The organism is Pedobacter sp. 22163 (assembly GCF_052045595.1).
In the GTDB taxonomy this organism is placed as follows: domain Bacteria; phylum Bacteroidota; class Bacteroidia; order Sphingobacteriales; family Sphingobacteriaceae; genus Pedobacter.
The window spans coordinates 230,686-288,356 of sequence record NZ_JBQEPM010000005.1 but is presented as its reverse complement, the minus strand read 5'-3'; the positions used below and the strand labels follow the sequence as shown (position 1 = coordinate 288,356).

The window sequence follows — 57,671 nt, the reverse complement described above, 5'->3', positions numbered from 1 at the left end:
ATTTGGAATACTTAAGCTGATCGGGGATGAATATGTTTCATCAAAAGCACAATTAGAGCATGATGCAAAAATTGGTTTCCCAAATACCTAGAGGAGGAAGCAGAAGTCAATTCAAGCCCAAAAAAGTGGCCGCTTTTTTGAAAAACAAGTGCCACTTTTTGATAATCTCCAACATGTAGAATGGGTGTTTGGCATTTTTAAAATTTATATCAATTTTGGTTAAATTGTAACCTAAATTCTAGGGGAGACATTTTTGTTTTAATCTTGAACAGCCTGGTGAAAGACTGTGGGTGCTCAAAGCCCAATTGAAAAGCCACCTCACTGATTGCTTTATCTGTTGTTGTCAATAATTCCTTGGATTTTTCAATCAGCTTAAGATGGATATGTTGCTGGGCGTTTAGCCCCGTAAGTGAACGTAACATATCGCTTAAATAATTAGGGGTATAATTCAACTTATCAGCAATGAACTGAACAGTCGGAATCCCTTGTAAAAGGACATTTTTTTCATTAAAATGATTTTCCAATAAATCTTCAACGCGTTCAAGTAAGTCGTTAACGATAACTTTCCGCGTTAGGAACTGGCGTTTGTAAAAACGTTTGGCATAACTTAATAGTAGCTCGATTTGCGCGATGATAACCTCATGGCTAAAATCATCAATTCTGCTGGTGAGCTCATTACGGATGATATCGTAAATCGATACAATAGTGGACTTTTCCTGTTCGGAGAGATGCAGGGCTTCGTTTGCTGCATAGGAAAAAAAGCCAAGCTGCTTGATCTTTCTTGCCAATGGATAACCCAGAAGAAAATCCGGGTGAACCAATAAAGAATAACCTTCGTTGTCGACATAATTTCCTGTACTTCCCACAAGCTGGTTCGGCGCCGCGAAAAGCATACTCCCCTCATCGAAATCGTAATAACCCTGGCCATACCTGATCTTTCCGCCCCGCCTGGTTACCAAAAGAATCTTATAAAAATTCAAAACGTGATTTTCCAGCTTTCCGCACATTTTAAGAGAACCATTTGAGAAATTCAGCATCGTAATGAGCGGATGGGTAGGGCCGGGAAGATTATAGGCCCTGTGTACCCCAGCAATTGTATCAAGTTTGACTTCTATGTCCATTTAATTTTTCTATATCTTAAAATTAATAATAATAACCAATCATTATTTCAGTGATCGGTCAAAATTGTGATTGTTTGTCGAAAAAATGTTACCAGGGAAGAATACCATCGGGGCCAGTGAAAGTGGCGGTTGGACCGTCCGTTTCCAAAGCCACGCGGATAGGTTCCCGTGAGCCGACTTCAACAGTATCTGTGCCCTGAAAATTGTTCAGAGCTGTTGCAGTATAGCCTGGACTGACTGCATTTACTTTGATGTTTTCTTTTTCAAGTTCTATTGCGAATGCCATCGTTACAGCATTCAGTGCTGTTTTGGAAGCCGAGTAAACGATGCCAAAACTTTCACGGGCCCAGCAGTCCGGATCAGATATCCATGTCAATGAACCCAGGGCGCTCGACACATTGACGATCCTGGCTGCATTGGATTTCCTTAATAGTGGCAAAAAGGCCTGTGTAACGCTGATCACACCAAATACATTGGTCTCCCAAACTGCCTTAACATCATCAACAGATGCAGTACTTGCATTTCTTGCTGCGTTGATTTCCTCTACCGATCGATCCGCATTCCCCACGCTAGCTATCGCCGCATTGTTAACAAGAAGATCAAGGCAACCGTGATCTTTTTCAATATCCTTTACCGCCCCCTGGATAGTTGTTCCATCAGTAACATCGAGTTTTACAGCGTGTGTATTTGGGCCGATTTCCAAAGCAGCTTTCTCTCCATTTTGCAGATTGCGTGACCCGATATATACCGCATAGCCATTGTCAGCAAGTGCTTTTGCAATTTGATAACCTATACCCTGATTGCCTCCGGTTACTAGAGCGACAGGCTGATTGTTTTTTGATTTTTCGATATGATTTTCCATAAAATAATAATTAATTAACGGATGGAACAAAAGTAGGTAAGAGACGGATCATAGAATTAACCAAATCAAGGACATTCATAACCTAAATGAACACTAAATTCTACTTTCATGGTTGCTCACCAAAGAGATTTTTGAGTATGACAATACTAAACTTTGAAACATCCACCATAGATATGGAAATTATAAACAGAGATATGGCAAATTATTTCTGTCCGGCAAGATGCAATTTTGTATCCGAATCAAAATATACAACATGAATTTAAAAGGGAAAGTTGCACTGATTACAGGTGCATCAAGCGGAATTGGCAAAGGTGTAGCAATTGCACTTGCCGAAAAAGGTGTTAAAGTAGGCTTAGCAGCTAGAAGAATCAATGAATTAAAATCCATCGAAGACGAAATTGTATCCAAAGGTGGCGAAGCCCGGTCGATAGTCATGGATGTTGTTGATCCCCTTAGTGTGGAAAATGGTGTAAAATCGTTAAAATCACATTTCGGCGGGATCGATATCCTGATAAACAATGCGGGCCTTATGCAGGCATCTGATGTTGATACATTTAGGACCGATGAATGGAACACTATGGTGGATGTTAATATAAAAGGGGTATTAAATGCTACAGCCAGTGTACTTCCAGAACTCATTATCCAGCATAGCGGCCATATCATAAACTTATCCTCTATTGCAGGGCGCAAATTATTCAAAGGTTTGTCAGTTTATTGTGCAAGCAAGTTCTTTGTCGCAGCCTTTTCAGATATTACGCGAATGGAAATCGGTAAAAAACACAATATCCGGGTTACCAGCATACAGCCCGGGGCAGTTGACACCAATTTGTATGACCATATTTCAGACAAAGGTTACAAGGAAGGTATGGAAAATCTCCGCGGGCAGATGACATTCTTGACACCAAATGATATTGCCGGTAGCATTATCTATGCCCTTGAAGCGCCCGATCATCTAGATGTGTCAGAACTGTTCTTACTGCCCACGGATCAGGAATGGTAAGCTTTATCAACCAGTAAACTTTGTACATGGAAAATTTTTTCCGTGTACAAAGTTTTAATAGATTTAAATTATAATGTAGAAATTATGCGAGCTGAATTACATTTTGACTCAATTCAATCCTTTCACGAATTTAGCAACTTGCCGAAGACAGAGCATCCATTGATCAGCCTGATTGATTATAGCCTGGTAAAATATCCTATTGTGTATACCGATATCCGATGGGTTCAGAATTACTATTCGATCGGATTAAAACGAAATGTGAGCAAGAAGTTTAATTATGGTCAGCTACCTTATGATTTTGATGAAGGCGTATTAACATTTGTCGCGCCCCAACAGGTAATCCACATAGAGATCGATCCCAATGCCGAAAGCGATCCTTCGGGCTGGCTACTGCTGATCCATCCTGATTTTTTTTGGAACACCAGCTTGGCTAGGAAAATCAAAAATTATGATTTTTTCGGTTATGCAGTTAATGAAGCTCTGTTTCTTTCAGACAGGGAGGAACAATTGATGATAGCAATTTTTAAACAGATCAAACAGGAATACCATTCGAACATCGATAAATTTTCCCATGACATTATAATCGGTCATATCGAATTGTTCCTGCGCTATACAACCCGTTTTTATGAACGGCAATTTTATACCCGCCGGAAGAGCAATCATCAGATCCTTGAGCAGATGGAAACATTGTTCGATAATTATCTCTCTGAGGAGAATCTTCTGCTTAACGGCGTTCCAACGGTAAAGAAAATTGCCGGATCGCTGTGCCTGACGCCAAACTATTTAAGCTCTCTATTGAAGGCACTTACAGGACAAAGCACACAACAGCACCTTCAGAACCGGATTATAGACAAGGCCAAGGAGCAGCTGTCTACAACTCAACTATCTGTAAGTGAAATCGCTTACCTGTTGGGGTTTGAACACCCAGCCTCTTTCAACAAGCTTTTTAAAAATAAAACCCAATTCTCACCGCTGCAATTCAGGGCAAGTTTTAATTAAGATAGATATGTGATCTCTCAGTGGTAAATTTGAGAGATTTTTTTCAACTTGATATTACAGGTGTAACCGGTTGATGTTTGACTTTTTTTCATTGCTACCGGTGCTTCTCCTGCCTCATCTACCAAGGAAATGGTTGGGGCGTCGATTTATTTCAGGCCTGCAAAATAAAGAAAGTACCTGATTTTAACCGCTATTTTTGAGTATCAGCACTTCCTTCCATTGAACAAAGAACCGTAGGACCCCTGAAAGACGCAGTAAAAATTATTGATGGTATTTATTTCTCATATTCATTTAGTAAATTCGTATCATACATTCAACGCTAACCATCCACATAATTCTGTATGTTATTTCCATTGGGTTTGCGTCAAATACAAGTTATGATACCAGAGAGAATAGAAGCGCTATTCAGATTTATTGATTATTTGGGCTCAAAGAAAGCTGAGTACATTGAAAAGTGGATTCCGCTTTGCAACTACCTCCATGGCCTCGACGCACAAAGATCGATTTTGAACCCTAGGAAAAACTATATTGAAAAACAGAAATATGATGTTCTTCAAAAAGAGATTACCGAAAAGTTTCAACCGATCCACCAAGAAGTTTATTTCCCTTTTTTAAATAAACTTAAAGAGTTGAAAATCTGGTCTGGTGACGATGTTTAAAGTGTGATTATAGACAAAATCGCGTTTTGGACTTCACCGATGTGGAAAACTTTTTTATGGAAAGCCCCTTTTGTAGCATTTTATTTTGACAGATTATCCAATCGGAATCCCGGTTTCATGCAAGAGCCTGCCCCAGAAATCAGATAAGCCTTCATCTGTTTCATCCATAAATTCGATGTACTGATCAATTACTTGTTCTTCCTGCTTAATGGTAAGTATCAGAATGCCGAGCGTGATCCTCCGCCATCTACCACCGAAACTGTTCCTGTTATATATTTAGCCCGCGGCGAAACCAGAAAAACAGCCATATTTGCCATATCCTGTACTTCACCAAGGTTTATTATTCAATGTGTATAGATCGTGCATCTTCATCTATTATTTAGCGGTCTTGCTCTATTTTTATTTCATTCGCAAGAAAGTAGCGATACTTTTATTACAAGAATCAAATCAACGGGACGATTTAGAGATCTTATTGGGGTTCCTCAGCGATGAGGGCCCTTTTTTATTCAGGGCCCATAATGTTGAGCATATAGCTAATTGCATCTGTAGAATGAAGTGCCATAGTAGATTGCATCGTAATATCTGCTGTTTCTGAAGCTCTTTTTAGCATTTGTTTTTCATAGGCTGCTATTGCTTCCTTAGGTGTATTAAAGTTGTTCTCTTTAAAGCATTGGCTTAGTTCTAAAGCATCGAGCATGGCCATATTTACCCCTTCGCCAGCATAAGGGGGCATTAAATGGGCTGCATCACCCAGCATAGTTAAATTGGAGACGGTTTCCCAGTGCTGATCTAAAGGCATACAGTATTGAGGCCGGGGAACAAAAGCTGTTGATGCATTTTCAAATAATTCCAACCACATTGAGTCCCAGGAGGAGAATTCATTTTTGAACCAGTTGATTACCTGGTTTTTATCCGAAAAATTAATACCCGACACTTTTGCCCAGTTTTCTGGCGTATGGCAACCCGTGTAAAATACTAAACTGCCATCACCTTTTGAACTTACGATCAGTGATTTTTCATCACCCATAGCGAATATTTTGCCGCCGTTTAAAAGCGCATGCATTTTCGGACAAGCAGTGGCCGATGAATAAATGGCGCCTTCAACAATGCTAATCCCCGAATAAAATGGTTTAATGGGGGTAATGTATGGACGGATTTTTGAATTAGCCCCGTCTGCGGCAATTACCATATCGGCCTGCGCTAAAGTTCCATTTTTAAATCCGATCAGCCATGAACCGTTGCTGGGTGTAAGTGCTTCAAAATGACTATCCCAAATTACAGTACCTTTTACCAGCGAATCTAAAAGGATCTTTTGTAATGGACCGCGGTCTATTTCAGGCCGGAAAGCTTCTCTATTTTGTATGTCGCTATCTTCAAAAATGATATTGCCGCGCTGATCAATAATACGTGTACGATCTGCACCGGGGCGATAGTTTGCCATAAAGGCATCCATGAGTTTAGCTTCACGTAAGGCAGCTAATCCAGATTCCTCATGTAGATCTAATGTAGCACCTTTTTGTCGAGCATTTTCATCAGTGTCGCGTTCGTAAACCTTTACCTTGAAGCCATCCATTTGCAAAAGCCTGGCTAGTGTTAAACCTCCCGGGCCAGCACCAATGATGGCGATTTTTTTATCTTTAATGTTGTTCATTGTTTTTTATTTAAGGATGCCTTTGATTATGATTTCGCAGGAGGTTAAAATAACTTCCTCGGTAATAATTTGTACAGGCCGATCTAAATGGTCAAAATATTCAGCTACCAGATCTTGGATGGGTGAAAATAGGAGCGCGATGTGTACATCATGGGGTAAATCTGCAATCAATCCAGCTTGGACATTTGTTTTTAAAAAGGTATGAATGGGTGCGAAAAATGCACCTTGTTGTATGTTTTTCTCTTGAAAAGCCTTATTTAAAAGGGGAGAAGATTTTCCATACCGGATTAAAGAAAATGCAGGTTTATTATTTGTTAGGTAACGAAAAGTATTTAACCATAATCTTTTCATACCATCAGCAAAAGCCATTTTTGGATCAAAATTTTCTAATATCGCTTTTTCATAGTTGCCAAGTACTTCTTCGATAAAAAGTTTTATCAATAGATCTTCTTTATTTTCATACTTGATATAAATGGTACGTGGCGATATATTGGCTGCTTTGGCCAGTTTCTGCATACTCAGGTTTTCCAGTCCTTCTTCAGAAATAATCTGTAGGGCAATTGATCTGATGGCTTCTTCTTTCGCTAAATTTTTGGGTCGCATAATTCACTTAATTAATATAATTCAAAAGTAAGTAAACGTTTGTTTACTTTTTAGTCTTCTTCAAATTATTAATTTATACTGACAAATTGATTTGAGTTTCATCTTGCACAATCATCATGCTACCCCGAATTTTTGGGATCAGCATCACACTTGAAATAAAAGAAGATAGTTCAGATTAAAATTTAGAAGGGGTAGAGCATTTACATACGGATTATCCGCATTATCTTCATTTTAAGTTTTGGGGAATATTAAAACTTATCCTTCATACCAAAAAGGCCCATAAGCCCTCCGGTATGGATGGCCAATACTTTTTCATCTTTACCAATAATTTCTTGTTTTGCTAAATCTTGAATGGCATAAAACATTTTCGCGATATAGACAGGGTCTAGGAGCAACCCGGTTTTTGCAGTAAAGATTTTGATAAAGCTGATCAGTTCAGGAGTGGTTTTCGCATAGCCACCAAAATGATAATCGAGGTGAAGTTCGAGGTGACTGGATATTGGTGTATAGCGTGCTATTTCTGCTTTGATAAACGAAGCGCCCTTTAATACAGGGATGATATGTAACTTTGTATTTAACAGGTGTTGTTGAATCCCCCTCAACAAACCTGCAGCAGTGGTTCCCGTTCCGGCAGCGCAAAAAATGTGGTCGTATGGTTCCGTCAGTTCTTCAATTACCTCTGCGCAGCCAATAGTGGCTTCAAGTGATGCACCCCCTTCGTTTATAAAATAAGCTTGCGCATCAGACGCAAAATATTGGTCAAACAACTGGTGTTTATCCCGGTAACTTTCACGGTCGGTAAAAATGAGTTTCATCCCAAATAAACTGCACAGCAATAATAGCTCATTTTTTACTTCTTCTCCACGTACAAAAGCAGTAGCGGTTAAGCCCGATCTTGATGCTGCTGCGGCAGTTGCTACTAGGTGATTGGAATAAGCACCTCCAAAAGTGACCAGATGCGTTTTCTTTTCTGCTTTGGCCTTGGCTAAAATATATTTGAGCTTACGCCATTTGTTGCCGGAAATATAGGGATCGATAAGATCATCCCGTTTAACAAACAAGTTATTGAAAGGCGCAAATGTTATTTTTTGTACCGGGCTGTATATTTCTTCGAACACGTGTAAAAATAAAAAACACCTGAGTATTTCAGGTGTTTTTTAGCATTATTATATTCGAAAATTAATTATTTACCGATACCAAGGCCTATACCTGCATTAACCATACTGTATTTTGCCTGAGTATATGAACCGTAAAATTTAAAGAAACCAAACTTCAACTGGAAGCCTAAACTCCCCCTTACGCCGTCAATATCAGTTTGTTTCACCGAGATTGGATCAACATAAGTTGCATTGCTTGCGCCATCTTCAAATTTATAAGTACCTAGCGCTTTTAAATTGGTATTCGAGGTTTGGTAACCAATGCTGGCAAAAGGCGTGAAAAACATAATTTTCTTAGAAACGATGGCATCAAAATTTACGCCATTGAATTTAGCATCAATACGCTGATCTGAATTTGAAGTATTATTGATATTCAAAGGCAAATTATATTTATACTGCGTAAAACCACCGGCAATGGCAATGTCTACAGGAATTAATTTTTCTGTAGTTGAACCCATAAAAAGCGGTAAAAGTTCAACTTTGGCACCAAAGCCGATCATCGATAAGCTTCCAAGGTCGCTACCTAATTTAATCTTTGGCATTGCTCTCAAGGTAACATCAATGTTTTTGGGTAAGCCCAAAGTAGCCTGTATCTGCGCAGAAGGCACTACATGAAACCCCACTCCCTGAGGTAGGTTGAAAAATTTACCCGTGGGAACGCCACTGCTTGTATAAATTTGCATTTTACCACCTTCATGGTCATCGCCAAATGCAGTAGGGCCTATAGATGATGCACCAGGTGCAGGTTTGATATTATTTAAACCCAAGGTATTTACATCATAACTTCTGGCCGATTGTGGAACAAATGCTGCAGAGGCCGAAACCCTGACATCGAATTTTAAAAAACCTTTTGATTGAGCAGTGTTCGACCAGCCATCGGTTAAACCCAGGCCTAAACCTTTATATAAAGGATCAAAATAGGCATTAACCAGTTTGGTCGCATCTGCTGGTCCGCCCACAAACAAGCCTCCAACGTCTTGTTGGGCACTTGCTTTTTGAGCCATTACCAATAAAAATAAGGCACACAGGGCCTTTAAAGAGTAGCATTTTTTCATATAAAAAATTTAGAATGTTTTGATTGTGAGTAAAGATAGGGCTGTTTTTTCGAAAACTGCAATCATTAAAAAATTCTTGAAGTTAAAAGTTTATTTTTGCGCCATGGAAAATGTGGTCGAATTGCAGGAATCAGAAGAGCAGGAATTATATGAACATTTAAAAATTATTGTCGATAAGGGGCAGTCTTTGCTTCGTATCGATAAATTTTTGATGGTGCGCGTAGAAAATGCCTCCCGAAACCGTATTCAAAATGCAATTGATGCAGGGAATGTACTGGTTAATCAGAAACAGATCAAAGCGAGTTATAAGGTTAAACCTTATGATGAAATATCTATCGTTTTACCTCACCCACCGCGCGATACTGAAGTTTATCCTGAAGATTTACCAATTGATATCATTTACGAGGATAGCGATCTTTTGATCGTAAATAAAGCTGCAGGAATGGTTGTACACCCTGGTTTTAATAATTATACCGGAACTTTGGTTAATGCGCTGGCATTCCATTTTGAGCAACTGCCTCAGCTGCCTGGCAATGATGGCCGCCCAGGTTTAGTGCACCGCATTGATAAGGATACCTCGGGTTTATTGCTGATCAGTAAAAATGAAAAATCGATTACTCACCTTGCGCGTCAGTTTTTCGACCACAGCATTACACGTAAATATATTGCACTGGTTTGGGGCGATATCGAAAACGATGGAACGGTAACCGGTTACATTGGCAGAAGTGTGAAAGACCGCCGTGTGATGGATATTTACGATGATGAAGAAAAAGGGAAATGGTCTGTAACACACTATAAAGTATTAAAACGGTTAGGTTACGTTACCTTGATCAGTTGTGAACTCGAAACGGGCCGTACACACCAGATCAGGGCACACATGCAACATATTGGCCATCCACTTTTTAACGATGCAATGTATGGTGGCGATAAGATTTTAAAAGGAACTACGTTTAATAAGTACAAACAATTTGTAGATAATTGTTTTGAATTGCTGCCCCGTCAGGCTTTGCACGCACAAAGTTTGGGTTTTATCCACCCTACTTCTAAAGAGTATATGTATTTTGAATCGCCATTGCCACCCGATTTTAAAGCTGGCTTAACCAAATGGGAAAATTATATCGCTACATCATAAAATATGCTTCAGGAGTACCTTTTATTTAATGATGAATTTCAAGCAGTTGATCTTCCGATTTTAACGGCTTCGAACAGAAGCTTCAAATTTGGCGATGGACTGTTCGAAAGCATGCGAATGATTAATAATAAGCTGCAATTTGCCGATTTACATGCCGATAGATTAACGGCTGGCATGAAAGCGCTTAAAATTGACGGTCATGCTTTAATGGACGATTATTTTCTGCGCCAGAAAACCGCCGATCTGGCCAAAAGGAACAAGTGGAATGGCAATGTCCGTTTCCGCCTTTCCGTATACAGGGGAGGAGCTGGCGTTTATACGCCCGAAATTAATAAAGCAGGTTATGTTTTAGAAGGTATTCCCTTAAAAGCATCTACATATGAGCTGAACAGCAAAGGCCTGATCATTGATGTTTTTGATGAAATGACTAAACCGGTTAATAAACTCTCGAATTTTAAAACGGCCAATGCGCTGCTTTATGTCATGGCCGGAATTTTTAAAAGCCAAAACCGTTTGGATGAGGCAATGATCCTGAACCAATATGGCTTTCTTTGCGAAAGCATCAGTGCCAATGTTTTTGTCGTATATAACAAACAGATTTATACGCCGTCGCTGGCTGAAGGTTGTATAAGCGGCGTAATGCGTACGGCCATTATGCAGTTGTGCAAAATGAACGATATGCCTTTAATCGAGGCGCAGATTAATCCTGAAATATTAAAAGAAGCCGAAGAAGTTTTTATTACCAATGCTACGCAAGGCATTCAATGGGTAATGGGCTATGGCAGGAAACGTTATTTTAACGAGGTATCGAAGTTTTTGATTGAGAAATTGAATGCTTTGTAATCTGGTTCATTGGTCATTAGGAAATTAGTGCCATTGGTTCGTCATCTCGACTGAAGCGTAGCGGAATGGAGAGATCTTTAACCCTATCTCATATTTTTTTGGAAAGCAATACCTGTGCTAATCGGTTAGGGCTGGTCCCGCCCTTGGCTTAATCCCGATAAAATTTGCTCATAAGAGAAATAGTTCTTAATCGGGATAACGCTGCCGGTCGGGTTTATTTAACCTAAACAGTAGCACTTTTGTGGCCACTTAAACCCGATCAAAGCGGGATGCCAATTTCCTTCAAATTGGCAGAAGCGGGAGCGGGGCTGTATCAAGCCAAAAGCCACTGCAATTCCTTTCCAAAAAGAATTGCCATATAAAATATAGGTTTTCATGCTGATCCTGTTCTGCATCTAACTTAGCTCATTGAATCGACTAGAAGAGTTGTCAACTTTCTTGCATAATGGCCATTAAAGTTGACAACTCAAACTCTTTTACAACCGCATTCCCCTTAAAAAGTCTTCGATCAGCATTCGTTTTTTTCCTTCGTACTGGATGTCTAGAAGCTTGATAAACCCATCTTTCGCCGCAAATTTTAAATAAGTTTTACCATCGGTTAAAAAGCCTCCGGCTACAATACCTGGCTCTTTATCTTCTATTTCGGCTTTAAATACCTTTAAATTTTTCTCATTGAGTGAGGTAAAAGCAGTTGGGTAAGGGCTTAAACCGCGGATTAAATTATGGATAGTTTGCGCCGGACTGTTCCAGTCGATTTTGCAATCTTCCTTAAAAATCTTCGGCGCATGTTTTAAATCATCATTTTGTGGCTGCGGTTGCTCTGTTATATTATTAGCTTCTATAGCACGTAGTGTTTTTACCAGGAGATTTGCGCCAACAACCATCAGTTTATCATGCAACTCGCCCGCAGTTTCGTCGTCGGCAATGGGCACACTGTCGCTAAGAATGATATCACCAGTATCAATTTCCTGTTTAAGGAAAAATGTAGTTACGCCACTTTCCTTCTCGCCGTTTATAATGGCATGGTTAATCGGGGCTGCACCACGGTATTGCGGTAATAACGAACCATGTAAATTGATGGTTCCTTTAGCCGGCATATTCCAAACTATTTCTGGTAGCATCCTAAAAGCCACTACCACTTGTAAATCGGCTTGGTAAGATCTGAGTTCTTCAATAAACTCAGGATTTTTTAACTTTTCAGGCTGTAGTACAGGAATTCCTTTTTCTACAGCATATTTTTTTACTGCACTTTCATTCAATTTTTGGCCACGGCCTGCAGGTTTATCTGGCACAGTAACCACTGCAACTACATTGAAATTGGCTTGTACCAGGGCATCTAAAGAGGCTACCGCAAAATCGGGCGTACCCATAAAAACTATTTTCATATGAAAGTGTTGTGTTTCTAAAAATAACGCGGCTACTCACGTTAATGTTTTGCAAAATAACTAAAAATAAACCCATACTTATAGGCAAAAAATGGTACAAGGCAAAGATGTTGTTCAGGCAAGTGGATTGGTGTACGTAACTGATGCCATGCCTGGTATTTACCGTAAAGGAAAACCTGGTAAATTTTATTATGAAGATAAAGAGGGCAACAAAATTACCGAAGAGAAACACCTCGATCGGATAAAGGCCTTAGTTATTCCACCTGCATGGCAAAATGTGTGGATTGCCAGTAAGCCAAATGCATATTTACAGGTAACTGGTATTGATGCTGCAGGCCGGAAGCAATATAAATACCATGCAAAGTGGACCAGCCGACGATCGGAGGCTAAATATTTCCGTTTATTGGAATTTGGAAAAGCATTGCCCAATGCAAGGAAAAACCTGGAAAAAGACCTCCGCAGAAAAGATTTCGATGAACGCAAAGTATTGGCCATTTCGGTAGATGTACTTCAAAAAACACTAATCCGCGTGGGTAATGAAAGTTATAAGCAATTGTACGGTTCTTTTGGCTTAACTACACTTCGCGATAAGCATGTTAAAATCGAAGGAAGTAAAATTACCATGGATTTTGTTGGGAAAAAAGGTGTTCGGCAAAAAGTAGAGTTAAATGATCGGTCGCTGGCAAAACTGGTCAAGAAATGCAGAGACATTCCAGGACAGGAATTATTCCAGTTTTATTCGAACGGGAAAGAGCATAAGAGTATCGATTCAGGCAAAATAAACGCTTACATTAAAGAAATTACAGGCGATGATTTTACGGCAAAGGATTTTAGAACCTGGGGTGGTACCTTAGAAGCGTTGCGCCAGTTTTCGAAGTGCAGTGCCGATGAAAATTTTAACCTAAACTCGAAAAAGACAATTGTTACTGTATTAGATTGCGTAGCGAAAAAATTAGGCAATACCAGGGCTGTTTGCAAGAGTTCTTACGTATATCCGTTATTGCTTACCGCTTATGAAAACAATGAGCTTGGTAAATACATGAAAAAAATGAATAATAACAAAACAACTGGTAAGTTAGGTTTAGCACACGATGAGAAAATTTTGTTATCATTTTTAAAATCAAGTAGTAAATAGATACTTTGTTATAAAATCGTCATTTCGAGCGGACCCGATAGCTATCGGGTGAAACGCAGTCGAGAAATCCGTCGTATGTATACGGCCGTAATAAGCTACACTCCGGTTGCAATGACGGCGTTTTGAAATTATTCTTTAGGTGCTTTCTTTATTGGATGGACAGGCTGCTCCTCTAATTCTCTTTGCTTGGCCGGATTATTCGTTTTTGGTGCTTTGTTAGGGGTGCTGTCATTATCCTTTCTAACTGTTTTATGGTCAACAGGCTCCCTGCCTTTGGGCACTTCTTCCTGGTAATTGCTTCCTGGTTTGTCACTTTTAATTTTTGGACCGCTCATAGCTAAAATGATTGAATGATTAAGTTTTGAATGATTGAATAGCACAGCGCTTATCAATTACCAATAATAACAAACCTCTTTCTGTTAAGTTTGAAAATAATTGCTAGGGCAATTCAATCATTCAATCCCGCTCTCATTCAACCCCTCTCTCATTCAATAATCAATTGTATAGCAAATATTTCTTACGCATGGTTTTGTATGCACTTAGGCCCGGTTCCCAGCTCGTCCTAATTTCCGCTTCACTTTTTCCATCGATTACCTGTTGTCTGAAATCTGCCACACCAACTAATCTTTCGATAGTACCCATCTCTTTGCTCAACTTGGTATTAAAGAAATCTTCTTTTCTCGGTGATGCCTTGTACAGTTCGATTAACCAGCTAATGTTTACCTGTTTCGATTTTACCAGTTTTGAGGTATCGTAAGTTCTTAAATCTAAACCATAACAAACCTGATCCTGAAATAATGGTGTTTCAGACATTCCTTTTATACTTTTTGGCGTAAAACTGAAATCGAATTTCCCTTTAAGGTACGGTGCGCCAACAATAGTAAATGGAAACATCGTTCCGCGGCCGTGGTTTAAATAAGTGCCCTCAAATAAACAGGTAGATGGGTAAAGTAAAATAGATTGCTGTGTATTCAGGTTAGGAGAGGGTTTAACCGGTAAAGTATACTCCATATCATGATCGTAATTGGCATTTTTGATAATGGTAATCTTGCATTTCACCTTATCTTTCAACCAACCCTCGCCATTTAACATCTGTGCATATTCGCCAACCGTTAAGCCATGCGCAATAGGGATAGGTTGCACGCCAATGCCCGATTTAAATTTTGGATCTAAAATCGGCCCATCAATTAAATAACCATTTGGATTGGGGCGATCTAAAATCAACAATGTTTTATTATTTGCTGCACAGGCTTCCATAACGTGCTGTAAGGTATTAATATAGGTGTAAAAACGGACACCAACATCTTGAATATCAAACACCATAATGTCGATATCTGCTAAATCTTCAGCCGTTGGTGTACTGTGTTTGCCATAAAGCGAGATGGCTTTAATGCCTGTTTTGGTATCAACATCATCGTTAACGGTAACGCCAGCACTGGCATTGCCTCTAAAACCGTGCTCAGGACCAAATATCTTCTGGATTTTAACACCTCGTTTCAGCAGGCTATCAACCGAAGTCTGCGTACCGATAATCGATGTAGGGTTAACCACCATACCCACACGTTTTCCTTTTAAAAGCGGGAGGTATTTTTCGGTCTGCTCTGCACCGGTTTTAATTGTAGATGGCAGTTTAACATTCCTGATCATCAGTTTTCTGTTTTCAGGACTTTTCTTTCCAAGAACTTCCTGTTCGAGTGGTTTGGGTTGTCCGCAGGCCGATAATGCAATTAAACTGGTTAAAACAAAGCTGATGTAATTTTTCATTTTGTGTATTATTCTAATCTTCCGGTATTATAACAAAACAATTTACAATATATTTCAATTATGCTATTGGTATTTTCTTGTTACAACTTAATGATTGATGTTTAAAGTTGGTTATTTATTTCCGAAAATGCCATTTTTAAAAAGGAATTGAGCATTTTTGTTAACACAAATTGATTAAATTGAATTTCGAATATTTCATAGCTGGGCGCATAGCCATTAAATCTGAGCGTACTTTTTCAAAACTTATCGTGCGTATTGCAATAGCAGGCGTGATGTTGAGTTTGGCGGTTATGATTCTCTCTATAGCCATTATTAAAGGCTTTAAAACTGAAATCCAGGATAAAGTAAGGGGTTATTTGGGTGATGTGCAGATTACCCGTTACGATCTGAATAATTCTTTTGAGCATTCTCCCTTCGTACTTGATGGAGAAACAAAAAAAACGCTCAAAAACAATCCCGATATTGAATATTATTATCCTTTTGCTACAAAACCTGCTATCCTTTCGGCCAATAATGAAATTGAAGGCATTAATTTTAAAGGGATAGACAAGAGCTACAAGTGGGATTACATTAAGCAGCATATTATCAGCGGAACCATTATCGATTTTTCCGACAGTACGGCTGCCATGCAAGAACTGCTCATTTCGAATTATACGGCTAATCGTTTAAAACTCAAAACCGGTGATGATTTTATCATGTATTTTGTTCAAAACCAGTTGCGGCCGCGTAAATTTAAAATTGTAGGTATTTACGATATAGGTGTCGAAGATATTGATAAGGGTTTTGTGCTTGGCAACCTGAATATAATTAAACGTTTGAATAACTGGGAGGCGAACGAAATTGGTGGTATAGAGATCAGGATTAAGGATTTTAACAGGCTTAAGCCTATTGCCAATAATATCTATGAAAATCTTCCACGCAATTTACGCTCGTATTCTATCGAAGAAAATTTCCCTAATATATTTACCTGGTTAGGTCTTCTCGATGTAAACACCAATGTTCTTTTAATCCTGATGTTAATTGTAGGTGTAATTAACATGGTTACCGCATTGTTGATTATGATTTTAGAGAAAACAAATATGATCGGGATGCTAAAGTCGTTTGGGGCCAGTAATTGGAGTATTATGAAAATTTTCCTTTACAACGCCGCTTATTTAATTGGTATTGGCTTATTACTGGGGAATATTCTGGGTTTAGGACTTGGTTTTTTACAGCAGGCCACTCACATTTTCAAACTTAATCAGGCCTCTTACTTTTTAGCTTATGCACCAATAGAATTTCACTTTATTGATGTGCTATTGCTTAATATCGTTACCGTAGTGGTGTGTTTAGCGGTTTTGATTATCCCTTCGCTATTAATCAGTAAGGTTTCTCCGCTTAAAGCAATCCGATTTAAATAAGGAAAAAAACTTGGGTCACCGGACAGATCATTTTCCGATGCCCAAGCAAACCTAAACTTAAGCTCTTGTCAACTCAAATTTTAATTTGAGTGTTTAATCTATTCTCTTTAAAATATATTCATATTCTAGCGTAGCATAAGAATTAGCTGGAGAAAAATCTGTTTGAGGCTTGAGCCTTCTTTTAAGCGTTAAATCTACTCCGCTGCTTCTGATATCGTATTCGCCGTTTAAAATCATATTCCAATCAAAATCTGCTGTCCAAGCGCCCTCATCGGTAAAATATCCGATCCTATTTTTAAAGTTATAGGTTCCCTTGCCCCCCGATGGTTTCAGGCTAGCATCAGCACCTGATGTAATACTGAATTTTCCATCCTTTAACGAAATTGAAATTGGATGTGTTACCGGCACAGACTTAACACTATTGGTAATTACCAATACACCTGTATAATTGCCGTCCAATAAAACATCTACGTTTGTAGGTTTTTTACAGCCTAAAGATAGGATCAGGGCAAATAAGAAGATACAGATTTGAACGTTCATACCCCTTAAACGGAGTTCAAAATCAAAACGCTACACTTAAATTGAAATCCAGTCTATACCTTGAGTACTATGAATAAATTCAGTCCGTGGTTCGAGGTTTAAATACGGATAAGTGACTTTCGAAAGGTATAAGCCCGTTGGGTGAGCGGGCAATGATAGTTTTGAAGATTGTAATGTAATCAGTTCACTTTCAAATTCGTCAAAGCTAAGTTCTCCCTTGCCAACCATTAGGATTTTACTCATAATAATGCGGATCATTTTGCCCAAAAAGCGGTTACTGGCAATATGAAACCTCAGCCTGTCGCTCTTTGGATTTACAAATAAATCGGCCTCCATTACATTGCAGATGGTATGCTCATATTTATCAGGATGCGTACAGAAAGCCCTATAATCTTTGTATTGGGGTAATAATTTTACAACGGCTTTCATTTTATCAAAATTTAGATTATTTAATTGATAAAAGGAACTTTGAGTACTTAAAAAAGGATCTTTATAGGTATGGATAAAATAATCATATTTCCTTTGTACAGCATCAAACCGGGCGTGCGGTTTTCCCTCCATTTTAATAATGTCGAATACTGCGATATTATAAGGTAAGGCTTTATTCAGGATGTAAAGCAGATCGAAATCAATCTCTTTTTCTATATCGGCATGAAAAAAGAACTGACTGGCATGCACATGCGCATCTGTTCGCCCACAACCGTTAATAGCAGTCGGCGATTTTAAAATCTTCGATAGGGTTTGCTCAATAACTTCCTGAACGCTTTTTACCCCAGGTTGTTTTTGCCACCCACTAAAGTATTGGCCTTGATAGGCAATGTGAAAGAAATACCTCATTTTTCTGCTACAATTTTACGGAAATTTTAGCAGCGGGAATATTAAATCATACTTTTGTGTGGTAAATTTTAATCATGGATTTAATAAACTGTCCTTGCGGAAGTGGAGCTGCCTTTAGCCATTGTTGCCAGCCTTATCATTTAAAAGTGAAAGCGGCACCAACTGCGGAGGCTTTAATGCGTTCCAGATATTCGGCTTTTGTAGTAGCTGATGCTGATTATCTTTACGATACCACGCATAGCACTAAAAGAAAAGGGCACTCGAAAAGTGCTTATCTAAGCAGTGCGGAAAATACCAAATGGCTAAAACTCGAAATTGTTTATTCTGATTTTGATGTTGTCGAGTTTAAGGCCTATTACCTCAATAAGAAATTTCAGACGGAAGTATTGCATGAAAAATCTAATTTCAGGTTAGAAGATGGGCAATGGTATTATGTGGATGGAGAATTTTATTTATAACAAAAATTCACTCACGTTTTCGGGTGTAATTATTTTAGTCTCCACATTCTCATAGGCATCTAAAAACGTCTTTGGAAATCTTGCATTGGATTTAGCGTTCCATTTAATTTCGTAGGCATTCATTAATCCGTTTCTTTCTTCAATATAATCTATTTCCTGTTGTGCATGCGTACGCCAAAAGTATTGGTTGCAATTAATTTGTTTATAGGCAAGAAATTTAACCCTTTCACTAATTACGAAATTTTCCCAAAGGGCACCAATGTCTTGTCTTAATACAGCTGGACTAAATTGATTAATTACAGCATTTCTGATACCATTGTCGTAAAAGTAGATCTTTCGGCTTTTCTTTAGCTCATTTCTTAAGTTCCTACTTAAAGATCCCAATCTGAATACAATAAATGCCTTTTCAAGCAGATCGATATACTTCTCTGTTGTTTGATTATCCAGACCTGCTAATTGCCCTAGTTCGTTATATGATACCTCATTGCCTACCTGAAAAGCCAAAGCCTGGATTAATTTCTCCATCTTATCTGGCTTTTGTATTTTCTCCCAAGTTAGGATATCTTTATATAGGTAACTGTCGGATAATTGTTTTAAACGTATTTCTTCTCCACCTGGATTGTTCACGATTTCTGGATAGTAGCCATAAACCAAGCGATGGTTCAATAATCTTTTCTCTGCAAGTAGACCGTTTTCCTCTACCATTTCTCCGAACGAAAAAGGAAATAGGTTATATTCCCATTTTCTACCAGTAAGTGGTTCGTTAATATGATTGGCTAACTCAAAGGCTGAAGAACCAGTAGCAATTACTTTTACATCTTTAAGTTGATCAATGATTAATTTAATAGATAAACCAATATTATCAACTCTTTGCGCTTCATCAATTACCAACGTTTTAGCTTTTCCAAGAAGTGCACGTAAGGAGGTTGAAGTGGTATTGGAAAGTATTGTCCTAATGTCTGCGTCATCACCATTCCACCACATAACAGGTTTAGCAAATTTAGAAGAAAGCTGCTGCAAGAGCGTACTTTTTCCAACCTGCCTTGGACCTAAAAGGATGATCGCCTTTTCATCTTTTAGGTGTTTTTCGATAGAATCTGATATTGCTCTTGAAATCATAATCGCAAATTTAATATAAATTTTGCGAATGTAATCGCAAATTTAATATGAATTTTGCGATTTTACTCCTTTTGGCTATATTTTCTTTGCTTCGTTCCAATATACATCCATTTCGGTAAGCGTCATATCCGCCAGGGCTTTTCCGTTTTCTTTTGCTTTGGTTTCGAGGTACTGAAAACGTTTGATAAATTTTTTATTGGTTTTTTCCAGTGCATTTTCAGGATTGATGTTAATGAAACGTGCATAATTGATTAAAGAAAAAAGTACATCGCCAAATTCTGATTCTGCTTTTTCAATATCAATGGCCGTATTATCGATAACATTGAATTCAGTTTTAAACTCCTGTAGTTCTTCTTCTACCTTTTCCCAAACCTGATTTTTATCTTCCCAATCGAAACCAACACCTCGGGCTTTTTCCTGAATGCGGGCAGCCTTAACTAAAGCTGGTAGTGAAGATGGAACACCCGCCAGAACTGATTTGTTACCTTCTTTCAGTTTAATCTGCTCCCAATTGCGTTTAACGTCTTCTTCGTTCTGCACTTCAACATCGCCATAAATATGTGGATGTCGGTTTACCAGTTTATCGCAAACCCCGTTTAAAACATCTGTAATGTTAAAATCATTAGTTTCGGAAGCAATTCTCGAATAAAAAACCAAATGCATCATCACATCGCCAAGTTCCTTTTTAATTTCGTCTAAATCGCCCTCTAAAATAGCATCGCTCAACTCATAAGTTTCCTCTATCGTTAAATGGCGCAATGTTTCCATGGTCTGTTTTTTATCCCAAGGACATTGTGTACGCAGTGTATCTAAAACAGTAAGTAAACGCGTAAAAGCGTCAGCTGGATTACTGGCACTTGCAGGAATTGGATTGTTAGGCATATTTATGGTTGAGCTATATTTATCGAACGCTAAAGTACCAAACCCAAGCGATTAAGAAAAGCTGAAAGGGTATTCTGAACCATAAATATTTTGGTCCTGGCCCTGGCTTATACAAATCTTCGTAATTGATGCGGTGTTTGGCAGCGTAAATATTGGCAGGTAAAATGACAATGTAAAAAATAATTAGGGCTATCCCGGTAAAATATCTGGTGCTTTCAATGGCCAGGCCAATGGCAAATAAGATTTCCAACACACCTGTTAAAAGCACAATTTCTACTTTTTTAGGGATGAATAGAGGAACCATAGCAGCCATACTTGTTTTAAACTTGAAATGCCCTATAGCTGTAAAAACTAACATCACGCCCATGGCGATATTGCCTGCAAAAATATTTCCTTTATCAAATGTGGTATGGCCGCCAAAGGCTAATAGGGCAACATAAACGCTAAGTAATACAAATAGGGGTTTCATTTATTATAATTTTGACTTACTTGATCAAATTAAAGGCAATCAAAATCGTTGCTATGAATAAGATAACCAAGCCTGATAGAAAGACAAAATCGGCAACTTTTTCTAACTTTTGATTTGCGTTTCTTTCTCTTCTCATAGAGATAAAAGATAAGATGCAGCTGGTCATAAAAAACATTACGGCAGCTACGGCAAATTCATCAATGATGGAACCATCGGTAAGTGCGAGTTTTTTTAAAGAAGTAAGCACAATAAAGCAGATGCCCAACAGATTGGCAGAAGTGCTTAAAATATGAGGCGATCTATTTTCGGCCATACTAATCCTTTTCTTCTAATTTAATCTTTTTCGTAATTCGATAAACGCGTTTCTTTTTGTCGGGCTTATGCTCTTCGCCCATTAAAATGCCCCAAGGTTTTAAATTATCCACTCTATCGAAGATTATTTTTAATATGGCCAGATAAGGGATACATAAAAACATGCCCGATATCCCCCAGATCATTTCGCCAACTACAATACCAATAAAGGCGAAAAGTGCATTAATTTTTACTTTCGAACCCACTACCAGTGGCATTAGCACATTTCCATCTATCGCATGCACACCGACAAAGGCAATTAAAACCAAAAGCACTTTACCTGCACCAGCTGTTGCAAAGGTGATTAAACAGCTTACCAGTAAAGCAAAAAATATCCCTAAATAAGGTACAACGTTAAAAATACCTGCCACCAAGCCTAATAAAACAGCGTATTTAACCCCTAATAAACTCAATACAGTAATCATTAATACGGTAACAATAAGCATCTGCAGAAATAAACCGATGATGTATTTTTTAATGATATATTGAATCTGACTAACAATTTCAGAAACTTTTTCTTTGTGTTCTTCTTTAAAAACAGAGGTCAAGAAAGTGAATAAAACACGGCGGTAATTTAAAATGAAGAAGGTGAACAAAAGCGTGAAACCCAAAAATAATAAGGTAGAAGATAGTGTGGCCAGGGTGGTAGCAACAATAGCAGCACTCGTAGCCAAAGCTTTCTCGGTACTATCATTTAAATAATCGAGCTGTTTCTGAGAATTTACACCAAAGGTGTGCGAAATCCATTTCTGCAGTTCATGGTACGAAACATTGGCTTTCTCTTTTAACAATGGCCAATCGGCCCATAAATCGCTCAACTGATTGCCAAAAAAATATATAATTCCACCAATTACAGCAATCATTAGCACTACTGAAACCAGCGTAGATAAGCTTCGTTTAAACTTAAACCTCTGCTCTAAAAAATTACCCACGGGCAACAATAAAATTGCCATTAAAAAAGAGAAAAGCAGCGGTGCCAACAGGGATTGACCTAAAATGGCGATGTAGGTTAAGCTTATTAAACAGAAAAGAACCAGGGCAAGCTTAGGTAGGAACGATAATTTGTCTTTCATATAATTTTAAATCCTGTTTAATACAAAATGCCCGATTAATTGTTTCATCAATCGGGCATTTAAATATAAGAGATTATTTTTAATAGATACTCGCTTTATCTAAAAGTGAAATATCTTCTGGCGATAATTTCAAATTCGCTGCATCCGTAAAAGATTTTAACTGGCTTAAATCGGTAACGCTTGCAATCGGCGCTGTAATTGATGGATGGTAAATTAACCAGGCAAGGGCTACCGAAGCTGGCTCAACATGGTGTTTTTCAGCAACCTCATCCAATGCCGCTAAAATTTTAAAGCCACGTTCATTCAGAAATTTTTTAACGCCACCACCACGCTGGCTTTTATTTAAATCATCTTCGCTGCGGTATTTTCCTGTTAAAAATCCGCTGGCCAATGAATAATAGGTTACTACGCCCAAGCCATAATCCAGACAGATTTTTTCGTGCTCCTGCTCAAAGTTTTCTCTATCATAGAGGTTGTATCCTGGTTGGTAAACTTCATAACGAGGCAGACCATGTTCAGTAGCATAAATCAAAGATTCTTTTAACCGCTCAGCAGAAAAGTTTGATGCGCCGATCCAACGTACTTTGCCTGCTTTAATTAAAGTTTCGTAAGCACTTAAGGTTTCTTCAACCGGGGTATTTTCATCATCGTAATGAGAGAAATAGAGGTCGATATAATCTGTTTGCAAGCGTGATAATGAATGTTCTACTTCGTTTATGATGTAATCCTTCTTTAAAGATTTACCCTGGCCCATATCAGAACCCACCTTTGTTGCAATAATTACGTCGTGGCGTTTGTTGTGTTGTTTGAGCCAATTGCCTATGATTGTTTCTGATTCTCCACCTTTATTTCCAGGTGCCCAACGCGAATACACATCAGCAGTATCGATAAAGTTAAATCCACTTTTTACAAACTGGTTTAATATTTCAAACGATTTTTGCTCATCGATTGTCCAGCCAAATACGTTTCCTCCAAATACAATGGGTGCAATATTTAAATCGGTTTTTCCTAAAATTCTTTTTTCCATGATATGAATGTTAATAATATGCTAACAAATCTTGGAGCCAGCAGTTTTTAGGGGCGGTCGAAATTATGTCAAAATGAGATGAGGAAGGTTTTTTTGAAAGCAATTAACCTTGAATTTTAAAGTTAGTCCTGTGTTACGCTATAGCTCCGTAGAAAAACGGAGGCTGCCGCTGCACCCAGGTTTAGGTACTTCTGCATTGCTACTATTAAGGTTTTCATCCAAATCGCCTAATCGTAATACACAACCGCTAAATGCTAACCCCTAAACTCTTAACGCTCACCCCTCAACCTTTGATGGCCCTAAGCATTTCCCTTTTTCCTGGAGCACCAGGTAATTTTTCGATGGTAAATCCACAGGCTTTAACGGCTCTTTTCAATTTTCCGGTAATGGCGTAGGTAACAAAAGTTCCGCCTGGTTTTAAGAAACTGCAGGCATGTGCAATAATTTCATCGCTCCACATTTCGGGCTGGTGCTGCACAGAGAAGGCATCGTAATAAATCACATCAAATTTTTGGTCGCTCTGGTATTCGGCCAATGTAGTATGCGGAATTTCCAAAGTGCAAAGCGATGTTAATTGTTGAGGCGCTTTTAATGCTTCAGGGTAATTTGAAATAAAACCGGTCCATATTACTTCGGGAACATATGCAGCGTAACCTGTTTGCTCAATTACTGCTGTAGTAAGCGGAAAGGCCTCAATACTGGTATAGTTAAGTTTAATGTTATTTGCTGTACAATGTTCGAAACTTAAAATAAAGTTCAATCCGGTGCCGAAACCAACTTCCAAAATGGAAATTTCAGTTAAATTAGCAGAGGCGGATTTTAGTCCAGCATCAATAAATACGTGTTTGCTTTCCTGTAATGCGCCATGTTTACTGTGGTAATGTTCGCCAATAGTTTCATTGTAGAGTGTATTCGAGCCATCAGCAGTAGGCGTTATAATATTCATGAGCTAGGATTTTAAGGATGCTTCGATTTCAAGATCGCGGTGCAAATATAGGTATAGGATTAATGTGATTTTTGGATTTCAAGATCATGACGCAAATATAGATATAGGATTAATATGATTTTTGGATTAGCTAGGATTTTAAGGATTCTTGGATTTCAAGATCGTGGTGCAAATATAGATATAGGATTAATGTGATTTTTGGATTTCAAGATCATGACGTAAATATAGATATAGGATTAATATGATTTTTGGATTTCAAGATCATGGTGTAGATGCGAATGCAGTATTTAAACGATTTCTGGATTTTAGGATAAATTAGCCAGAGATAGGAGGTGAAGTTAATCCGCTTTAGTCTTCTTACTCCCAACCTCTGACTTTTTCTCTTTGGTTTTTCAGCTTTAATCTTCAAATTTCACACCTCCGTTCCCAGGCTTTCCGACCTTTATCACCACCTTACCTAAACTAACGTAAGTTTTGCTTAGCTAATTAATCCTCGGACCCCGGACGTCCGACCGCTGACTTTTTCTCTTTCAGCTTTAATCTTTTGTTGTTAGCTTTGATCTCACCTAAACCCTAAACCCTAAACCCTAAACCCTAAAATGGATATCGAATCTTTCAGAGAATATTGTTTGAATTTACCTGGTACAACCGAGGGAATGAAATGGGGTCATTTATGCTTTATGATCGAAGAAAAAATGTATTTCATTATCGCTATTGATGAAGATAATAGTTTCTCTATAAAGTGTGATCCCGAAGAGTTTGATGCATTAACGGCTAGAGATGGGATACAACAGGCTCACCATATGGCTAAACGACAATGGATACGTGTTGATAACCTGGAGGTGTTTAATGAAACAGAACTGAAAAAAAGGGTGGCCGATTCGAGGGCGATGGTTTTAGCTAAATTACCTAAGAAAACACAGGCAAAATACGCCTAAGCATTGCCATAAAAGCATTAAAGCAGCGGATATCTTCAACGCAAGATTTTTATACAAGTTTCTTTAAGGCCATAATGTAGCCAATGTGCATACCCTCGTGGAAAGGGATAAAATTAATCGCATCTTCTATTGAGTTTAATTTCATGCCATAACGTTTATCCCAAGGGTCGAACTTTAGAAAAATATGACTCGAATAATCTGCCGCCAGACGATCCGTGCTGTTTAAGAGTACATTGTAAATTAAATCTATCTCTTTCTGCTCAATAAACTTTTCAGGTTTTGTTCCGCTTAAAAAAGGACTGAAATATTTTTCCTCAACAGTTATCTCAAGTCCAGATCTTATATAACACATGTTTTGTTGCGCTGCAGTTAAATGCGCAATATTCCAGATAATGTTATTGTTAAAACCTGAAGGGATTTTATTTAACTGTTCGGTACTTAAATCCTTTACCAATTCTAGAATAAAAATTCTGGTGTTTTTAATCTGGGCGATGGTAGCAATTGTGTCAGTCATTTAATTGTTTTATAGACAGTAACTTACTGCTCGTTTTTGGTTTCCTCTTTTGTTTCTTTCTTTTGTGTATCGTCTTTTTTTATGCCTTTATCAGCATTCAGTTCTTTCGACTTCATGATATTAAAACGGTACATGTCTTCAATGCCTACCAGTTTTCTGGTACACTTTTCAATATCGGTTCCTTCTTGCCATAAATATGGACGGAAACTATAAGTCTTGGTGCCATCTAAATTCGCAATAAACTGGCTCCAATTGCTCCAGCGCAAACCTTTGTAAAATTTAGAAAGATCGCTATCAAAACAGAAAACAAGAAACTCACCATATCCAGCTCCAAGCGGTTGCCAGGTTAGGGTGTTAGGCTCCAGGTAATACACATTTTTAATGTCTTTACCCAGGCCGCCATAATTGATGGCAAAGAAACCACCTACAGCGTCATCAGCAATTAACAGGTAGGGAATGTTATCGCCATATTCTTTTATGGTTTTTCCTTTGTTCCATTCGGCAATATTTCGGCTCAATCTTTCGCTGCCCGAGCCTAAAATTCTAATCCAGCCATTATCAACCATAATGCCTCCGGTATTGTAAATTACCGAGCCAAGTGTAGCATAGGTAGTCATTTGCGAGTGATATAAAACTTCTTTTGCTTTTGCAGAATCAACTGGCAGCACCTCTACCTTATTTTTAGCAGAATCGATCCACTTTTTTACCAACGGCCAGGCCGGATCGGTTTTATTTACCAATGCTTCGAGACTGATTAACTTATTATCCTGAGCAAAAGTTATTGAAGAGAATAAAGTTAAACTTAGGATAAGAATTGTTTTGAATGCGCTTCTCATGAAAAAGGGGCTTATGTTTTTCCAAAGATAGAATGATAATTAAGAATTGTTGAAAGGAGATTGATTAATTTTTTGAATCGGAAGAAATATTGAGCTTGGTTTAATTGTTGGTTTGTGGAGACACAAACCAAGGCGTGTGAGCAATCGTGCAGTCGGATGGTAACATCCGACTGATTTATTCAACATCTAAAAAGAATTGATTAATTCGATGAATTGAATTGATAATTTCAGTCAGTGTCAGATGGTAACATCTGACCCCCGCGCTAAGAAAACAAAACGCCCCAATAAATCGGGGCGCTTGTAATATAGGGATGATATAAAATAACTGATTTTAAACAATTGAGTGGAAAACCTTACACCTTCTACCTTCCAGCCCTCCACCTTAAAACTACCACATTCTAATTCTGTCCTCTGGTTTTTTGTATAATTTATCGCCAGGTTTAACATCAAAAGCATTGTACCATGCATCCATATTTACGGGTGCACCGATAGTACGGTACGGGCCTGGAGAATGTGGATCGGTTTTAATTAATTGAGCGGCACTTTCCGGTAAAATATTACCTCTCCATACCTGAGCCCAGGCAAGGAAAAAACGCTGATCTGGCGTAAAACCATCAATTTTCTCATTACTTTGACCTTGTTTAGTCATTTTAAAAGCAGTATAAGCCGCGTTTAAGCCTCCTAAATCGCCAATGTTTTCGCCCATAGTCAGTTTACCGATTACATGAACCGTATCCAATACGGTATAACCATCAAACTGCTCACCTAAAGCTTTTGTTTTGGCATCAAATTTGGCTTTGTCTTCAGCTGTCCACCAGTTTTTTAAGTTACCAGCAGCATCGTACTGACTTCCGCTGTCATCAAAACCATGGCTCATTTCGTGACCGATTACCGCACCGATACCACCATAGTTAACGGCATCATCGGCATTTGGATCGAAGAAAGGAAACTGTAAAATACCTGCAGGGAAAACAATCTCGTTCAGGGTAGGGCTGTAGTAAGCATTAACTGTTGGAGGAGTCATACCAAAACGTTTGCGATCGACAGGTTTACCTAACTGATCAACCATTTCGTTGTAACCCCAAACACTTGCATTGCGTAAGTTTTGGAAGTAGGTATCTTTATTAATTACTAAACCATCGTAGTTTTTCCATTTTTCCGGATAACCCACTTTTGGTGTAAATGCATTGAGCTTAGCCAAAGCTTTTTGTTTGGTTTCAGGGCTCATCCACTCTAAACCATTAATCCTGATTTCGAATGCTTTCCGCAAGTTCACGATCATCTCGTTCATACGTTCTTTAGCTTCCGGCTTAAAATACTTGGCTACATAAAGCTGGCCCAATAATTCGCCAATAGTGCCATCGGTTAAAGATGACATGCGTTGCCAACGTGGTGTTTGTACTTTCTGACCAGTTTGTACCTGTGTGAAAGCGAAACTTGCCTTAACAAATGGAGAACTTAAACTAGAGGCAGAACCTTTTAAAATGTTCCACTCCAGGTAAGTTTGCCAATCGGTAACCGGAACCGATTTCAACATTCCATCCAGGCTTGCCATAAATTTAGGCGATGAAACCAGAACGGTATCTTGATTTTTGATTTTGAATTTAGGTAAATAGGTTGTCCAGTTAATATCTGGCGTTTTTTTGTTCAGTTCTGCAACAGTAAGTTTGTTGTAGGTGGCGTAAGGATCACGCATTTCTAAACGGCTCATCTGCGCTTCAGCAAATTGCTTTTCAATATTATAAACGGTTGCCGCTTTTTGTTTTGCTTCTTCAGGCGTACTTCCTGTTAAGGTAAACAAAGTAACCATATAGGTATTATAAGCCTCGCGGATTTTAACACTGCGGGTATCATCTTTCAGATAATAATCACGATCAGGAAGTGTTGTGCCGCCCTGACCAATATTCACCATATATTTGTTTACATTCTTGCGGTCTTGGCCAACACCCAGGCCGAACATTCCACCACCTAAACCATTGGTTCGCATGTAAGCCACCTGGTCTAACACGCCCTGAATGTTTTTAATCTGTTTAATTTTTTGTAAATCTGCTTTTATTGGCGTATAGCCCAACTTTTCTATGGTTGCACTATCCATGGCAGCCGTATAAAAATCGCCAACTCTACGCTTCACAGAACCAGCAGGAGCAGATTTATCAGCAGCTGCATCTTCAACTAAAGATTTAACAGCATTGATATTAAAATCGCGAAGTTCGTTAAATGAACCCCAACGTGTTTCTTTGGCCGGAACAGGATTGTTTTTTATCCAGGTACCACTTGCGTAGGTGTAAAAATCGTCGCCTGGCTTAACGGAAAGATCCATGTTAGCAGGGTCGATAAATTTTTTGGTTTGTGCATTTGCAGAAAAGCCTGCAGCGACTATACCTAGCGCCGCAAAACATCTTTTCAAATTTTGGTATTTCATTCGCTTAATAAGTTAGTAATTATGCGAAATTTATGAAATACTAATTAATACTGGTGTTATATATTAAGAATATTACTTGTTAAACCAGTAGTAAATTTTTGCTAAACCAAGTCGCCTAATAAGTTCGGACGCTGAAAAAGAAATTTTAATAGATTTCATGATTTTAAATCTTTTATACACTATTAACATTTTTTAACAAAATTTATTGTGCGCTTGTAAAAATTATTGCTATCAAGAACGATTCGGAATAAAGCATTTTATTTTCCATAAATTTGAAAACGGTAATCTAAACCTGCGAGGTTTTATCGATAATAAATAAAAATGATGTTTAGCATACAATAGATATAATGAGCCACTCACACGATAAAGAAGATAGCTGTTGCAGCAGTAAAGTACATTCCGCTCCAAAACATAACCACGATCATGCACACGAAGAAGGTGACGAACACGACCATGATCATGGTGGAGATCCGTCGGCCTTTCGAACTTATCTGCCAGCCATTGTAACATTGGTTATGCTACTGATCGGGATTGCATTTGATAATCTATTTACGGTTCCTGCATTTCAGATTATCCGGCCTTATTGGTACATCGTGGCTTATTTGCCTGTGGGTATTCCGGTCTTACGTGAGGTTTGGGAAACTTTTAAAGCTAAAGATTTCTTTACTGAATTCTCTTTAATGTCAATCGCTACAATCGGTGCTTTTGCCATTGGCGAATACCCGGAAGGCGTAACGGTAATGCTTTTTTATACCATTGGCGAGTTGTTCCAAATGGCTGCTGTAAACCGTGCCAAAAGGAATATTAAAGCATTGCTCGATGTTCGCGCAGATATAGCACATGTATTCCGTAATGGAAAATACGAAGATGTTAATCCTGAAAAGGTAGAAATTGGCGAAACCATCCAAGTAAAGGCTGGTGAGAAAATCCCCCTGGATGGAGAACTGGTCAGCGATAAAAGCAGTTTTAATACCGCCGCTTTAACGGGCGAAAGTAAACCGCGTACAATTATTAAGGGCGAATCGATTTTGGCCGGAATGCTTAATCTGGATAAAGTAATCGAAGTAAAAGTAACCAAGGCTTTTGCCGATAGTGCATTGTCGCGCATTTTGGAAATGGTTCAGAATGCCACTACGCGTAAAGCTAAAACCGAGCTCTTTATTCGCAAGTTTGCTAAAATATATACACCAATTGTTTTCTTTTTAGCCCTCGCGCTGGTTACTATCCCGATTTTGGTTTTAGGAAGCGAATATCATTTCCAAACCTGGTTGTACCGTTCGCTGGTTTTCCTGGTCATATCTTGCCCTTGTGCGCTTGTAATTTCCATCCCATTGGGTTATTTTGGTGGTATTGGTGCAGCATCGGCAAATGGGATTCTTTTTAAAGGCTCTAACTTCCTCGATTTAATTACCAAGCTGAATACTGTTGTAATGGATAAAACGGGAACCTTGACAAAAGGCGTTTTTAAGGTTCAACATGTAGAAAGCAGTATCGATGAAGCAACGTTTTTGAATTTATTAACTGCCGTTGAAGCAAAATCAACCCATCCAATTGCTAAGGCCATTGTAGAATACGCAGGCCAGAAAGAAATTCATCCCGCCGAAAATATTGAGGAAATTGCTGGAATGGGCTTAAAGGGATCGGTAAATGGCAAAGCGGTTTTGGCAGGGAACACAAAACTCTTAGCGAAATTTAATATTGCCTTTGATGCCACGATTACATCTATTGAAGAAAGTATTGTGGTTGTTGCCGTTGACGAAAAATATGTAGGATATGTTTTAATTGCCGATGAAATAAAAGAAGACGCCGCAGAAGCCATCAAACAGCTTCATGAAAACGGAATAAAACAGGTAGTGATGCTGAGCGGTGATAAAACTTCAATTGTTAAAAAAGTAGCAACAGGTTTAGGTATTGATACTTATTTTGGCGATTTATTACCTGAAGATAAAGTAGCCAGGCTTGAAGAAATTAAAAGCGACAAAAGTAAGGTGGTGGCTTTTGTTGGCGATGGAATAAATGATACGCCTGTATTGGCCATTAGCGATATTGGTATTGCCATGGGGGCAATGGGGAGCGATGCTGCTATTGAAACGGCTGATGTCGTTATCCAAACCGATCAGCCTTCTAAAATTGCAACTGCTATTAAAATCGGAAAGGCAACCAAAAAGGTTGTGATCCAGAATATCGTATTGGCATTCGCGGTAAAAGCATTGGTTTTAATTTTAGGTGCGGGCGGTATTGCCACCATGTGGGAAGCCGTTTTTGCCGATGTTGGTGTTGCACTTTTGGCCATTTTAAATGCGGTACGAATTCAGAAGATGAAGTTTTAATACGCTATTTATATGCAGAGTATATGATCGTTTACCATTAAGGCATTTAGATAATTAAGAAAATTACATAAAGCCTTAACCTTTCTTAACTTCTTAATGATGAAAAAAAATGGAGATCCGTTTACCATTAAGAAGTTAAGGGCATTAAGAAGATATGGTGAAACAGTTCTCTAAACTTTCTTAACCTCTTAATGATGAGAAAACAATGAAGCTCCGTTTACCATTAAGAAGTTAAGGGCATTAAGAAGAATATGGTGAAACAGTTCTCTAAATTTTCTTAACTTCTTAATGATGAGAAAACAATGGAGATCCGTTTACCATTAAGAAGTTAAGGGCATTAAGAAGAATATGGTGAAACAGTTCTTTTAACTTCTTAATGATGAAAAGAATGGAGATGCATTCGCCATTAAGGGCAAAGAAGATGATCGAAAAACAATTCTTCGGCTCCTAATGATATTAATATGTTGAAAACTGGAAAAATAAATTGCTATAAAAATTAGTATATTCGTTTATGTCTAAGCCTATTCCATATCCGGTTTTAAACGATGATGAGCCCGTAAGGCAATTCAATGAACTTGATGCATCATTAACTTATAGCTATTCTAATTATTTAAACTGGCTTTTTCCTGAAAGAGTAGAACTGATTAAAGGTAAAATCTTTAAAATGAGTCCTGCACCTTCAAGGGTACATCAGGAAGTTGCCGGTAATATTTTCTTGAAAATTGGTAATTTTTTAGAGGGCAAACCATGTAAGGTTTATTCTGCTCCATTTGATGTTCGCTTTCCAAAAGAAAGTAAAGCCGATAAGGATGTATATACAGTATTACAACCCGATATTTGTGTTGTTTGTGATAAAAGTAAATTAGACGCCCGCGGCTGTATCGGTGCTCCCGATCTTGTTATTGAAATTTTATCTCCTGGCAATACCAAAATGGAACTGCTTAATAAATACCGAGTTTACGAAGAATTTGGTGTTAAAGAATATTGGGTGGTCAGCCAAAGCGATCAAAGCATCCTCATCTACACCCTTAATGATTCGGGCAAATTTCAGCCTTCTAAAATATTTACTCATAGCGAAAAAATCACTTCATTGGTACTACCAGGTTTTGAATTGGAATTAGATGATGTTTTTGATGATATCGATTAGCTTATTTTTTAGCTTTTGATTTTTGGATAATACCATTTGGATCAGCATTAAAGAGTATAATAGCGGTTAATACGCCTATGAGTACAAAATTAAATGGTATGCAGCACTTGCTTTCCAAAAAATGCACCCCGTCCTACGGACACCCCTCTAAAAGAGGGGAATAATTAAACGCATAAGGATACCTTTCGGCTTACGCTGCTTTGGTCTTTCAGCTTAATTAGCTATTTTTGGACTTTTAATATCATTCATGAGCATATCCACCAAGTACAATCCTGCAGAAACAGAAGATAAATGGTATAGCTATTGGCTATCGAAGAAATTTTTCCACTCCGAACCCGATGAGCGCGAACCTTACACCATCGTCATTCCGCCTCCAAATGTTACGGGTGTGTTGCACATGGGGCATATGCTTAACAATACCATTCAGGATGTATTGATCCGTAAAGCCCGTATGCAAGGTAAAAATGCATGTTGGGTGCCAGGAACTGACCATGCCTCTATTGCTACCGAAGCAAAAGTTGTAGCGATGTTGAAGGAGCAGGGGATTAATAAAAAAGATCTTTCGCGTGAAGAATTTTTGAAATATGCCTGGGAGTGGAAAGAGAAATACGGTGGTATTATTTTAGAACAGTTAAAGAAACTGGGTGCAAGTTGCGATTGGGACCGTACCCGTTTCACGATGGAAGAAGATCTTTCTGAAGCGGTGATCGATTCGTTTATCCACTTGTACAAAAAAGGATGGATTTACCGTGGTATCCGTATGGTAAATTGGGATCCGGCCGGTAAAACTGCTGTTTCTGATGAAGAAGTAATCCGTAAGGAAGTAAATCAAAAATTATATTACATTAAATACCTGATTTCGGGCACGGAAGACCAGTTTTTAACGATAGCTACAACGCGTCCTGAAACGATTATGGCTGATGCAGCAATTTGTATCAACCCGAATGACGAACGTTTTACGCACTTAAAAGGAAAAAAAGTGTTCGTACCTTTGGTTAACCACGAAATTCCGGTTATTGAAGATGAATATGTTGATATTGAGTTTGGTACAGGGTGTTTAAAAGTTACACCAGCGCACGATCTGAACGATTATGAGTTGGGAGTTAAGCACAATTTGCCAGTTACCGATATCTTAAATGATGATGGAACCTTAAACGAACTGGCAGTTATTTTAGTAGGCGAAGACAGGTTTGTTGCCCGTAAAAAAATTGCCAAAATGCTGGAAGAAGCAGGGCATTTGGATAAAGTTGAAGATTATAAATCGCAGGTTGGTTTTTCTGAACGTACTGATGCCGCTATCGAACCAAAACTTTCCATGCAATGGTTTGTGAAGATGAAAGAAATGGCACAACCAGCTTTGGATGATGTATTGAATGGAGAAGTAAACCTGATTCCAAATAAATTTGAAAATACGTACCGCCATTGGATGGAAAATGTTCGCGATTGGAACATTAGTCGCCAGTTGTGGTGGGGCCAGAGAATCCCGGCCTGGTACGATGACAAAGGAAATTGGGTGGTTGCCAAAACCAAAGATGAAGCATTAGAAGAATTCTGGAAGAAAAAACATTTGGATGAAAGCTGTTCAGAAACGGAAAAAGCTGGATTCAAACATCAGTTAGAGCCGTTTTTAAGGCAGGACGACGATGTAATGGATACCTGGTTTTCGTCATGGTTATGGCCGATTTCGGTTTTCGACGGCTTTAAAAATCCTGAAAATAAAGACATCAATTATTATTATCCAACCAACGACCTGGTTACGGCGCCTGAAATTTTATTCTTCTGGGTGGCCCGTATGATTATGGCCGGACATGAGTTTATGGGTAAAAAACCATTTACAAATGTATACTTAACGGGGATTGTACGCGATAAATTAGGCCGTAAAATGTCTAAATCGTTGGGTAACTCACCTGATCCGATTGGATTGATCGAAAAATATGGTGCCGATGCTGTACGTGTGGGGATGTTAATGTCGTCGCCTGCCGGAAACGATTTAATGTTCGATGAAAGCTACTGCGAACAGGGACGTAATTTCGCCAGCAAAATCTGGAATGCTTTCCGTTTGGTAAAAGGATGGGAAGTTGACGAAAACTTAGCAAATCCGAATACCCAGGCCATATCCTGGTTCGAAAACCGCTTTAACGAGGCTTTGGTAGAAATTGAAGCTAACTTTAAACAATACCGCCTATCAGAAGCATTAATGATCACTTACAAATTGGTTTGGGACGATTTCTGTGCCTGGTACTTAGAGATGGTTAAGCCAGCTTACCAACAGCCAATTGATGCGGAGAGTTTTAAAGCTACAGTCGGTTTCTTCGAAAATATCATCAAATTATTGCACCCTAACATGCCTTTCTTAACTGAAGAGCTTTGGCATGATGATCTGTTTGCCGAACGTGGAGAAATGGACTGCTGTATTGTCGCCGAATTTCCGAAAGGCGGCGCTTTTGATGCGCAATTATTGAAAGATGCTGAGGTAATTAAAACCGTGGTGGCCGAAATTAGAAATGTAAGGAACCAGAAGCAAATTTCTCCTAAAGAGGCCTTGCCTTTAAGTATCAAAATAAATTCTGATCTGGATTATGAAAAATGGTTGAACATTGTGTTCAAATTGGCCAATGTATCAGAAGCGGAAATTGTAAACGATAAAATTGTTGGCGCAACTGCTTTTATGGCTGGTAAAGATGAATTTTTCATCCCGCTGACCGAAAATATTGATGTAGAAGCAGAACGTGAGCGTTTAAATGCCGATTTAGTGTATTTACAGGGCTTTTTAAAGTCGGTTGATGCTAAATTGAGCAACGAACGTTTTGTACAGAATGCAAAACCGGAAATTATTGCAAACGAGCGTAATAAAAAGGCCGACGCTGAAGCTAAAATCAAAATTATTGAAGAAAGTTTAGCGGTTTTAGGATAATAATAATTTAACAGCCGGTGCGATCGTCATGCTGTCCCGAATGTTCGGGATCAGCATCTTTCCTGCTATATTTAGACCCTGAAATGAATTACCTTCGGTGAGCTCGCTAAGGCTCGGTTCAGGGTGACGAGTCTCCCTAAAAGCCTTTCAGATTATTTTCTGAAAGGCTTTTTTATGTGGTAGTTAATTAAAATTATCTCATTAGGAATAAATTATTTCAAACGTTTTCCAACACATCGGTAAAAATATGTTATTGCCTTAAATACGGGTTTCCTGGCAATTTATTTAGGGTTAGTACGACTATAAGCCATTGTTTTAATATAAAGTTTCAAAAATATTACTTGCAAATATTTAAGGTTTGTTTTTATTAACCATATTTTAGGTTTTATTTAAATGGTTTGTCAGATGAGCAAACTAAGAGATAATCTAACCTAATATCCCAAATGGAAAATTCCAGAAGAAAATTTATTAAACAATCAGCAATATTTGCTGCTGCAACCTACGCGGGTACAATGGGCATGAGTGCCAAAAGTTATGGACGCATCATTGGTGCAAATGATAGGGTACGTGTTGGTGTTGTTGGGTTTTCTGATCGCTTTAAAGACACCCTTTTGCCTTGTTTCCTGAACCACAACAAGGAACTCAATTTCGATATCGTTGGTCTTTCTGATTTATGGAACTACCGGAGAGATTTAGGAATTGCCCATTTAAAAGCAAAATTTGGTCACGATATTAAAGCCTGCCGTAACAACGATGAGCTTTATGCCACAAAAGATCTTGATGCCGTAATTATCAGTACAGCCGACTTTCAGCATGCACTTCACACCATTGAGGCCGTAAAAGCCAGTTGCGATGCTTATGTAGAAAAACCCTTTGCCGAAACCATGGACGATGCCAAAGCCGCATTTAAAGCCGTTAAAGCGAGCAAACAGATTGTACAGATAGGTTCGCAAAGAAGGAGTGGAGAGAATTATACCAATGCAGCAAAATTTATTCAGGATGGAAAATTTGGGCCGATAACTGCTGTAGATTTGGTATGGAATGTAAACCAGCCGGGCCGATGGCGCAGACCAGATTTAGTAGCCAAATTAAAAGAAGAAGATATCGATTGGAAAAGATTCTTATTGAACCGTCCAGCCGAAGCCTTCGATCCAAGAAAATATTTAGAATACCGCTTGTTCTGGCCATATTCTTCAGGTATGCCAGGGCAATGGATGTCGCACCAGATTGATACCGTACACTGGTTTACCAATTTAAAACATCCGCGAAGTGTAGTGGCAAACGGAGGCATTTATACCTGGAAAGATGGCCGTAGAAACTGGGATTCGATGGTTGCTGTATTCGATTATGGACAGCCTGATACAACAGATGGTTTCCAGGTTACTTTTACGTCAAGAATGCAGAATAGTGTGGGCGATGTGGGCGAGGTTTACTATTCTAACGGTGGCGAGCTGAATTTAATTACCAATAAAGTATCGCCAAAAGGTGGTTTAAAGGAGAGAGAAGCTGCAGCCATGGGCTTAAAAGCCAATCTTTTGCCTGAGTTTGATTTAAGTAAAACCGAAATTAAAGCGGCTACAGGTGCCAATATGGGAGGGGATTCGTTAACCTCTGGCCATATGCGCAACTGGATGGAATGTGTACGTAGTCGTAAAACACCAAATGCACCTGTTGAAGCGGGTTATTCACACTCTATTGCCAATATCATGACCAATGCTGCGGTACGAACAGGTGCAAAAGCAATTTTCGATGAAAACAGACAAGAAGTAATTGCAAACGGAAAAGTATTTAAATATTAAAAAAATATCGTCATTGGGAGCGCAAAGCAATCGGACCTTCAAGAAAGATTGCTTGGTCATTCTCCTTCGCAATGACGGCAAGAAAAAACAAATCATGTTAAATTTTAAAAAATATAGTATTCTAGCCCTTTCGCTAATCAGTTTATCAGCCGCTGCACAAAAAGCAAAACCATTATTTGATGGTAAAACCTTAACTGGTTGGAAAGCAGTTGCAGGGGCCGCGCCATACAAAGTTGAAGACGGAATGATTATCGGAACGATGACCAAAGGCACGCCAAATTCGTTCTTAATCACTGAAAAAGAATATGGCGATTTCGTTTTAGAACTGGATGTAAAACTTGAAGGTGAAACCACCAACTCGGGCGTACAAACACGCAGCCATATTAAACCGGAAGGAAATAACGGCAAAGGATTGGTTTTTGGCAGGCAGGTAGAAATAGACCCTACACCAAGAGCATGGACCGGGGGGATTTACGACGAAGCCAGAAGATTGTGGCTATATCCTTTAGAACTTAATCCATCGGCCAAACCATTGTATAAAAAGAATGAGTTTAACCATTACAAAATAGAATGTATTGGTAATGAAACGAAAACCTGGGTAAATGGGACACCTGTTGCCTATGTGATCGATACTTTGGATAAATCAGGATTTATCGGTTTGCAGGTTCATGGCATTGGCAATAACCTCGATAATGATGGCAAAAAAGTTTATTTCAAAAATATCAACATTCAAACAGAGGGCTTAAAAGCTAAAGCTTTTCCAAAAGGAATTTATACGGTTAATTTAACGCCAAATACTTTATCTGCTTACGAAAAATCGGAAGGTTATAAACTTTTGTTCGATGGTAAAAGCAATGCAGGTTGGGTTGGTGCTTATAAAACTACTTTCCCTGCCAAAGGATGGAAAATTGCCGATGGCATTATCAGTGTAGAGCCATCGGGTGGTGCAGAATCGACCAACGGCGGCGATATTGTAACCAAAGATGAATATGCAGCTTTTGATTTGTCGTTCGAGTTTAAACTTACCCCAGGCGCCAACAGTGGCGTAAAATATTTTGTTACCCTGAGCGAAAAAAATACAGGTTCTGCTATTGGTCTCGAGTATCAGGTTTTAGATGATGTTTTACATCCGGATGCAAAATTGGGCAGAGATGGAAACAGAACTTTAGCTTCGTTATACGATTTAATGACTTCGAAAAAAGAAGCCCGTTATTTACGCCCAATTGGAAGCTGGAACAACGGCCGTTTGGTGGTGTATCCAAATAACAAAGTAGAGCATTATTTAAATGGCGTAAAAGTTTTAGAATATACCCGAGGCTCAGAAGAATTTAAAAAATTGGTTGCCATTAGTAAATATAAAGATTGGAAAAACTTTGGTGAAGCACCCAAAGGGCACATCCTCCTTCAGGATCATGGTAACAAAGTAGATTTCAGGACGATTAAAATTAAAACATTATAGATGCAGCGCAGATCGTTTGTTAAAACATCAGCTTTGTTAGGCTCTGGTTTACTTTTGGGTAACCAGGGCTTTGCTAATTTAGTGGCTGATGAAATTATTAATGTGGCAATGATTGGTTGTGGCGATCGTGGCAAAGGCGTTTTGTCGGTAATTAAATCAATGCCTGCAAAGTATAAAATTAAAGCTTATTGCGATTTACTCGATTTTAGGCTTAAGGAAACCGAAAAATATGTTCCTGCTGATGCAAAGGCCGTAAAAGATTACCACAAAGTTTTGGACGATAAAACAATCGACGCGGTTTTTATTGCCACACCTTTAAGTGAACATTTCCGGATTGCCAAAGATGCAGTACTGGCTGGCAAACACGTGTATGTAGAAAAAACCATGACATACAACATTGCCCAGGCACTCGAACTTAAAAAACTGGTAAAACAATATCCCAATCGGGTTTTTCAGGTGGGTTATCAGTATCGTTATTCGCCTTTGTATTTTAAGGTGAAGGATATGATTCAAAGTGGTTATTTGGGCAAGGTTAGTCAGATCGATTGTCGTTGGGATCGTAATGGCAATTGGCGTAGGGCAGTGCCTGATCCAGCTTTAGAACGTAAAATCAACTGGCGGATGTATAAAGAGTATTCCGGTGGCTTAGCCGCCGAACTTTTATCGCACCAGATTGATTTTATCAATTGGGCTTTTGAAACGCAGCCTGATGAAATTATGGGATCGGGTGGGATAGATGTGTTTAAAGACGGGCGTGAAACCTATGATAATATTCAGGCCATTCTCCGTTATAATGAAAAAGGCATGATCGGCAATTTTGGAGCTACTTGTGGCAATGCGCATGATGGTTACCTGTTTAAAATAAAAGGCACCAAAGGTTCGGTTTCTTTGCTAACCAATACCGGCTTATTTTATCCTGAACAAAGTGCTAAGAAAGAATTAGGTATTGTTGATGGCGTAACCGGGGCCACAAAAATTGTGGTAAATAAAGATGGCGGAATCCCGATTTTGGATAAAGCCACCATTGATGGTACAAATTACGCCTTAGATGAATTTTATAAATCGATAATAACCAGGAAAGAACCAGCATCAAATATCAATACCGGAACGCAAGCGGCTATATGTGTTGCCATGTGTAACGAAGCCATTTACAGCGGGAATAAACAACTTTGGAAGACGGAATATAGTGTTTAGATGATATTTTCTTTTTCCTATTGGTTGGTGCCTCACCGGCTAAGAAGATAATTGTGCTATTTTCATTTTGGAAAGCAATTGCAGTGGATCTTTTTAAAGTTCGTCCTGCTTTTTGCTTCAATCTTTTTTGCCCTTCGACTACGATCAGGGTGACAAAAAAGGATTTTCGCGTCAATCAGGTTTAGACCGGAAGGGACGTTGCTACTATTGAGGGATATAACATGATTCAGAAAACGCAATTAAAGTGATTGTCATCCTGAGGTACGAAGGATCTTTTTCTACTGGTCGTGTCTCAACGATTGATATATGAATGGCGAGGTTATGATACTCCCTACAAACCCTAATATCTTTACTGACCGTGCCACTTAAACCCGATCAAAGCGGGATGCCAATTTTTTCAATTGGCAGAAGCGGGAGCGGGGCAGGAACAATCCTAAACGCTGGTGTTTCTGCTTTCCAGAAAAGAATCCAAAAATTATGCTATAAAGATCCTTCATTGCATTCAGGATGACAGAAAACCGTGTTTCCGTGGCAAAAAGCTACAAACCCAAATATTCCGGCATTTCCTGCACGAAGTTAAACTTACCTTTTTCAAGGTCCATCTTAGCATAAACATGCTGCAAACCATTGGTTAATACAATCCATTTGGCTTGGTGGATAGAATTGTACCGCGATGCTTGATCGAAAACCGATTGTGTAATCTTTACTTTGGGTGCCTTACATTCAATTAACATCAGCTTCTCGCCAGCGTTATTGTAGACTAAAATGTCACTCCGCTTTTGTAGTTGGTTTAACACCAAACCACCTTCAATCTGGATCAAGGTGCGTGGAAAATTCTTCTCTAATATCAGGTTCTGTATAAAATGCTGGCGCACCCATTCCTCAGGTGTAAGTACGAGGTGCTTTTTCCTCAACTCATCGAAAATAAAAACCACATCATCTTTTTGGGTAATTTTAAATGGATACGGAGGAAGGTTAAGAGGAGTAGGGGTAAACATTTTCTCAGTTAGCAGTAATCAGTTTTCAGTTGGCAGTTAACCATGCAACAATAAACAATTTATCAATTATTACGGCGTCAAAGTTAGTTTAATTTTAAGATATGTAAGCAAATCTCAAATCTAGTGTCTCATGTCTCAAATCTAGTATCTCAAATCTCACATCTCTTAAATTATAAACATTTACCCAAATCGTTAAACCTAAATCGTAATTTTACGGGCAATGACTGCTGCCGAAATTATTAAAGATATTAAAGCCCGAAAATTCAAACCTGTATACTTATTGCATGGTGAAGAATCTTACTACATCGATCAGGTAACCGATTATATTGAAGATAAGTTATTGAACGATGCCGAAAAAGGTTTCAATCAGACGGTTTTATACGGGAAAGACACGGATATGGCTACGGTTTTGGGTGCTGCAAAGCGATACCCGATGATGTCTGATTACCAGGTGGTAATTGTTAAAGAGGCACAGGATTTAAAGTGGGGCAAAGAAGATTCGAGCAGCAAGGAAGGCGAATTTGTGCTCAACTATTTCGAAAAACCCTTACCAAGTACCATTTTGGTTTTGGCCTTTAAGTATGCGAACTTCGATAAGCGAAAAAAAATCTATAAAGCCATTAATAAAAGCGGATTGATTTTTCAGTCAGATCCTGTGCGCGATTATAAACTGGTACCCTGGATTGAAGAATTTATTAAAGATAAAGGTTACAAGATCGATCAGCAGGCGTCAGCTTTAATGGCCGAATATTTAGGAACCGATCTTTCTAAAATTGCCAACGAAATCGAAAAGTTAATGCTTAATGTTCCGAAAGAGACAACCATTAATACCGATCTGGTTCAGAAAAACATAGGCATTAGTAAAGAATATAATGTTTTCGAATTACAGAAGGCACTGGCCATCCGCGACGTGCTGAAATGCAATAAAATTATCAATTACTTCGCCAGCAACCCTAAGGCCAACCCAACGGTGATGGTATTGGCCAATTTAGGTGGTTACTTTACTAAACTTCTAAAATACCATTACATCCCCAATAAGGCCGATGCGGCATCAGCTTTGGGTGTACCTCCATTCTTTATTAAAGATTATGAGGTAGCTGCAAGAAATTACAACACAGGAAAAGTTTTCCAGGTGATCGGTTTACTCCGCGAATACGATTTAAAAAGCAAAGGTTTAGATAGTACGGGTAATGTTGAAGATGGAGAACTCTTAAAAGAACTCGTTTTCAAGATTGTACACTAATCTTTTTTTCGCAATTGCCTGTTTTATATTACCCATCAAACGTTTGCGCAATTTTTAGCGATTTTAGTCTCGCTAAATATCTTTATTTTAGAAGTTGATGCCTGTTACGGGTACTAACCATTTCTAAACACAAATGAAAACTAAAATCCTTTTACTGTTAATGCTTCAGTGCATTGGGAACTTTATTTATGCCCAATCATTAAAACCTTATAATCTTTCCTTTCCTAAACTCGCCAACAGGTGGGATGAAGCCATGCCCTTGGGAAATGGTATGTTAGGTGTTTTAATATGGGAAAAAAACAATAAACTACGCCTTTCATTAGATCGTGCAGATCTGTGGGATGAACGTAAGGCGCTTGATATTTCGAAGCTTAATTTTAAGTGGGTAGAAGAGCAGGTTCATCAAAACAACTATGCCGCTGTTCAAAAAATAGGCGATGAACCTTATGATAACAGTCCATATCCAACCAAACTACCTGCAGCGGCAATGGAATTTGATATTGCTAGGCTAGGTAAAGTAATATCGAATGAGTTGGATATCGAAACGGCCTTAAACACGGTAAAATTTGAAAATGGTACTATTTTTAACTGTTATATCCATGCCGCCCAGCAGCAGGGCTATTTTAGTTTCGAAAATCTTAAATCTACGGCGATCATACCTAACTTAATTGTGCATAATTACGCCAATAATTTGGTGGAAAAAGGCGATAATAGCCATGCGGGTGAGGGTTTGCAAAAACTGGGCTATGCAAAAGGAACAGTTGTCAATACTTCAAATAGTGTCCGTTACCGTCAGCCTATTTACCAGGATCATTATTATGAAGTGTTGGTTCAATGGAAAATAATGGCGAACGGGAATCTAATCGGTTCCTGGACCATTAGTAATGATAAAGCTGCAAAATTACCTGGTATTTCTTCAATGGCGAATGAGCCTACGGGCTGGGATTCTCATACCAAATGGTGGAAAGATTTCTGGAATAAATCGAATATTTCTGTTCCGGATCAGCTTATTCAAAAACAATACTATTTAGAAATGTATAAATTAGGGTGTGTAGCCAGAAAAGGCGCACCGGCCATTACCCTGCAGGCCGTTTGGACTGCAGATAATGGCAGCTTACCACCCTGGAAAGGCGATTTTCACAATGATTTAAATACCCAATTGAGTTATTGGCCAACATATACCGCTAATCACTTAGCTGAAGGTGCCACTTTTACCGATTGGCTATGGAAAATCAGAAAAAATAACCTGATCTATACCAAACAGTATTTTGGTGTTGAAGGCTTAAACGTTCCTGGTGTAGTTACTTTAAATGGCGATCCGATGGGTGGATGGATCCAGTATTCGCTTTCGCCAACCGTAAGCGCATGGACCTCGCAACATTTTTATTGGCAGTGGAAATATAGCATGGATAAAGCGTTTCTTAACACCAGGGCCTATCCATATATTCATGAAGCGGCAATCTACCTGGAGAATATTACCAGGTTGAAAGATGGCAAACGTTCACTGCCTTTAAGCTCTAGTCCGGAGTATAACGATAACAGCATAAAAGCCTGGTTTTTAAACTGGACCAACTATGATTTGTCGTTAGCGAAGTTCTTATTTAAAGCTGCGGCCGAAGTAAGCAAAGCAAAAGGTAACATACACGAAAGCACACATTGGACAGAAGTACTAAAGCAGTTGCCTGATTATGAAATAAATGAAACTGGTTTTACCATTGCACCTGGATCTAATTTAACAAGCTCCCACAGGCATTTTTCGCAGTATATGGCCATTTATCCACTCGATTTATTGGATGTTAACCACGGGCAGGATAAAACCATTATCGATAACTCCTTAAAACGGTTAGAAGAAATTGGTACAAGGGCATGGTGTGGTTATTCTTTTAGCTGGATGGCTTCTTTATATGCAAGGGCTTACAAGGCCGATAAGGCGGTAAAGCAACTGGAAATTTTTGCATCCAATTTCTGTTCACCTAACAGTTTTCATTTAAATGGCGATCAAAAAGGAGGGCAGTACTCTGATTTTACTTATCGTCCGTTTACCTTGGAAGGAAATTTTGCTTTTGCACAGGGGGTTCAGGAACTTTTATTGCAAAGCAGAAATGGTTATATACAGGCATTCCCGGCTGTACCGCAAAGCTGGAAAGATGTAGTTTTTAATAATCTACGTGCTGAAGGTGCCTTTTTAGTAAGCGGGAATAAAGAAAACGGTGTGCCAACAAAAGTAAAAGTATATGCAGAAAAAGCGGGCGTGCTTAGAATTAAACTGCCTTTTAAAACCTATGTGGTAAGAGATATGCCTGCGGGAAGTGTAAAAATGGGTGATGATGGAATTGCCGAAGTAAGCCTGAGAAAAAAACAGACTATCGTTTTTGAAAACGGATATGAATAATATCCTTAACTAGAATGATGAATTAACCACAAAGAACGCTAAGGGTTTCGCAAAGTAAGCAAAGGACTAAGCTGATGTTATTAAGCGTGAGGGATAGAAGCGGAAAGCCCATAGCGAGGCACGAGCGATGACTTGCAGCGCATAGCCCGACCCCTTGCTCAGCTTGGGGGCACGCCCAAAATACACGATGCATCAGTATAAATTAAAGTAACCACATCATCGATTATTTCTGGCCAGACACCATGATAAACGGTTTGCTGATTTCCTTTCCGTTTTGATCTATTATCGTTTCTGTCATTTTCTTTACTTCAATATTCGAAAATCCCGATTGTTTGAAAAACGATTTTACTTCATCAATCTCATAAAATGTAAAATCTAACTGTGTCCAGGGCAGGTCGCCACCAAAGTTTTTTTCAACAAAGGCCAGGTTCATTTTTCCCCCCGGTTTTAACACACGGTAGCTTTCAGCTAAGTATTTTAGCGGATCCGGCCAGAAATAAATGGTATTCGCCGTAAAACAATAATCGAAGAAATTATCCTGAAAATCGAGTTTATTATCAGTTGTTTTAATGAACTCTACAGCATTACCATCAGCCTTGTAAGTAAAAAAGGCTTCTTTTATTGCAGATTCAGTATAGTAAGTACCAGAGTAACCGATGTTTTTTGCTTTTTGAAACAAATAAGAGAGGTGTTCGGTGTTGGCTGGGCCAATTTCTAATACTTTTTCATCTGTTTTTAGCGGTAAATCTTGTAAGAGTTTAAAAATTAGGGTGTTTTTGGGTGGGAGAGCGTTAGTTTTTTGATCTTGCATTAATGTGTTTAGGTTTTCTTGCTCCTCCATGGTGTCGTTATTAGTATCTTGCGGTGCATTTCGCAATTGGGCAAAATTGAAAAATAGTAGCCCTACGCTTTTACATCAAAAGGATTTTCTTTTACAAAAAACCGAATTGTGGATAACCCCATTACTTTAGTTCCGCTTTTTTTGTGATAATTGCCATTATGGGAATCAATGTTGGAAAGGATTACGGCGCCTGGAAAAAGGTAGGGGGCAGCTTTGATGATCTTCCGGTTCGGGGAGGATTGGTAACAGAAAGGAAGGAGAAGTACAGTTTTTCTTTTAGCGATGCCGAATTGGTACAGATCAATATCCCTGGTATTTATATCGTATATGGCGACATCATGTTTAAACAGCAACAGATGTATTTCAGGCCCACTTACGATGTGCCTGATATGGTTAAACTGCGTTTTACGCTCTCCGGCAATGGCACTATTTTTAACCGGGTAAATAAGCAGCAGTATATCTTTAATTCCAACCAGCAGAATATTATTTACATGCCTGAGCTTGATGGTACAGGCGAATATGATACCGGCCATAGCTACCGCTTTTTTGAGGTACATTTTGCTAAAGAAAAGTTTCTGCAACTGGCAGAACATTCCACCAAAGCATTGCAGGTTTTGGCAGATTATGCCGATACGGGGCGTTATACGCAGCTGGCGGAGCAAAATCTTCCCATTTCATGGGCCATGCAACACTGCATCCGCGATATTCTAGATTGCGGTTACCCCGAAGGCCTAAAACAGATGTTTATCGAATCGAAATGCATTGAGCTGCTGGTGCTCCAGGCCGAAGCTTTTGAACGTGCCATTAACCAAAAACAGCCTGCAGTTTTACATTCTTCCTACGATAGGGATTGTCTTTATCAGGCAAGAGATTACCTCATTGCCAATATCCACCAGCCGCCATCGGTTGCAGAACTGGCTAAAATATGCGGCATTAACGAATTTAAACTTAAACAAGGCTTTAAAGGCCTGTTTGATAACAGCATATTCGGTTATTTAAGTGATTACAGGCTTAACCATGCAAAAGAGCTGTTGCTTGAGGGGCTATCCATAAAATCGGTGGCATTTATGCTTGGTTATTCATCTGTACAGCACTTCAGCAATGCTTTCAGAAAGAAATTTGCAGTTACGCCGGGGAAGTTAAAAAGTTAAACCGATTTCCTGCTAAATGCTCATCATGTGGAGCACGAATATTCAGGATAGTTTAGGCACTTTGCTAGCCAACTTTAATAAAAACACAGGTTTTACCGAAGCACGCCTGTCAATCCCAAGGGCCGGGAAATCAAAAAAACAGTAGCACAACAGAACAAATGGCACTATCAAACCTAAAACGCAGTGGTTTTGTGTTTCATGTTTGCAAAAACCTTTCATTTTGCACTAACAAACAAAACAAGTGCCGCTGTTTTTTTGATGTGTGCGGGGATGGTGAAAAAGGCCCCTTGCTGGATTGACAAAGCGCTTTGGGTACTTTGAAGCGCCAAAGTACCATGCCCCAGCGGCATAGAGCGGTAGAAGAATTATAATCAATTGTGTCCGAACAATAGGTTAACGTCCCAAAAAAAATAATTGCTAATTTTAGGTGATATCTGATCAAAAACAGCCACATACTATTAAAAGCATAGTAATCATGACAGCAACATCCACTAAAGAGCAGCCCAGCCAGCGCGAAGCACTTTTTATGAAACTCTACAAAGAAGCTTTTCCTTTGGTGGCCAGGCACGTAAGCAAGATGGGCGGATCATTTGAGGAAGCGAAAGACATTTTTCAGGATGCACTGGTGGTGTATTACGAGAAAGTACAGGTTTCGGGGCTGAGGCTGAAGTATCAGGAGAAAGCCTATTTATTTGGGATTGCCAAATATTTATGGATCAAACGTTATAAAGAAAACGATAAGAATGTTTCCTTTAATCAGCTTGGCCCCATTCTTAATGAAGAGATCGATTTGGCAGATACCGGATATGAAGAAGTTTCTTCGGGGAAACTGATGCATTTACTGGAGCAGGCCGGACAGAAATGTATGCAGTTGCTCAGTGCTTTCTATTACGAAAAACTGGATATGGAAACACTGGCAGGGCGTTTTGGCTTTTCTGGCGCACGTTCTGCAACCGCCCAAAAATTTAAATGCCTCGAAAAAGTGAAAGAAACGGTTAAAGCAAAATCCTTAAAATATGAAGACATCGTTGAATGAGCTCCGTTTGATAGAGCATTACCTGCTGTCGGATGATAAGGATGGAGAGCGTTTCCTGTTCGAAGCCAAAATGATCCTGCAGCCTGGACTCAAGCAGCAGGTTTACTGGCAAAACAAAACTTATCAAATGGTGCGTGATTACGGGCGGAAGCAGCTGAAAAATGAAATAGAAAACATACACGAAACGCTGTTTAATACCGATGCGCATCAAAGCTTCAGGCAAAAGGTAATGCGTTTGTTCAGCAAATAAACAATCAATTTAATTTATACATCATGCTCCATTATGGGGGCAGAGGCATTGTTATGCCTAAAATTTAAAATCAATATGATGGATATCAACAAAGAATTCCGCCTTTATGCGGTAAAACACCAAGGCTTAAACGGCCTTTATGTAGATCAGTATATGGGCAGAACAGCTGCTCATACCATGCCTGTTGCCATGACACCCTATATTACCGAAGAACGCCAGCTGAATGTGGCACAGATGGATGTTTTCTCGCGGTTGATGATGGACCGGATTATTTTTTTAGGGGAAGCCGTTGATGAGCGGAATGCAAATGTGATACAGGCACAATTGCTTTTTTTGCAGTCGGTTGATACCAAAAACGACATCCAACTGTATATCAATTCGCCCGGTGGGTCGGTGTACGCTGGCTTTGGCATTTATGACACCATGCAATATATCGCGCCTGATGTGGCCACCATTTGTACGGGCATTGCACTTTCTATGGGTTCGGTATTGTTGTGCGCGGGCGCTGCGGGTAAACGTTCGGCCCTGCAGCACTCGAGGGTCATGATTCATCAAACTTCGGGTGGGGCAGAGGGAACCGCCATTGATATGGATATCAGGATCAGGGAGGTGTTAAAAGTCCAGTCGGATCTGTACCATATTTTGGCGAAACATAGCGGGCAAAGTTATGAGCGGATAAATAAAATTGCCAGTCGCGATTATTGGATGACCGCCATCGAAGCAAAGGAATTTGGAATGATAGATGAGGTGTTAACGCGTGGGGAATAGGGTTTTGTTTGATTTAGAATAAGTTATGGCTTTTGTAATCCATTCCTCACTCAAGCCGCCTTTTGAGAATAGGCTTGGTTTAGGATGATATTATTCTTTATCTTAGATACAAACTAATTAACACTCGTTATGGATTTTATGTCGATCGCTGTTTTCACTATTCAAATTCTGGTAGTTGTTACGATCATTTACTTTATATTAAGTAGATTGGATAATATCAGTAAATCTAATTATCACAGAAATGAGCTTTTAAAAGGGATTTTGGATGAACTCAAGCGTAAGAACGAGAATAAAAACTAAATCCAGCTTAGCGCAAGTTTTAGTACCCCTAGGCAAAGTATAGGCCTGACTTGTGCTCAATAATTCCGTCAATTAAATTTCTGCTAAGCACAAGTCAGCCAGCCCACTAGCTTAACACTAAGACTTGCGCTAGTAATGGGCACCAATAAACTTTTCATAATAATTGAAATACTCCTTAGTTGCACAATGTACAGTTCTGAAATTAAGCCACTTTGCCCAATATTATTATAATAAAGTTCTAAACTTCTATAAATTTAGCTTACGAATATCAAGGCTAAACATAAACTTCTGCATTAGACAAGTCATGTTTCAGTTTATTTAATTGTTTTTGTCATGATTGCTGTCACTAATGTAAGGCTCTATACATTTTATATGTCTAATGTGTTCTTTTCGTTCTACTATAAATTGACCAATTGTTCAGCTTATGGCATAATTTATAATCATAAATCATAAATTTTTGGAATTCATAGATCCCGAAAGAAACTTTCGCAGTATCGTTCTGGAGAAAGATTTTCCCAAAATCAATTCTTATTCTATGATCATTAAAGGAATTTGGACTTAGATTGATAATGTCTTCATTCTTTTTATCAGAATTAATATATATAATATTAAATTTATTTGTTCTATCTGGCCAATTCTCATTAACCAATGTTGTTTTAATTATAAATATAGTATCTGGCTTTGATATTAAAATATTAAATAGTCGTTTGTCATCTAATATTGTAGTTATAACTTCGTTTGTATCATTTGCTGGAGTGCGTGACTTAATACTACTTTTACATGCGATAAAGCAAAAAAATATCAGGAAAAGGTATGTTTTGTTTGCCATTTTATTGTCTTGATTTTACTCTATAATATCTTATGGTTGTAGTATCAAAAGTCTTCCGTCATGAAATCTTAATCCTTTTTCTTCGGAACAACAATCTTCTACATAACTATAGTAGTTTGTCGTGTCATTAAGCAGTTTTACTAAATTCTCGTCACCAAAATAGATTTTTTTGCCATTGTCATAAGTTCCTGAACAAACGCCGTCTGGAAAATTAAATCGAATAGCAATTCCTATTTCAGGAGGAACTTGCCCTTTGTGCCATTTTAGGTTATTCCAAGGTGGACTACTATTCAGCCAGGAGTTAATTTGAGATTCAGTAGTTTTAAAGACAATGCTAAACTCTTCTTCCAGTGGTTCGTAATTGTCAGTAACCTCGATATTACTAATAGAATCACTAATTGATAAACCAGTTCTTTCTTCAAAAACAGTTTTTGGCTCGCTTGATGAGCAGCTTAAAAGAAAAAAAAATAGGATATAGATGTATTGTCGCATTGTAATGGTTGCTAACCGTTTCTTTATTTGTGTTATGGAACGTAAATCAAGTTGATGTCGACAATATATTTATTATCTTTTTCCCTTACCTCAGCGTTAAGTACTAAATCACTTAAACCCTCATTTTTAGTGAAGAGATCAATTAGCACGTTCCAATAATCACCATAACAAATGTAAACAGAAGTATCCCAAGTTTCTTCTGGTAAATCAACAAGTTCCTCTCCGTATTCCTCGATGTATTCTTGTATTTGTTCCGCAGTTATGTCTGAAACAGGATTTACATTATTTACGCCTAAACTTAGGTTGTAGTCCTTATTTACAAATGCCTTAACTATGTTTTTAAAAATTGGTCTCCACACTTGTGGTATTGGAAGTTCTTCTTCTTCCTTTTTTTCTACTAGGATTTCAATCATTGTTTAAATGTTTGTTAACTCTTAAATATACGCAACAATAATTTAGCAAATATTAGATTTCAGCTAGCTAAGGTATTTCTACCTTATCATATTTGCGTATTTGAAGAAGTGCTTATTCGTGTTAAAACACATCTAGCGCAAGCCTCAGCGCCTTTAGCCAAAGTATGGGCCTGACTCGTGCTTAAATCCTTCAATAATCTCTGCTAAGCACAAGTCATCCAGCCCACTAGCTTAACACTAAGACTTGCGCTAGTGATGGAACAAGCGAAATACCTGCGAATGGAGAGAGGGGCACTGGAGTAAAGCTTCGTAGAAGCGATGCAGGGACATGTTCATGCAATAAATTCGAGACTTCGAACTTACACACCTCTATCTGCTGATCAACCATCAATCTTTGACATAGGGAAAAGATAAGAATGCATTGTGGATTTTACATATCTTTCACATCTTAAATCCATGAAGACCTATCTAACAATCGTAACTCTACTGTTAACGTTCTTTCAGTCGAGCGCTCAGACACAGCTTAATGATAGTGAAATTGCAAAAACCATGCAAACGCTTGCTGACACAACAATCATTGTTCAATTCCCTAGTGTTTGGAATTCTAGCCCTCAACTTTACCTCTTAAGCAAGAAGGGAGACACAATAAATACCTACATTTACCAGCGCCCAAAATATAGAAAGACAACTAGTAAAGTACCAAATGGGGTAGCTAGAGCTATTTGGCTCAAAGATTTAAGCGAATATAGAAGTGAGTCTGTAAGGATCAATAGGTATTTTACCATCAAAGATACTGACCCAGATACGCTTAGAAAGCTATGGGATGATGTGGTAAAGTTGCAGCTGTGGCGCACTAAGGACGATGCCATCGAGGGTTCTGGCTGCCCCACGAAAAAGGGTTCCTATCTTAAAGTCGAAGATGGTGGGGGAGTGTACATTCTTTTAATTAGCAGAGCTGAGATCAAACCGTTAAACTTTTATGATCCACAAGAATTTGAAAAGTATTGCCCTGGAAGGAAAGGGAGGCAAACGGCTATTAAATTGTCCAGTATGGTTTATAAAATCTTTAAAGAGTGATAGAGGCCTTACAAATTGAAGTTTGCAGGTTTCAATTTGAAGGGTCAAATCACATCTAGCGCAAGTCTTAGGGCACATGGCCAAAGTATAGGCCTGACTTGTGCCTAATAAATCCCTCAATTAAGCACAAGTCATCCGGCCCACTAGCTTAGACGCTGAGACTTGCACTAGTAATGGTAAAAAAAAGATCCCCGTTTGGCCGTTAATTTGGATAATTCCATTCCAGACAGCCATAATTTTAGTATATTAGGTTAATCAAAAGGGATGATAACCCAAATCAATCCATCTGATTAAAAATCCCCCAAAAAAAACTATTCTAAAGTCCACCTTCATGCCACATTTACCCCACGTTTAGGCCACCTTCCGGCCAGGCCTGCCAGGTACTTGCTTGCATATTGCGTCGCACTTGCTTTGCTTGAGTTATAGCTCTGGTCTAGATCATTTAGGTTAAAGATTTGCGTAGCTTCAGATTGGCAGGTTAACTATAGCTAAATAAAATGTAAAGAGAAGGTTATCTTAAGGTATGGTTGGTGTATGGCTTTGTCGGAGACTTGGTAAGGGACAATAACCGGCCATTCGGGATTTTTGGGATCAATCGCAAAAGTTGGGGGGATAGAATAATTAGTTTCTTTTGTAGCTTATCACAAGTACAAATTCACATCTAGCGCAAGTCTTAGTGCCTCTAGCCGAAAGCAAAGGCACGGCTTGTGTTTTAAAATCCATCAATTAAATCTCTGCTAAGTACAAGTCATCCAGTCCACTAGCGTAGACGCTAAGACTTGCGCTAGTACGCAATTATTAGATAAAAACTATCTCCCTGATTAAACAGCTGTCAACTTTCAAATGATCAAATAAATCCTTTACTTAGGGTATGCAAGATCTGCTAAATAGATTTCAAATTAACTTCTATAAAGATAAAGGACGCCCGTCTATTATTTGCCATAATGATATTAGTAGATATTTATATGTATGGCGAACCGAGGATATGATATTGGATTTTTTAAATGATATAGATTTATGTTTATCAGGTAAATATGAAGAAATAGAAGACCCTTGGTGGGATGATGGCTTAATAAAACTTTATGGAAATCTACAGCCTTCTTATTTGCAAGTGTTTACTTCTGATAAGATTGATGATAAAGTTATATTAGGTAAAACACCTTTATTCACTATTCCATTAACTGAATTTAGAGTAATTCTTTTAGCTTGGAAGAAGTTTATAAATGAAAGTGGCTTTTACAAGTAAGTATGACAATAATTTTACATCTAGCGCAAGTCTTAGCACGCCTGGGTCAAGTATAGGCCTGACTTATGCCTAATAAATCCGTCAATTAAATCTCTGCTAAGCACAAGCCATCCAGATCATTAGCGTAGACGCTAAGATTTGCGCTGGTAATGAACATAATTTAACCACAGATAAAAAGATGCACACAGATATAAAAATCCGTGTTTATCTGTGTACATCTGTGGCTAAAAACCTTAACTTAATAAAATAGGGCTTGCGCTAGTGATGGATTAACCACCCCGCCCTTTGGGCACCCCTCCTAAATTAGGGAGGGGTGTTTTCCCTCATAGCTGTATAAGGTAAATGGCCAATTAAACTTTTTACGTTTATAGTGTAGCTGCTAAACCGATAGTTTCATTATATTCAAAACACTCAACAGACTTACACCAGGCATCGCAGTCTGACAGCCAATCATAAATCATTTTATATGCAGCAGTAATTTCGGCAGAAAATTTTAAGGTTGCGCCTTCAAAATCATCCTCCTGAAAGATGTAGGCATTTAATCCAACATATAGTAGTTCAGAAAGATGCTCCACATCAAATTGGCCAACAGCTTGTAGGTGATAACCCAGGTTTATGGCATAACGCTGAAAGGTTTCTTCATTGGCCAGAAGTTTTGTTTTGGTAAGCAGGTTGATGATATTGTTTACATCATAAAGGGCGTTGGCAATGGTAATGGGTTTGTGTTTGCCAGAGCGCGGATCAGGCCCGATAGCTGCGCTAAGCATTTCAGTAAGGAATTGATTAACTTCTGATAAACCAATCATATCGAAATAGGCTTCAATCAGTTTCCGGAATTCTGTTACAGCTGCTACCTGACCTGGGAGCTGTGTGTTTGGGTTTTTACAATTGTTGTTCTGCATAACATTTGATAAAAAGTTCCTGAGTGCTGCAGAACAACAATTAACTCTTTTCAGAGATATTGAAAGATGCGGGTCTAAGCCGCTCACTCAGGAATATTGTGAAATTTTTAATTTATTTTATGTTTCTCCGATTAAGTTAAAAGATATTGTTAATTACTGTTCTGCATCGCTAAGATAAATACAATAAAATAATTCATGAAATCTTTTTGAAGAATAGCGCATAAATAAAGGCAGTTCCATACTTGCAGCTCGCAGTTCTATACTTTCAGTTCATAGTTCCATCAGCGCAGTTAACAACATTATACTTGCAGTTGGTAGGTTTATACTTGCGGTTGATAGTTCTATACTTTCAGTTCGCAGTTCTATACTTGCAGTTGATAGTTCTATCAGCGCAGTTAACAACATTATACTTGCAGTTGATAGTTCTATACTTGCAGTTAGTAGTTCTACACTTGCAGTTGATAGTTCTATCAGTGCAGTTAAAAACTTTATAATTGCAGTTGGCAGGTTTATGCTTGCAGTTAATAGTTCTATACTTTCAGTTCATGGTTGTGAACTTGAAGTATGTTATTCAAAGTTTTAGTAAGTAACTCAAACTAAGTAGAAGGCTGTTTAAATATTGCAATATGTAATATCAGTTTCGGAATAGGTTACCCAGTATTATGAAAATCAATAATGAAAGCACAAGTCATCCAGCCCGTTAGCCTAGGCACTAAGACTTGCGCTAGTAGGGGTGCTTAATAAATCCGTGAATTAAATCTCTGCTAAGCAGAAGTCATCCAGCCCACTTGCTTAAACGCTAAGACTTGCGCTAGTAATGGTTAACATACAAAAGGCGTAGTTAAAAGCTGTGAATTAATTAAAGAATTAAAAGTTCACATTAGTATCGATAATTAATTTCCATCTCGTAATCAGTAGAATCCCAAGTATTTTGTAACATTTTAATAAGTGCATCAAGAATTTTAATTAATTCTGCTGTAGGAAATGGACTTCTGCTATAAAACAATTTAAAATCCTTATCCGTTGTGGGAATGGCCTGTAGTTCTGCAATGGAAATATATACCCCTTTATTCTGTATGATAGTTTTAACAGTTTGAAGGACTTGAACCATTGTCTGTTCCTCTGAAGAATTTTCTATATACAAATCCCAGCATAGTGCAAAGTATCCGCTTTCATGACCATTTATAATGCTTGAATGATATCTCGAAATACGATTTTTATTTACAAGAACATATTGATTCTTTTTAAACTCTTCATTAATAAAATAAATTGCTAACTGCATAAATATGTTTGATATATAAAATCCTTTATCATCCTTGTAATCTATAAAATCTACATTCATAATTTTAGTAATTTATTTTTATCAATTTATTAATTTCACATCTAGCGCAAGTCTTAGCGCCTGGCCAAAGTATAGGCCTGACTTGTGCTTAATAAATCCGTCCCATGCGCGTGCGCTAGCGAGGATACTTAACAAAAGAGATACTATAATCCTATTTATTGGATAAATCATGTTTATAAGGAAGCGAGATTAAAAAGCTCTTCCACTCTTGTAAAATGTCTAAAAAATCCTGTAAAGGTATCACGATATCTGCTCCCCCTCCTTCGTTAAAAACGACCCTAGCTGGTGGAGAAAATATCTCTGCTACTACCTCATAACTCCCAATAATTGTATAACCATTAGTGTTAGAATTAAATGCATTAAGGCTCATTATTTCATCAACAACCCAATCAACTCCATCTGGCCCTAGAGAATCCATAAAACTGGCGACATCTCCATTAATAGTTCCATTTGAGTCTGTATCTGAATAAACATTCGGTCTTTTTCTACCATCATCATCAGAAAAGACTCTAAAATTCAAATGATACTGTTTTGCTTTATTCATGTTTATTAAAAATTTAATTGAAAATAACTGTAATGATCATTAAATGTATTTTGAAGATTATACCTATGATAATTTACATGTTTAATATCTACATGTGTCCCATCCATTAATGTGCTTTCATAAGTAGTCTGATACCATCTATCTGTTCTTCCATGTTCACATCTAGCGCAAGTCTTAGCGCCTGGCCAAAGTATAGGACTGACTTGTGCTTAATAAATCTGTCAATTAAAGCTCCGCTAAGCAGTCTTTATTTTACTGAATAATCGTTAAAGATCGTATCTGTTATGTAAATAGGGCTTTCATACCTAAGTGCCATGGCAATTGAATCCGCTGGCCTTGCATCAATTTATATTAATTCAGCGTCTTTAGCGTAACATAAGGATGAATAATAGTGACCATCATTGATGCTGTGTATTAGAACATAATTTAATTTATAACCAATTGCGTCAATAGTTGATTTAAAAACATCTTGAATCATAGGACGAACGGGAATTAATCCCTCCACTACAATGGCAATAGCTTGTGCTTCCACCTGTCCAATAACCATTTCTAATTGTTCCTTACTGCTATCCTTATTAAAAAGAAGTAATTTATATGTTCCATCACCCTTATCAAAGAATCTCTTCCATTTGCTTTTGGCGTGATGTATATCTTGAATATTTAGTTCTATCCAATTAGATTTCTTTTCCATTAATAGGTTAATTAGATGCGTCGTGGCTTTTTAAACTTAATTAGATACGCGTAAAATAGGAAAAACCGCTCTAAAACGCAAGCTTAGTCGCTCACCACTTGCGAACTGAGAAAATGTATGAGAATCAGTAGTTGCATAGCAACGGGATTCGATCTATGTTATACACAAGCGACTGGCGAGATATTTGACCAAATATCGTGACGGTCGCGCAGCATTTTCGATTGCGCAGGTGAGCTGAAAAGTGGAATGCGATTAGATTTATCCAGGATGAAGCGCAGCGCTCAATCTCCTTTATATTTCCTCCATTCTTTCCAACCTATTTCCTAATCCATTCCCTTTTCTTAGTTTTGAGCTTTAAACAAAGAATAAGATGAATCATTGGTTAGTCAAATCAGAGCCTTTTAAATACAGTTGGGAAAAATTTAATCAGGATGGCCGTACTTTTTGGGATGGCGTTCGTAATTATCAGGCGCGGAATAACCTAAAAGCCATGCAGGAAGGGGATTTGGTGCTTTTTTATCACAGTAATGAAGGTAAAAATGTTGTGGGGATTGCCAAAGTGGTAAGGGAGTTTTATCAGGATCCAACTACCGATGATGCCAACTGGGTAGTGGTTGATTTATCGCCTGTAGAAAGCCTGAAAAATCCGGTTTCGCTGGAGCAGATCAAAGCTGAGCCGAGTTTGGTTGATATTTCATTGGTTAGACAAGGACGTTTATCGGTAATGCCGCTTAAGGCTACTGAGTTTGATAAGATTTTGGAAATGGGAAGTTGATTAGTTTGGAGTTGGGGTTTTCAGTTTGGAGTTTTCCCGCTAAGCGCCTAATGCTACGCACTAAAGTTTGGAGTTGGGCTTTTGGAGTGGATTAACCGCTTTAAACAATTAACCGAGATAATCTGTCTATATAGATCTCTCCATTTCGCTGCGCTACAGTCGAGATGACGATCATTCTATTAGAATCTATACGATCAAACCATTCAACCAATGACCAATGAACTACTAAACCACACTATTTCTCTTACTCAGCGTAATCCCCAGCGTCATTACAATACTCGAGCCCAATACCACGAGGAATAAAAACGGCGTACCCACTTCCTGTATTTTTAGTGAGGCGGGCAGGTTGAAATAAAGTAA

The 57,671-nt window shown here is 38.5% G+C and carries 54 protein-coding genes and 1 pseudogene (1 of these 55 running past the window's edge); 24 read left to right on the top strand and 31 right to left on the bottom strand.

Annotated elements, in window-relative coordinates; translation table 11 throughout:
- Positions 1-209: 209 nt before the first annotated feature.
- Both ACTJKN_RS15185 and ACTJKN_RS15180 read right to left on the bottom strand, forming a co-directional pair.
- Positions 210-1,121, bottom strand: a complete 912-nt coding sequence (locus tag ACTJKN_RS15185; RefSeq protein WP_440826250.1) for an AraC family transcriptional regulator — start codon at positions 1,119-1,121, stop codon at positions 210-212.
- Positions 1,122-1,209: 88 nt separating this feature from the next.
- Positions 1,210-1,983: an SDR family NAD(P)-dependent oxidoreductase gene (locus ACTJKN_RS15180; RefSeq protein ID WP_440826248.1), complete on the bottom strand. Its 774-nt coding sequence runs from the start codon at positions 1,981-1,983 to the stop codon at positions 1,210-1,212.
- Between the two features lie 253 nt (positions 1,984-2,236).
- Between ACTJKN_RS15180 and ACTJKN_RS15175 the strand changes: the two genes are divergently transcribed.
- From ACTJKN_RS15175 to ACTJKN_RS15165, 3 genes are all read left to right on the top strand, one after another.
- The gene (locus ACTJKN_RS15175) at positions 2,237-2,983 is read left to right on the top strand and encodes an SDR family oxidoreductase (protein ID WP_440826246.1); all 747 of its coding nucleotides are present in this window, start codon (positions 2,237-2,239) and stop codon (positions 2,981-2,983) included.
- 138 nt (positions 2,984-3,121) lie between these two features.
- Positions 3,122-3,982, top strand: coding sequence for a helix-turn-helix domain-containing protein (locus tag ACTJKN_RS15170; RefSeq protein WP_440826244.1), 861 nt, complete (start codon positions 3,122-3,124; stop codon positions 3,980-3,982).
- A gap of 377 nt (positions 3,983-4,359) precedes the next feature.
- The gene (locus tag ACTJKN_RS15165) at positions 4,360-4,641 is read left to right on the top strand and encodes a hypothetical protein (protein ID WP_440826242.1); all 282 of its coding nucleotides are present in this window, start codon (positions 4,360-4,362) and stop codon (positions 4,639-4,641) included.
- 218 nt (positions 4,642-4,859) lie between these two features.
- On the opposite strand, the gene ACTJKN_RS15160 is transcribed toward ACTJKN_RS15165, so the two are convergent.
- From ACTJKN_RS15160 to ACTJKN_RS15140, 5 genes are all read right to left on the bottom strand, one after another.
- Positions 4,860-4,982 (bottom strand): SDR family oxidoreductase, encoded by a 123-nt coding sequence (locus tag ACTJKN_RS15160; RefSeq protein ID WP_440826560.1) that lies wholly within the window; start codon positions 4,980-4,982, stop codon positions 4,860-4,862.
- Between the two features lie 161 nt (positions 4,983-5,143).
- Positions 5,144-6,292, bottom strand: coding sequence for an FAD-dependent oxidoreductase (locus ACTJKN_RS15155; RefSeq protein WP_440826240.1), 1,149 nt, complete (start codon positions 6,290-6,292; stop codon positions 5,144-5,146).
- Positions 6,293-6,298: 6 nt separating this feature from the next.
- The gene (locus ACTJKN_RS15150) at positions 6,299-6,895 is read right to left on the bottom strand and encodes a TetR/AcrR family transcriptional regulator (RefSeq protein ID WP_440826238.1); all 597 of its coding nucleotides are present in this window, start codon (positions 6,893-6,895) and stop codon (positions 6,299-6,301) included.
- 248 nt (positions 6,896-7,143) lie between these two features.
- A complete protein-coding gene (locus ACTJKN_RS15145) occupies positions 7,144-8,013 on the bottom strand; it encodes a 1-aminocyclopropane-1-carboxylate deaminase/D-cysteine desulfhydrase (protein ID WP_440826237.1) in 870 nt (289 codons plus the stop codon).
- Between the two features lie 65 nt (positions 8,014-8,078).
- The gene (locus tag ACTJKN_RS15140; RefSeq protein ID WP_440826235.1) at positions 8,079-9,107 is read right to left on the bottom strand and encodes a DUF6588 family protein; all 1,029 of its coding nucleotides are present in this window, start codon (positions 9,105-9,107) and stop codon (positions 8,079-8,081) included.
- Between the two features lie 103 nt (positions 9,108-9,210).
- Here ACTJKN_RS15140 and ACTJKN_RS15135 point away from each other — a divergent pair, with 103 nt between their 5' ends.
- Entirely contained in the window at positions 9,211-10,239 is a 1,029-nt protein-coding gene (locus ACTJKN_RS15135) for an RluA family pseudouridine synthase (RefSeq protein ID WP_440826233.1), read from the top strand.
- A gap of 3 nt (positions 10,240-10,242) precedes the next feature.
- Positions 10,243-11,082, top strand: coding sequence for an aminotransferase class IV (locus tag ACTJKN_RS15130; RefSeq protein ID WP_440826231.1), 840 nt, complete (start codon positions 10,243-10,245; stop codon positions 11,080-11,082).
- Positions 11,083-11,558: 476 nt separating this feature from the next.
- On the opposite strand, the gene fmt is transcribed toward ACTJKN_RS15130, so the two are convergent.
- Positions 11,559-12,467 (bottom strand): methionyl-tRNA formyltransferase, encoded by a 909-nt coding sequence (fmt, locus tag ACTJKN_RS15125; protein ID WP_440826229.1) that lies wholly within the window; start codon positions 12,465-12,467, stop codon positions 11,559-11,561.
- A 91-nt stretch (positions 12,468-12,558) separates the two neighbouring features.
- Between fmt and ACTJKN_RS15120 the strand changes: the two genes are divergently transcribed.
- A complete protein-coding gene (locus ACTJKN_RS15120) occupies positions 12,559-13,602 on the top strand; it encodes a DNA topoisomerase IB (RefSeq protein WP_440826227.1) in 1,044 nt (347 codons plus the stop codon).
- 128 nt (positions 13,603-13,730) lie between these two features.
- On the opposite strand, the gene ACTJKN_RS15115 is transcribed toward ACTJKN_RS15120, so the two are convergent.
- Together ACTJKN_RS15115 and ACTJKN_RS15110 are read right to left on the bottom strand one after the other, a co-directional pair.
- Positions 13,731-13,937 carry a hypothetical protein gene (locus ACTJKN_RS15115; RefSeq protein ID WP_244216031.1) on the bottom strand — a complete coding sequence of 69 codons (207 nt, stop codon included), beginning with the start codon at positions 13,935-13,937 and terminating at the stop codon, positions 13,731-13,733.
- 160 nt (positions 13,938-14,097) lie between these two features.
- On the bottom strand, positions 14,098-15,366 hold the full coding sequence (locus tag ACTJKN_RS15110) for an exo-beta-N-acetylmuramidase NamZ family protein (protein ID WP_440826225.1): 1,269 nt from the start codon (positions 15,364-15,366) through the stop codon (positions 14,098-14,100).
- A 170-nt stretch (positions 15,367-15,536) separates the two neighbouring features.
- On the opposite strand from ACTJKN_RS15110, the gene ACTJKN_RS15105 reads away from it, so the two are divergent.
- Entirely contained in the window at positions 15,537-16,766 is a 1,230-nt protein-coding gene (locus ACTJKN_RS15105) for an ABC transporter permease (protein WP_440826224.1), read from the top strand.
- Positions 16,767-16,859: 93 nt separating this feature from the next.
- Here ACTJKN_RS15105 and ACTJKN_RS15100 read toward each other — a convergent pair whose 3' ends face one another.
- Both ACTJKN_RS15100 and ACTJKN_RS15095 read right to left on the bottom strand, forming a co-directional pair.
- Positions 16,860-17,306, bottom strand: coding sequence for a hypothetical protein (locus ACTJKN_RS15100; RefSeq protein ID WP_440826222.1), 447 nt, complete (start codon positions 17,304-17,306; stop codon positions 16,860-16,862).
- Between the two features lie 36 nt (positions 17,307-17,342).
- Entirely contained in the window at positions 17,343-18,143 is an 801-nt protein-coding gene (locus ACTJKN_RS15095; protein WP_440826220.1) for a tRNA pseudouridine synthase A, read from the bottom strand.
- Between the two features lie 74 nt (positions 18,144-18,217).
- Here ACTJKN_RS15095 and ACTJKN_RS15090 point away from each other — a divergent pair, with 74 nt between their 5' ends.
- The gene (locus ACTJKN_RS15090) at positions 18,218-18,601 is read left to right on the top strand and encodes a YchJ family protein (protein ID WP_440826218.1); all 384 of its coding nucleotides are present in this window, start codon (positions 18,218-18,220) and stop codon (positions 18,599-18,601) included.
- On the opposite strand, the gene ACTJKN_RS15085 is transcribed toward ACTJKN_RS15090, so the two are convergent.
- The 7 genes from ACTJKN_RS15085 to mnmD form a co-directional block, all read right to left on the bottom strand.
- Positions 18,596-19,720: an ATP-binding protein gene (locus ACTJKN_RS15085; protein WP_440826216.1), complete on the bottom strand. Its 1,125-nt coding sequence runs from the start codon at positions 19,718-19,720 to the stop codon at positions 18,596-18,598. The two genes, ACTJKN_RS15090 and ACTJKN_RS15085, sit on opposite strands and share 6 nt — an antisense overlap.
- A gap of 75 nt (positions 19,721-19,795) precedes the next feature.
- The gene (gene mazG, locus ACTJKN_RS15080) at positions 19,796-20,602 is read right to left on the bottom strand and encodes a nucleoside triphosphate pyrophosphohydrolase (protein ID WP_440826215.1); all 807 of its coding nucleotides are present in this window, start codon (positions 20,600-20,602) and stop codon (positions 19,796-19,798) included.
- Positions 20,603-20,621: 19 nt separating this feature from the next.
- Positions 20,622-21,071, bottom strand: a complete 450-nt coding sequence (locus ACTJKN_RS15075; protein WP_440826213.1) for a DoxX family protein — start codon at positions 21,069-21,071, stop codon at positions 20,622-20,624.
- 16 nt (positions 21,072-21,087) lie between these two features.
- The gene (locus ACTJKN_RS15070) at positions 21,088-21,384 is read right to left on the bottom strand and encodes a hypothetical protein (protein WP_440826211.1); all 297 of its coding nucleotides are present in this window, start codon (positions 21,382-21,384) and stop codon (positions 21,088-21,090) included.
- A gap of 1 nt (position 21,385) precedes the next feature.
- On the bottom strand, positions 21,386-22,495 hold the full coding sequence (locus tag ACTJKN_RS15065) for an AI-2E family transporter (protein ID WP_440826209.1): 1,110 nt from the start codon (positions 22,493-22,495) through the stop codon (positions 21,386-21,388).
- A 79-nt stretch (positions 22,496-22,574) separates the two neighbouring features.
- Complete coding sequence (locus tag ACTJKN_RS15060) at positions 22,575-23,522, bottom strand: aldo/keto reductase (RefSeq protein WP_440826207.1); 948 nt, start codon at positions 23,520-23,522, stop codon at positions 22,575-22,577.
- 283 nt (positions 23,523-23,805) lie between these two features.
- Positions 23,806-24,468, bottom strand: a complete 663-nt coding sequence (gene mnmD / locus ACTJKN_RS15055; RefSeq protein ID WP_440826206.1) for a tRNA (5-methylaminomethyl-2-thiouridine)(34)-methyltransferase MnmD — start codon at positions 24,466-24,468, stop codon at positions 23,806-23,808.
- Positions 24,469-25,067: 599 nt separating this feature from the next.
- Here mnmD and ACTJKN_RS15050 point away from each other — a divergent pair.
- A complete protein-coding gene (locus ACTJKN_RS15050; RefSeq protein ID WP_029279813.1) occupies positions 25,068-25,406 on the top strand; it encodes an MmcQ/YjbR family DNA-binding protein in 339 nt (112 codons plus the stop codon).
- A gap of 49 nt (positions 25,407-25,455) precedes the next feature.
- On the opposite strand, the gene ACTJKN_RS15045 is transcribed toward ACTJKN_RS15050, so the two are convergent.
- The 3 genes from ACTJKN_RS15045 to ACTJKN_RS15035 form a co-directional block, all read right to left on the bottom strand.
- Positions 25,456-25,920: a DinB family protein gene (locus ACTJKN_RS15045; RefSeq protein WP_440826204.1), complete on the bottom strand. Its 465-nt coding sequence runs from the start codon at positions 25,918-25,920 to the stop codon at positions 25,456-25,458.
- Positions 25,921-25,943: 23 nt separating this feature from the next.
- Positions 25,944-26,756 carry a DUF2625 domain-containing protein gene (locus tag ACTJKN_RS15040; RefSeq protein ID WP_440826202.1) on the bottom strand — a complete coding sequence of 271 codons (813 nt, stop codon included), beginning with the start codon at positions 26,754-26,756 and terminating at the stop codon, positions 25,944-25,946.
- A 388-nt stretch (positions 26,757-27,144) separates the two neighbouring features.
- Entirely contained in the window at positions 27,145-29,178 is a 2,034-nt protein-coding gene (locus tag ACTJKN_RS15035; protein WP_440826200.1) for a M13 family metallopeptidase, read from the bottom strand.
- A 347-nt stretch (positions 29,179-29,525) separates the two neighbouring features.
- On the opposite strand from ACTJKN_RS15035, the gene ACTJKN_RS15030 reads away from it, so the two are divergent.
- The 6 genes from ACTJKN_RS15030 (at position 29,526) to ACTJKN_RS15005 (ending at position 40,021) form a co-directional block, all read left to right on the top strand.
- The gene (locus ACTJKN_RS15030; protein ID WP_440826199.1) at positions 29,526-31,508 is read left to right on the top strand and encodes a heavy metal translocating P-type ATPase; all 1,983 of its coding nucleotides are present in this window, start codon (positions 29,526-29,528) and stop codon (positions 31,506-31,508) included.
- Positions 31,509-32,019: 511 nt separating this feature from the next.
- Complete coding sequence (locus tag ACTJKN_RS15025) at positions 32,020-32,655, top strand: Uma2 family endonuclease (RefSeq protein ID WP_440826198.1); 636 nt, start codon at positions 32,020-32,022, stop codon at positions 32,653-32,655.
- A 247-nt stretch (positions 32,656-32,902) separates the two neighbouring features.
- Positions 32,903-35,569 (top strand): valine--tRNA ligase, encoded by a 2,667-nt coding sequence (locus ACTJKN_RS15020; protein ID WP_440826196.1) that lies wholly within the window; start codon positions 32,903-32,905, stop codon positions 35,567-35,569.
- Positions 35,570-36,012: 443 nt separating this feature from the next.
- Positions 36,013-37,368 carry a Gfo/Idh/MocA family protein gene (locus ACTJKN_RS15015; RefSeq protein ID WP_440826194.1) on the top strand — a complete coding sequence of 452 codons (1,356 nt, stop codon included), beginning with the start codon at positions 36,013-36,015 and terminating at the stop codon, positions 37,366-37,368.
- Positions 37,369-37,462: 94 nt separating this feature from the next.
- The gene (locus ACTJKN_RS15010) at positions 37,463-38,827 is read left to right on the top strand and encodes a 3-keto-disaccharide hydrolase (protein ID WP_440826192.1); all 1,365 of its coding nucleotides are present in this window, start codon (positions 37,463-37,465) and stop codon (positions 38,825-38,827) included.
- A complete protein-coding gene (locus ACTJKN_RS15005) occupies positions 38,828-40,021 on the top strand; it encodes a Gfo/Idh/MocA family protein (RefSeq protein ID WP_440826190.1) in 1,194 nt (397 codons plus the stop codon). It begins immediately after the preceding gene.
- Positions 40,022-40,560: 539 nt separating this feature from the next.
- Here ACTJKN_RS15005 and ACTJKN_RS15000 read toward each other — a convergent pair.
- Entirely contained in the window at positions 40,561-41,019 is a 459-nt protein-coding gene (locus ACTJKN_RS15000; RefSeq protein ID WP_440826188.1) for a type I restriction enzyme HsdR N-terminal domain-containing protein, read from the bottom strand.
- 220 nt (positions 41,020-41,239) lie between these two features.
- Here ACTJKN_RS15000 and holA point away from each other — a divergent pair, with 220 nt between their 5' ends.
- Together holA and ACTJKN_RS14990 are read left to right on the top strand one after the other, a co-directional pair.
- Positions 41,240-42,262 (top strand): DNA polymerase III subunit delta, encoded by a 1,023-nt coding sequence (holA, locus tag ACTJKN_RS14995; protein ID WP_108199923.1) that lies wholly within the window; start codon positions 41,240-41,242, stop codon positions 42,260-42,262.
- A gap of 133 nt (positions 42,263-42,395) precedes the next feature.
- Positions 42,396-44,654 (top strand): glycosyl hydrolase family 95 catalytic domain-containing protein, encoded by a 2,259-nt coding sequence (locus tag ACTJKN_RS14990; RefSeq protein ID WP_440826185.1) that lies wholly within the window; start codon positions 42,396-42,398, stop codon positions 44,652-44,654.
- 223 nt (positions 44,655-44,877) lie between these two features.
- Here ACTJKN_RS14990 and ACTJKN_RS14985 read toward each other — a convergent pair whose 3' ends face one another.
- Positions 44,878-45,465, bottom strand: coding sequence for a class I SAM-dependent methyltransferase (locus tag ACTJKN_RS14985; RefSeq protein WP_440826183.1), 588 nt, complete (start codon positions 45,463-45,465; stop codon positions 44,878-44,880).
- A gap of 188 nt (positions 45,466-45,653) precedes the next feature.
- Here ACTJKN_RS14985 and ACTJKN_RS14980 point away from each other — a divergent pair, with 188 nt between their 5' ends.
- The 4 genes from ACTJKN_RS14980 (at position 45,654) to ACTJKN_RS14965 (ending at position 48,700) form a co-directional block, all read left to right on the top strand.
- Positions 45,654-46,646, top strand: a complete 993-nt coding sequence (locus ACTJKN_RS14980) for a helix-turn-helix domain-containing protein (protein ID WP_440826181.1) — start codon at positions 45,654-45,656, stop codon at positions 46,644-46,646.
- A gap of 475 nt (positions 46,647-47,121) precedes the next feature.
- Positions 47,122-47,682, top strand: coding sequence for an RNA polymerase sigma factor (locus ACTJKN_RS14975; protein ID WP_440826180.1), 561 nt, complete (start codon positions 47,122-47,124; stop codon positions 47,680-47,682).
- Positions 47,663-47,932: a hypothetical protein gene (locus tag ACTJKN_RS14970; RefSeq protein WP_440826178.1), complete on the top strand. Its 270-nt coding sequence runs from the start codon at positions 47,663-47,665 to the stop codon at positions 47,930-47,932. The genes ACTJKN_RS14975 and ACTJKN_RS14970 overlap by 20 nt, the downstream gene beginning before the upstream one ends.
- 78 nt (positions 47,933-48,010) lie before the next feature.
- Positions 48,011-48,700 (top strand): ATP-dependent Clp protease proteolytic subunit, encoded by a 690-nt coding sequence (locus ACTJKN_RS14965; RefSeq protein WP_440826559.1) that lies wholly within the window; start codon positions 48,011-48,013, stop codon positions 48,698-48,700.
- A gap of 1,159 nt (positions 48,701-49,859) precedes the next feature.
- Here the strand turns inward: ACTJKN_RS14965 and ACTJKN_RS14960 are convergent.
- Both ACTJKN_RS14960 and ACTJKN_RS14955 read right to left on the bottom strand, forming a co-directional pair.
- Positions 49,860-50,321, bottom strand: coding sequence for a hypothetical protein (locus tag ACTJKN_RS14960; protein WP_440826176.1), 462 nt, complete (start codon positions 50,319-50,321; stop codon positions 49,860-49,862).
- A 32-nt stretch (positions 50,322-50,353) separates the two neighbouring features.
- Positions 50,354-50,734 carry a DUF7668 domain-containing protein gene (locus ACTJKN_RS14955; RefSeq protein ID WP_440826174.1) on the bottom strand — a complete coding sequence of 127 codons (381 nt, stop codon included), beginning with the start codon at positions 50,732-50,734 and terminating at the stop codon, positions 50,354-50,356.
- A gap of 456 nt (positions 50,735-51,190) precedes the next feature.
- Here ACTJKN_RS14955 and ACTJKN_RS14950 point away from each other — a divergent pair, with 456 nt between their 5' ends.
- A complete protein-coding gene (locus ACTJKN_RS14950; protein WP_440826172.1) occupies positions 51,191-51,811 on the top strand; it encodes a hypothetical protein in 621 nt (206 codons plus the stop codon).
- Positions 51,812-52,682: 871 nt separating this feature from the next.
- Complete coding sequence (locus ACTJKN_RS14945; protein WP_440826170.1) at positions 52,683-53,057, top strand: hypothetical protein; 375 nt, start codon at positions 52,683-52,685, stop codon at positions 53,055-53,057.
- Between the two features lie 365 nt (positions 53,058-53,422).
- On the opposite strand, the gene ACTJKN_RS14940 is transcribed toward ACTJKN_RS14945, so the two are convergent.
- The 4 genes and pseudogenes from ACTJKN_RS14940 to ACTJKN_RS14925 all read right to left on the bottom strand — a co-directional run bounded on the left by ACTJKN_RS14940 (position 53,423) and on the right by ACTJKN_RS14925 (position 56,536).
- A complete protein-coding gene (locus ACTJKN_RS14940) occupies positions 53,423-53,959 on the bottom strand; it encodes a hypothetical protein (RefSeq protein WP_440826168.1) in 537 nt (178 codons plus the stop codon).
- A gap of 880 nt (positions 53,960-54,839) precedes the next feature.
- Positions 54,840-55,301, bottom strand: coding sequence for a hypothetical protein (locus ACTJKN_RS14935; RefSeq protein WP_440826166.1), 462 nt, complete (start codon positions 55,299-55,301; stop codon positions 54,840-54,842).
- Between the two features lie 151 nt (positions 55,302-55,452).
- On the bottom strand, positions 55,453-55,845 hold the full coding sequence (locus tag ACTJKN_RS14930; protein WP_440826164.1) for a hypothetical protein: 393 nt from the start codon (positions 55,843-55,845) through the stop codon (positions 55,453-55,455).
- Between the two features lie 247 nt (positions 55,846-56,092).
- Positions 56,093-56,536: pseudogene (locus ACTJKN_RS14925) on the bottom strand (bifunctional nuclease family protein).
- A 370-nt stretch (positions 56,537-56,906) separates the two neighbouring features.
- Here ACTJKN_RS14925 and ACTJKN_RS14920 point away from each other — a divergent pair.
- Positions 56,907-57,311, top strand: coding sequence for an EVE domain-containing protein (locus ACTJKN_RS14920; protein WP_440826162.1), 405 nt, complete (start codon positions 56,907-56,909; stop codon positions 57,309-57,311).
- Positions 57,312-57,536: 225 nt separating this feature from the next.
- Here ACTJKN_RS14920 and ACTJKN_RS14915 read toward each other — a convergent pair whose 3' ends face one another.
- Positions 57,537-57,671, bottom strand: the 3' portion of a protein-coding gene (locus ACTJKN_RS14915; protein WP_440826160.1) for a sodium:proton antiporter. It continues 1,044 nt past the right edge of the window; 135 of the gene's 1,179 nt are visible here — the last part of the coding sequence; its start codon lies off the right edge, out of view; its stop codon occupies positions 57,537-57,539.

What these genes read in the sequence shown, in the direction of transcription:
- ACTJKN_RS15185 (WP_440826250.1), bottom strand. Translation starts at nt 1,121, where the DNA reads ATGGACATAGAAGTCAAACTTGATACAATTGCTGGGGTACACAGGGCC.
- ACTJKN_RS15180 (WP_440826248.1), bottom strand. Translation starts at nt 1,983, where the DNA reads ATGGAAAATCATATCGAAAAATCAAAAAACAATCAGCCTGTCGCTCTA.
- ACTJKN_RS15175 (WP_440826246.1), top strand. Translation starts at nt 2,237, where the DNA reads ATGAATTTAAAAGGGAAAGTTGCACTGATTACAGGTGCATCAAGCGGA.
- ACTJKN_RS15165 (WP_440826242.1), top strand. Translation starts at nt 4,360, where the DNA reads ATGATACCAGAGAGAATAGAAGCGCTATTCAGATTTATTGATTATTTG.
- ACTJKN_RS15155 (WP_440826240.1), bottom strand. Translation starts at nt 6,292, where the DNA reads ATGAACAACATTAAAGATAAAAAAATCGCCATCATTGGTGCTGGCCCG.
- ACTJKN_RS15150 (WP_440826238.1), bottom strand. Translation starts at nt 6,895, where the DNA reads ATGCGACCCAAAAATTTAGCGAAAGAAGAAGCCATCAGATCAATTGCC.
- ACTJKN_RS15140 (WP_440826235.1), bottom strand. Translation starts at nt 9,107, where the DNA reads ATGAAAAAATGCTACTCTTTAAAGGCCCTGTGTGCCTTATTTTTATTG.
- ACTJKN_RS15135 (WP_440826233.1), top strand. Translation starts at nt 9,211, where the DNA reads ATGGAAAATGTGGTCGAATTGCAGGAATCAGAAGAGCAGGAATTATAT.
- ACTJKN_RS15130 (WP_440826231.1), top strand. Translation starts at nt 10,243, where the DNA reads ATGCTTCAGGAGTACCTTTTATTTAATGATGAATTTCAAGCAGTTGAT.
- fmt (WP_440826229.1), bottom strand. Translation starts at nt 12,467, where the DNA reads ATGAAAATAGTTTTTATGGGTACGCCCGATTTTGCGGTAGCCTCTTTA.
- ACTJKN_RS15120 (WP_440826227.1), top strand. Translation starts at nt 12,559, where the DNA reads ATGGTACAAGGCAAAGATGTTGTTCAGGCAAGTGGATTGGTGTACGTA.
- ACTJKN_RS15115 (WP_244216031.1), bottom strand. Translation starts at nt 13,937, where the DNA reads ATGAGCGGTCCAAAAATTAAAAGTGACAAACCAGGAAGCAATTACCAG.
- ACTJKN_RS15110 (WP_440826225.1), bottom strand. Translation starts at nt 15,366, where the DNA reads ATGAAAAATTACATCAGCTTTGTTTTAACCAGTTTAATTGCATTATCG.
- ACTJKN_RS15100 (WP_440826222.1), bottom strand. Translation starts at nt 17,306, where the DNA reads ATGAACGTTCAAATCTGTATCTTCTTATTTGCCCTGATCCTATCTTTA.
- ACTJKN_RS15095 (WP_440826220.1), bottom strand. Translation starts at nt 18,143, where the DNA reads ATGAGGTATTTCTTTCACATTGCCTATCAAGGCCAATACTTTAGTGGG.
- ACTJKN_RS15090 (WP_440826218.1), top strand. Translation starts at nt 18,218, where the DNA reads ATGGATTTAATAAACTGTCCTTGCGGAAGTGGAGCTGCCTTTAGCCAT.
- ACTJKN_RS15085 (WP_440826216.1), bottom strand. Translation starts at nt 19,720, where the DNA reads ATGATTTCAAGAGCAATATCAGATTCTATCGAAAAACACCTAAAAGAT.
- mazG (WP_440826215.1), bottom strand. Translation starts at nt 20,602, where the DNA reads ATGCCTAACAATCCAATTCCTGCAAGTGCCAGTAATCCAGCTGACGCT.
- ACTJKN_RS15075 (WP_440826213.1), bottom strand. Translation starts at nt 21,071, where the DNA reads ATGAAACCCCTATTTGTATTACTTAGCGTTTATGTTGCCCTATTAGCC.
- ACTJKN_RS15070 (WP_440826211.1), bottom strand. Translation starts at nt 21,384, where the DNA reads ATGGCCGAAAATAGATCGCCTCATATTTTAAGCACTTCTGCCAATCTG.
- ACTJKN_RS15065 (WP_440826209.1), bottom strand. Translation starts at nt 22,495, where the DNA reads ATGAAAGACAAATTATCGTTCCTACCTAAGCTTGCCCTGGTTCTTTTC.
- ACTJKN_RS15060 (WP_440826207.1), bottom strand. Translation starts at nt 23,522, where the DNA reads ATGGAAAAAAGAATTTTAGGAAAAACCGATTTAAATATTGCACCCATT.
- mnmD (WP_440826206.1), bottom strand. Translation starts at nt 24,468, where the DNA reads ATGAATATTATAACGCCTACTGCTGATGGCTCGAATACACTCTACAAT.
- ACTJKN_RS15050 (WP_029279813.1), top strand. Translation starts at nt 25,068, where the DNA reads ATGGATATCGAATCTTTCAGAGAATATTGTTTGAATTTACCTGGTACA.
- ACTJKN_RS15045 (WP_440826204.1), bottom strand. Translation starts at nt 25,920, where the DNA reads ATGACTGACACAATTGCTACCATCGCCCAGATTAAAAACACCAGAATT.
- ACTJKN_RS15040 (WP_440826202.1), bottom strand. Translation starts at nt 26,756, where the DNA reads ATGAGAAGCGCATTCAAAACAATTCTTATCCTAAGTTTAACTTTATTC.
- ACTJKN_RS15035 (WP_440826200.1), bottom strand. Translation starts at nt 29,178, where the DNA reads ATGAAATACCAAAATTTGAAAAGATGTTTTGCGGCGCTAGGTATAGTC.
- ACTJKN_RS15030 (WP_440826199.1), top strand. Translation starts at nt 29,526, where the DNA reads ATGAGCCACTCACACGATAAAGAAGATAGCTGTTGCAGCAGTAAAGTA.
- ACTJKN_RS15025 (WP_440826198.1), top strand. Translation starts at nt 32,020, where the DNA reads ATGTCTAAGCCTATTCCATATCCGGTTTTAAACGATGATGAGCCCGTA.
- ACTJKN_RS15020 (WP_440826196.1), top strand. Translation starts at nt 32,903, where the DNA reads ATGAGCATATCCACCAAGTACAATCCTGCAGAAACAGAAGATAAATGG.
- ACTJKN_RS15015 (WP_440826194.1), top strand. Translation starts at nt 36,013, where the DNA reads ATGGAAAATTCCAGAAGAAAATTTATTAAACAATCAGCAATATTTGCT.
- ACTJKN_RS15010 (WP_440826192.1), top strand. Translation starts at nt 37,463, where the DNA reads ATGTTAAATTTTAAAAAATATAGTATTCTAGCCCTTTCGCTAATCAGT.
- ACTJKN_RS15005 (WP_440826190.1), top strand. Translation starts at nt 38,828, where the DNA reads ATGCAGCGCAGATCGTTTGTTAAAACATCAGCTTTGTTAGGCTCTGGT.
- ACTJKN_RS15000 (WP_440826188.1), bottom strand. Translation starts at nt 41,019, where the DNA reads ATGTTTACCCCTACTCCTCTTAACCTTCCTCCGTATCCATTTAAAATT.
- holA (WP_108199923.1), top strand. Translation starts at nt 41,240, where the DNA reads ATGACTGCTGCCGAAATTATTAAAGATATTAAAGCCCGAAAATTCAAA.
- ACTJKN_RS14990 (WP_440826185.1), top strand. Translation starts at nt 42,396, where the DNA reads ATGAAAACTAAAATCCTTTTACTGTTAATGCTTCAGTGCATTGGGAAC.
- ACTJKN_RS14985 (WP_440826183.1), bottom strand. Translation starts at nt 45,465, where the DNA reads ATGCAAGATCAAAAAACTAACGCTCTCCCACCCAAAAACACCCTAATT.
- ACTJKN_RS14980 (WP_440826181.1), top strand. Translation starts at nt 45,654, where the DNA reads ATGGGAATCAATGTTGGAAAGGATTACGGCGCCTGGAAAAAGGTAGGG.
- ACTJKN_RS14975 (WP_440826180.1), top strand. Translation starts at nt 47,122, where the DNA reads ATGACAGCAACATCCACTAAAGAGCAGCCCAGCCAGCGCGAAGCACTT.
- ACTJKN_RS14970 (WP_440826178.1), top strand. Translation starts at nt 47,663, where the DNA reads ATGAAGACATCGTTGAATGAGCTCCGTTTGATAGAGCATTACCTGCTG.
- ACTJKN_RS14965 (WP_440826559.1), top strand. Translation starts at nt 48,011, where the DNA reads ATGGATATCAACAAAGAATTCCGCCTTTATGCGGTAAAACACCAAGGC.
- ACTJKN_RS14960 (WP_440826176.1), bottom strand. Translation starts at nt 50,321, where the DNA reads ATGCGACAATACATCTATATCCTATTTTTTTTTCTTTTAAGCTGCTCA.
- ACTJKN_RS14955 (WP_440826174.1), bottom strand. Translation starts at nt 50,734, where the DNA reads ATGATTGAAATCCTAGTAGAAAAAAAGGAAGAAGAAGAACTTCCAATA.
- ACTJKN_RS14950 (WP_440826172.1), top strand. Translation starts at nt 51,191, where the DNA reads ATGAAGACCTATCTAACAATCGTAACTCTACTGTTAACGTTCTTTCAG.
- ACTJKN_RS14945 (WP_440826170.1), top strand. Translation starts at nt 52,683, where the DNA reads ATGCAAGATCTGCTAAATAGATTTCAAATTAACTTCTATAAAGATAAA.
- ACTJKN_RS14940 (WP_440826168.1), bottom strand. Translation starts at nt 53,959, where the DNA reads ATGCAGAACAACAATTGTAAAAACCCAAACACACAGCTCCCAGGTCAG.
- ACTJKN_RS14935 (WP_440826166.1), bottom strand. Translation starts at nt 55,301, where the DNA reads ATGAATGTAGATTTTATAGATTACAAGGATGATAAAGGATTTTATATA.
- ACTJKN_RS14930 (WP_440826164.1), bottom strand. Translation starts at nt 55,845, where the DNA reads ATGAATAAAGCAAAACAGTATCATTTGAATTTTAGAGTCTTTTCTGAT.
- ACTJKN_RS14920 (WP_440826162.1), top strand. Translation starts at nt 56,907, where the DNA reads ATGAATCATTGGTTAGTCAAATCAGAGCCTTTTAAATACAGTTGGGAA.